The sequence below is a fragment of the Methanobrevibacter millerae genome, assembly GCF_900103415.1.
GTDB lineage: Archaea > Methanobacteriota > Methanobacteria > Methanobacteriales > Methanobacteriaceae > Methanocatella > Methanocatella millerae.
On sequence record NZ_FMXB01000009.1, the window covers coordinates 1 to 57,671 of the forward strand.

Below are 57,671 nucleotides of genomic sequence, written 5' to 3' on the forward strand. Positions count from 1 at the left end.
TCCTTAACAATAAAAATCCTTGATAAATCTGACCAATTTTATTAATAAAAAAAAAATATTCCATCAAAAAATAATCAAAAAAAAATATCGTGATTAATCACTTTCCTACGATTATTTTATATAAACCAACGCCAAAAATGAAAAGTTAATTTGTATACTGAATGTTGATTCCTACTCAAATAATTAATCAAAATAATTCATATAATCAAAAACGTATTTAAACCGTTTATTACAAACGCATACCAATACTAACACATTATAAAAAAAAACACCCCCCCCATTGTGCAATTCATCCCCAACCTAGAAGATGTTGGGGTATTCTTGCAATATTATGATAAAAAAGAGAAAAAAATTATGAAGATATTTAGTCTACAATACCTTCACTAGTAATTTTAAATACACATTCACCTTCAGGCAAATGAGGGCTGTCCACTAAACGTGCAATTCTTTTACCTGCAAGACCTTTTTTAAGCCAGATCCTGTATGTGGAAGCGTGTCCCAATACATGTCCACCAATAGCCTTAGTAGGGCTTCCGAAGAATGAATCCGGTTTAGCCTGTACCTGATTGGTAAGGAATACAGCTACATTATAGGTATTGGCAATTTGTTGAAGTGAATGTAAATGCTGGTTTAATTTCTGTTGCCTTACAGCTAAAGACTCCCTTCCAACGTATTCTGCCCTGAAATGAGCCATTAATGAATCGACGATTACCAATCTAACATTTGTACCGGATTGGATAAGCTCATTAATTTTGTCAACCATTAATATTTGGTGAGCAGAGTTGAAAGCACGGGCTACGTGGATTTTCTGTAAGACTTCATCAACAGGCAATTCGAAAGCATTGGCAATTTGTTCAATCCTTTCAGGACGGAAAGTGTTTTCAGTATCAACGAATACACATTCACCATCAAGACCGCCTTGTTCAACAGGCAATTGAACGGTTACAGCCAATTCATGAGAAATCTGACTTTTACCTGATCCGAATTCACCGAATACTTCAGTAATAGCTTGAGTTTCGATTCCTCCAGCGATTAAGTCGTTGAATCCTTTGCTTCCAACAGATATGTGGCCAACTTCTTTTCTTCTTTCCAAAACATCGTAAGCAGTTTCAAAATCAATGTTTTCAGCTTTACGTGCAGCTTCAATTACCTTTTCAGCAACGCCTTCACCGATTTCTGCTTTAACTGATAATTCTTTAGGAGTGGCAGTAGCCAATCTCATCATATCTGCAAAACCTGCGTCTCTTAATTTTTCTGCTGTTTTTTCACCAACACTTGGTAAATCTTCTAATTCCACCATAATAATCCATCCTTAATCTAATAATATTTTTGTAAAATTTTTCTTGGGTTGAGTTTTCTAGTCTCATTATATTCATCATAACTAACGTTAGCAATAATTTCAACAGTTAAACCTTCTAAATCTTCAATTCTGCCATCTAAAGCTCCAGGATCATCACTGACAATGTTGACGATTTCATCTTTAGGCATTTCAAGGAGCTCTTCAACCAATTTATCGAAGAAAGTGAGGCCTATTTCATCAGTGTCATCCCTTATTGTTGCAGGAATCATTAATGTGACGTTTGCTTCTTCGAATTCGGAACCGCAATATTGGCAAGTGGTTTCGCCTTCGATTTCAGCGTCGCCTAAGGAGTTTCCGCAGTCAGGACATTTCCTCAGGAGCAAACGGTCCGGGTTTAAGTCTTCAAGGGTACCGGTTATGCGTACATTAACGTCATTGTCCTCAATCGCTTCAATGTCTTTTGGAACGTAAATGGCTTCCTTAAGTTCTTCATAAGAAGGAAGTTTCATTAATTCATCATCACTAGGTTTTACAATGGCTGTAGATCCTCCAACATTTAGGGTTAACTGGTCGTTGTATAAATCCACTCTAGGATTTTGAATTTTAATAGGTTCTCCAACATCAAATTCTCTTTTAGCATTTTCACCCCATAAAGAAACTCTAATGGCTTGAGAGTTGTCTGCAATTTCAATATTTCTGAGCAGGTATTTGCTGCCGTCATCTCTTTCCAGTTCACGAACATCAAAGACTTCAAATATTCTGCCTACAACGAAAACGTTTTCATCATATTCGTCCAATTCTGAAATTTCACGATATTCATAAATCATTTTTTCCAATGATTCGAATGAAGGCAGGAACTTGGCATCCTCTTCTGATAATTTAATTATCCTTGAAGAACCGCCTATATTTAAGCCGATGCTGTCCATTGTGAATTTTACTCTTGCGTTTTCAATGAGATATGCGGCTGAGACTTCAAGATCTTCCTGGGTCTTTTCGTCCCATAATGACAGCTGAATAACTTCAGTTCCGTCAGAGAACAATGCTGAGCGGACACGGCCTTCACTACCGTCATCTGCCCTTTCAAAAGTTCTGACGTCTCCTACAGACATTATTCTACCCATAACATCATAATCAACGTTTTCCTCATCGCTTAATGCGACCTGTTCGATTGAAACTGGCTGTAATTTTTCCTTAATGGCATCGAATGCGGTCAATTGCTCATCAGACAGGTTTTTAGGATTGACAGTTATCTGCGTTGAGAAATTGGTATTAATGGAATGACCTTCTGCGGTGTATTCATCATAAATTACGTTTCCGCCAATCAATTTGACGACATCTCCCTTATTAATATCTATATCCGCACTGTCTCCCCAAAGGGTAACTCTAATGGAGCCGGTGTCATCGGTTAAGTGGAAGTTTCTCAGCTGACCTTCACTTTGGTCTGATTTCCTGACGAACTTTTTAACATCCTGGATTTTAGTGACTACTCCGATGATGGATACGTCACTGTCATCCTCATCCAAATCGCCGATATCTGACAATTCAAAATCAAATTCAGGAACGTCATAGTCCCCCTTGATAATTCTTCCATCCCAGTGGGTCAGGGATTTTTCGCCGTTTCTTTCCCTTACCTGAGCCTGAAGAATCTTGACGGTATCTCCGTCGTTCAGTTCAAGGGACTTGATTAAGTCAACGTTGTTGTTCCATAAGGTATAAGAAATATTTCCGGAAGCATCCTGAAGTTCAAGTGAAGCTACCTTTCCATCCTTGCCGTTCTTATTATATGACCTGATTGCAGGGATTCTTGTAATTCTTGCTATAATATTTACTTTAGTATCGGCTTGAACTTCACTGATTGGAGTAATATCCTCGTGATATTCAGGATAATCGGCAGGGTCAGCGTCAGGTGCAAGTTTGAATACTGATCTTGGTCTCATTTGAGCTTCCAGACCGGAATATCCGTCCTTGATGTCAACTCCTGCGACCTGAACAATGTCTCCTTCGGAGATGTTTTTGAGATGCTTTATGTTTTCGGTCCATAATACTACACGTATCTTTCCGGTTTTGTCTTCAACTTCAACATTGCAGACCTTACCGGAGTTTCCTTTGCGTGTCTTGAATGATCTAGGATTGCTGATTGACGTTACAATTCCTGTAAATGATTTTTCCTTATCGCCGTCTTCAAGCAGACCAATGCTATCGCTTGAATATTCTTCCTTCTCGGTTAAAAGCTCGTTTTCCTTTTTGACGTATGATGCGATAATCTGATCAGCAAAGGTCTCTTCATTCATGAATGAAACTTCGGAATTTTCCCTTTTAAGCTGATTCATTTTTTCAAGGAATTCATCTTCGCTTAGAAACTCTTTGACCTGATTATATTTTTCCAAAAGTTCCTCTGTCATTACAACTTCTTCAAAAGAGGAATCATCATTATTTTCATCTGCATTATCTTCAGAATTTTCAGTTAATGAAATGTTTTCAGCACCGATATGATTTTTAACTACTTCAGCGGCTAAGTCCACTTCTTTAATAAAAGGCAAATCACTGAAGTTTGGGCGTATTTCTTCCATTTCAGCTAAAAATTCTTCTTCTGAGAGTAAATCTTTGACTTTATTATATTCTTCTAAAATTTCTTTATCCATACCAAACCCCTCATTGGAAAGTTAATTATTAATTTAAAATTATCAATATATAAACTCTTAGAAAGAGCGTGTGATAAGTAATCGGCAAAAATTAAAAGGATAAAAATCGCTTAAAATACAATTTTCGATTGAAAAATGTGGTGATTATTAATATGCATTAGGATTTTTCTTAACGATTGTTTTAATCATTATGCCTAAGTCCAAACCCATGTGCCAGTTTTCTACGTACTCGATATCATATTCTATACGTTTTCTGATAGAGGTATCTCCTCTGCAGCCATGGATTTGAGCCCATCCGGTTATGCCTGGCCTGACCTGATGCTTGACCATATACTTTGGAATTTCCTTTCTGAACTCATCGACAAAATAAGGCCTTTCGGGTCTTGGGCCGACAACGCTCATTTGACCTTTAAGCACATTGAAGAATTGAGGCAGCTCGTCAATACTGGTTTTTCTGATAATGTCTCCAACCCTTGTTTTTCTCGGATCGTCCCTTGTAGTCCATTCCGATACCTCGTCGCTTGCATTCTGGACTCTCATGCTTCTGAACTTGTACATTTCAAAGGGCTGTCCGTGATGGCCTATCCTTTCCTGTTTGAAGATGATAGGTCCTTTGGAAGTCAGCTTAATTGCAATGGCCGTTATCAGCATGATTGGAGAAGTTATGACGATTGCAATGATTGATATTATGTAGTCGGAAAGGTACTTTACAAACCTGTTGAACGAATCGTCCAAGGGAACATATCTTATATTAATAATCGGAATGTCCTCAATCATGTCCACTGACGGCTGAGCCGGGAAATATCTAATGTAGTCCGGAATGATTTCCGCCTTTATTCCAACACGTTCGCAGCTTTCCACAAGCTCGTCAATCTTATAATAATATTTCAATGGAATTGCAAGAACGACACGGTCAAAGCTGTTGTTTTCCAGAATATTATCAAGGTCCTTGAATGCGCCGATTATCTTACTTCCTTCAATTTCCATTCCAACACGATTACTTCTTCCTAAAAATCCACTAATATCAAAACCCAAATACGGATTGTTTCTGATTTTGCGTGCGAAGGTGAATGCCAAATCATTGTCCCCGACAATTAGAATATGCTTCAAGTTCCTATTGTCCGAACGAATCTTTTTAAGGAAGCTCCTTATGATAAATCTCTCGATTATTCCAAAGACCGTAGCGATGATTGCCAAAAGGAAAAGCATTATCCTTGAAAAGTCTGGCTGATTTAAAATAAATAATATAGCTACCAGCACGACAAACGCTACAACATTAACCTTTATTATTTGTGTAGCTTCAGAAAATATCGTTTTATAGGTTCTTCGAGGCTTATATAATCCAAAAGAGAAATAAAGTATTAAATAAACTGGAATTACGGCAAATACCAGGAACAATACATAATACTGAAGAGGCAGATGTCCTCCGATTGGCCCGAACAGGGTAGTTTTAAATCTCAATATCCATGAAACTATCAGGGATAGGACTATAACCACCGCATCAAGCAAAACCATTAATAGATTGAATTTTCTTTGATTTTCTTTTATCATACATTTACCACGAAAATTAGTTAATATAATGATATGAATTTTATTTAATATTTAATTTTTTGTTTTAAAAATATTTAAAAAAAGTTTCAAAATGCACAATACTGCAATCCCTAAATAAACAACACAATTCGTTAAAAAATTTGATTCATGTGCATGGTGTTTCTTATAATAGACATACATTGCCCTATAAAACTCATAAATAAGCTTTGGCCTCTGTTTTTTACTGCTTGCTCCCTTGAAATGAGTTATCTTATCCTTTCCATAATAAATTATTTTCCATCCGTCCTGCTTAATTCGGTAGCATAAGTCAATGTCCTCGCCGTACATGAAAAATGTCTCATCAAGCAATCCTATGCTATCTAGGACTTCCTTTCTCGCGAATATGAAAGCACCCGTTAGGCAATCAATCTCATAAACCCCATTATCATCCAGATCGTTCAGGTTATAATTGTCATCCTTGCTTTTGGTTGGAATATGGAACAATCTGAAAAATGAGTTCTTAACGTTTGGAAAGCTTCTTTTGCATGCCTTATCAAGGGAATTGTCTTCCAGAAGCACCTGGCATCCGCAAGCCCCAACATCCAGATTAGACTCCATATAATCATAAATATCCATTAAAGTGTTTTCCCAAACTACCGTGTCAGAATTTAAAAGCAGAACGTACTTTGATTCAACAGTCCTTAATGCAAGGTTGTTTCCTGCAGCAAAACCTTTATTTTTTTCAGCCGGGATGAATTTTACCTTCTCATTAAAATATTGCCTTAACCTTGATAAACTGTCGTCCGGAGAAGCATTATCCACTACGATAATTTCAACACTGAACGGATAGTAATACTTTAAAACCGATTCGACAGTATTTTTTGTTAATTCAAACGTCCCATAATTAACTATAACGATAGATAAGTCCATGATAATTCACTTTTTCAAGAATTTTAATGCATTAATGATTAATTTGTACTCTAGCCGAAAATAATTTTTCAGGTTTGATTTTTTGAAATTAACCTTTTCAAGATTGGATCTTGTATTGAGGCCTTCCTTTATTCCTTCCATGTAAAGGGAACCGAATCCTTTCCTTGAAAAGAAAACGTATTTGATGAAAAATCCTATGAATAGAAATATGAAATTTATAATCTTAAAGGGAATAGGAATGTTTTTGTAAACCGTCCAGACGTTGTTTCGGGCAGCGATTTTTACCTTAAACTCGTTGTACCTGCTGCCGCTTGTTGCACTTCCGATATGATAAACAATGGCGTCGGGACACAACAAATTTTTATAGCCGTTAATCTGTGCCCTGATTGCCAAGTCAACGTCTTCCATGTAAGCGAAATAATTGTCATCGAAAAGGCCTATTTTTTCCAATAGCTGCTTTTTGTATAATGCCGCTCCGGCACAGCTTGAAAATATTTCAAAAACTTCATTGAAGTTGCCTGAAGGCTGGTTTTCGCCGATTTTTTTAGTCCATGCAAGTATATTATACTCATCGCCCGCATCGTCTATTAATTTTCTGTTGTCTGATTGAAGCATCTTTGACTGAACGGAAAAAACCTTTTCATCTTCAATTAAATCAAGCATTGCCTTAATTGAGCCTTTTTCGATTTCAGTGTCATTGTTTAGGGAGAATATATAATCGAATTTTGCCTTTAAAATACCCTGATTTACTGCAGGAGCAAAACCCCTATTCTCATCGTTTTTGATTACGACAACAGGAAAATTGAAGCTGTTGCTTTCAATATAATCCAGACTGGAATCATCGGATCCGTTGTCGACTATTATCACTTCCCCAATGCATTCACTGTCTTCGTTGAGCGATTTAAAATAATTCTTGAGAAATTCCGCCCCATTGTAATTTGGCGTTACTACTGAAACCTTCATATTAATCTATAGAATTTTTAAATTTTTTCCACATTTTATAATATAGTTTTGGATTTAATAAAAATAACCTAATTTTAAGGGCAAATTTTTTATCCCCCTTGAACTGAGCCAGTTTATCGAATAAATCCAGTTCCTTCATTTTCTCCATTACCTCGTCAAAATCGTAATCCTTATAGAAGAAATAGTTCATGTTTCCAAAAATGGCTTTTGGAATTCTGGACGTGTGTATTAATCCGGCCAAATCATCCTGATTGTTTTTTTCGAAAAATTTAGCCAAATCCTCCAAAACAGGAATGTAATCGAAACGCTTAAGCTTGGATGTGCTTATTAATGACTCCTCATGCTGAATGTAATAATAGGTTATCTCATTGCTTATTCCCATGTTGTTACCTAAACTCAGCGCCTTAAGGGCAAAATCCGTGTCTTCACCGTAGCTAACGTCTATTCGGAATTTAAGGCCGTTTTCAACTATAATGCTTCTTTTGTATGATAGCTGAACGAAATTGAATGGTATCTTCATTTCAAGCTCCTGGGCAATGAAATCCCTGGTTGCGATCTCGCTTACATCATAAAAATGTGGAGTTGTAACATCATCATTTTCCTTTTTAACCATCTGAATCAGGTTAAAGTCATGATCCGGATTGTAGAGCTCGGATAAATGGCTCGTCAAAATATAGTCGTCCCCATCAACGAAAACTATATATTCGCCGTTGGACTCATCGATTGCCCTGTTTCTGGCTGAACTAACGCCACCGTTTTCCTGATGGATGATTTTGTGAGGGACTCCTGAACTTGACAGCTTATCTTCAGCAATTTTTAAGGTGTCATCCGTTGATCCGTCATCCACCACAATCACTTCAAACGAATCGAAATTCTGATTGATGATGGAATCCAGTGCCGTGGATATATATTCGGCCTCATTGAAAACCGGAACTATAACGCTCATCTTGAAATTATCCATTTTGCCCACCTTCATTTAAAACAAAATCAACTACCCTTTTGGATGCTTCACCGTCCATTGCATCAAATTGGGTTTTAACAAATGCCTGTAAATTTGAAGTGTCAACGCCTTCTTTAACGACATTAATTAACTCGTCGGTATCATAAACTATAGGCCCCGGAAGATCATTTCTGTAATCCAGGTAAAATCCACGTTCATTTGCCAAATAATTATCCAAATCATATGCAAAAAATATTATAGGCTTGTTTAAAAGTGCGAATTCTATCATTATTGATGAATAATCCGTTATCAACATGTCAGATATTAACATTAGTTCCTGTTCATTTTTATAGTCGCTGCAGTCGACATATCCCGAAGCGGCCGAAATATCATCGCCGTAAAACTTCCTGATTTTTGGATGAAGCCTTAAAAGCAGAGTATAGTCATCTGAGAGTTCCTCATTGAACCTGTTAATGTCAAGATAATTGAATACGTTGTTGAACTCACTCGTTTCCCTGAAAGTTGGAGCGTACAAGATTATTTTCTTATCGGGATTCAAATCATACTTTTTTATTAAATCCCCTTTCAGCTTTGAAATGTCATGGTCTTTAAAGTAATAGTCAGCTCTCGGAAGCCCCAATGGCCTTATTTTTGATTTATCTATCTGAAATGCTTCTGCATAATAGTCCTCAATATGTCTGGAAGTGATAATCAGATAATCAGTGTTGTCTGATATTAACTTGAGCATTGAAGCGTTTTCAACACTTCCGCCGAATTTCTTAAAGGCGCCGGGAGCGTGCCACAGCTGAATAACCTCGCTTTCATCCTTAAAGTTCATGAAAGCGAATGGAAAGAAATTGTCGTTTAAAAAAATGTATTTTGAAGTTGCAAGCTTCTTGAAGGAATTTAAAGAGATTTTATCCTTATAATAAAAGTTATACTCGTAATCTCCTCTCTTTTCGAATTCTTTTTTAATATATTCCAGATTGCCGCTGAAGGATTCGTTGGAATCGATTATGAATGAAACTGACCTGTCATTAATAGGGAATTTGGTGAACAGATTGAATAATTTTCCAAATACTTTGTGCTTAAAAAACATTTTATATTATCTCCTGTTTCTTGAAAAGGTTTCACTCAGCAGCCCTAAAATTCCTCTGTATCGCCTGATGGCATTCAGATTCTTAACGGTTTTTTCGTAATTGTCTTCGAGAATCGGTTTGGTCAAGGTCGAATAAATCCTTTCATTAAAGCCCGGCAAAACCTCAACATCCTTTTTCAGAAGCTCATTTACAGACTTTATCAACTCCAGTTTTTCATCCTTGTTGACGTCACTCAATATCAGGCTGGTTATCCAGTATACGAAGTGCTTATTGAAAATTTCTGTGTAATATTCGGATAAATCTGCCTCCGTTATGAAATCATCTATTTTCCAGTAACCTTCAACCATTTTTCCCAGATATTTCATATTCCTGATGTGGATGGTTGACTTATCCCCTTCGATGTTACGAATGAAGTAATTATAGCTGTAAAAATCATCCAGATAAACTGTGCATTTTGACTTGACCACTGACTTGATATAGAAGTACATGTCCTCCGCAAGCATCGCTTCAAGAAACCTGATGTCATTGTCAACTAGAAACTGTCTTCTGAATAGCTTGCACCAGATGGCGGGATCTATATCCAATAAACGCAAATCTTCGGTGAAATCCTTGACAACAATATTTTCTCCGTTGAAAGAGGTTTGAACCCTTACTTTATTTTCCGGATAGATTTTAAAATAATTTGTGATTGCAACATCGGCATCTTCCTTTTTTGCGGCCTCATACATTACTTCAAAGGCGTTTGGAACGTAGGTATCGTCATGGTCTGAAAAAACAACGTATTCTGCCTGTGACAGAGATAATCCGATATTGCGTCCCCTGCCCGGAAATCCGTCATTATCATCCAATAAGACTGAGGTGACGTTGCTGAATTTTTCATCGAATAGTTCAAGCAGATATAACGTATACTCATCAGTAGAATTGTCATCGACGAAAATAACCTGTATATTTTCAAAACCGATGCTCTGATACATCATTGAATCGAATAGCGTATTTAGGAATAAACCTGAATTATATGTCGGAACTACAACGCTTACCTTATATTTATCCATATTATCTTGCCAATTTGTTTTTTATTCTGGAAAATATGCCTCTGTCATTCATATTTCCTTGGGTTTTAGCCAATCTGTTTGATTCTGTAACGGCCTCATCAAAGCTTTTATTCAATATTAATTTAACCAGCTTGTCGTATCTGTTTTTGAAATAGGGATCCTTTGAATAATATTTGTCAAATATATCCCATGACCTGATGAACAATTCCTTTTTGTCCTCATCGCTTAGCTTGGATAAGACTATAGTGTAGAGCCATGACGTGAGATGGCTTTTAAAGATTGTCTTGCCGTATGAGGTCTCGTTTAAATCCACAAGCATTTCATCAATCCTGTAGTAACCGTTCAGAATTGCTTCGATATATTTCCTGTTTCTTACATGAATCGTTGACTTGTCATGCTTGCTATCTCTTATTTTGTAATTATAAGAATAAAAATCATTAAGATAAATTATTCCGTTAGCCTTCAGGCATGAATAGGTTGCAACATAAACGTCTTCAGCCAGCATGCCTTCCAAAAACCTTATGCCGTTTTCAATGAGGAATTCCTTTCTGAAGAGTCTTGTCCAAATGGCTGCAGGAACTCTCAGAAGGTTTTCATCCTCTGAAATGTCTGAAACCATAATTTCACCCGCATCCTTATATATTGACTTGAATGGAATGCTTTTGTCCGTAAATACCTGATTGAAGTTTGAAATCAGTGTGTCGTTGTCCGCAATCTTATCGAGCATTACCTCAAAAGCTTTGGGCGTGTATGTGTCGTCGTGGTCTGAAAATATTACGTAATCTGCGCTCGCCATATCAAGGCCCGTGTTTCTTCCCGTTCCAGGAAATCCAGAGTTTTTATCCAGAAACACTGATTTTACGTTTTCATATGATTCGTCCAATTCCCTTAATAGCTCCAATGTGGCCTCATCTGTGGACTTGTCATCGACAAAAATGACTTCGATGTTTTCAAAGCCCAGGCTTTGGGATTTTATTGAATCGAGAAATTCGTTCAGGTAATCTCCTGTGTTATATGTAGAAATGACTACTGTTATCTTATAATCGGACATTTTAATCTGTTAATTTATTGTATAAATTAATGTATTCACCACACATTTCGTCTACGTCTTTAAATTCGATATTGGATATATTTGAAAGCTTGTTTTGATAATCGTTTTGATTGATATCAATGATTAACTTATATACACTATCAACATTGGTGCAGTCGGCCAGCCATCCCCCTCCGCTTGAAGCGATTCTTTGACTTAATGCGCCCAGATTGCTTGCAACGACCGGAAGGCCTGCCATCCATGATTCCGTTAATGTGTATGAATAGGTTTCAGGACATGTTGATAGTATCAATGAGAATGAAGGCTTTATTTGGCTGACCAGATTGTTGAAATCACTTCTTTCATATTTTCCATGGTTTATACCATAGCTGTTAAGGTTTGGAATCGTTGTTCCAAGAAAATGCAGCTCCAGGTTATTTTTCCTGTCCATTTCCTTAAGTTCTTTTATTAAAAGAGAGCCTTTATGCGGAGATACATGGCCGGGAACAAGAATCCTGATTGGATTTGAAGTCAGCTCGGGAGTGAAGCCGGATTTGTTAATGTGCACGCCGTGCTCGATGACCTTGAAATTATCCAGATCAGGGAAAATCTCATGATAAATGTCGATTACGCTTTGGGTAGGGGCGATGTTTGCACATGACTTTGTTAACACCATTTCAGTTAATTTACGCCATTCATTAAGTATTTTATCGTTAGTTAAGCTTTCATCCTTTGAAATGCCACCGCATCCATCGCATTTGAAATTGCAGTATTGACAATTGCCATCGACTAAATGAATAGATGGGCAAATATAATAGAAGTCATGTAGATTAACCAAAAATGGAATTGATTTTTCATCGATGTGTTTAATTAAATCGAAACTATGATTAATTAAATGATTAATATGAACCAAAGTTATGTCTAATTTTGAAAGGATGTTTGAGTAAATGATAGCCAAATCCTGACTGAAAAACAGCTCGTCAAAATTGCCATCGGTGATGACATTTCCGTCGTTGTCTATTATGGAATAATCCGTATCGAAGCCAACATTATAGTTTGCAATCTTTTCGAGATGGTCCATAACCTTCCACAGTTCAACGTCCTCGCCGTCTGAAGTCAATATGAAGGTGCTGTAGTCATCCGGAAGGTGATCGATAATATCCATGTTGAAAAAGCCCGTCCCGCCGATTGTTCCTATCTTTTCGTGAAGTACAAAGAGAATATTTTTAGTGTTTTCATCGCAATACTCGCTTAAATCCCTGTTTTCAACTTTATATAGTCTGTTTTCCTTCATTCCATATAATGCGTAATGGGCTAAAGGATTGATGTTAACGTCACTGTAATGATTCTTGTAAAAAACGCCGTCAAAGGTGTCGTTTGGCTTTTTTCCTTCCCCAAATCCGAAAAAAAGGTAATGAAGCAAAGGGTCCATTTTGGAGGATTTGACTTTGGGATACTTTTTCAAGTAAAAGTCGTCGTCAAACAAATTATTTTCACGGATGGCGTCGTAAGCATCCATAATTTCTTGAGCATATTTTTTATCCTTGATTTTATAGGAAATATACTTTTTTGGAAATTTGGCAAACAGTTTATTTTTAAAACTCATAATCATCCAATATTATTTTTTCAAGCTTTTCTAAGAATTCCTCGGCGAAATCATTTTCTATAACGATACTGTGCAAGGAATTTGATTCCTGCCCATTAAATGAAACTGAAATATCATAATCATCCGTTTTCAAATCGGAATCGTTTACTATGACCTTTACGATATCATCACGAGAAATGATATTGTTCAAGTCGTATTTGTCGGTAAATGAAATCAGAATGTCGGAAGAGTTTCCTATGTAGTTGTTTTCCATATCCGCTATCAATTCAACAGTAAAGTCATGTTCGTTGAATTTTTTTGAAATGTCTGAAATTAATTCTTTATTGGAAGAACCTTTCTCATCGATAATCGTTATTTTAAGATGCTTTTCAGTGAAAAAGCCTGTGGAGTGAAGCTTATCAAGAAGCATTTCCCTGGAGAGGTACTGACCCCATTTGTTCCAGAAGACTTCATAGTTATGCTTATCATTTTCAAAATAGCTTTCGCTTTTAACTCTGGTACTTGATTCATGATGGAACAATAATGCGTTTCCGGCCAATAAAATCCTGCAGCCTTTTTTGTGCAGCTTCAGGCAGAAATCAACGTCTTCAAGTCCGTAAACGTAGTCTTCATCCAGGCCGTTAAGCTCATCGAATACTTTTTTGTCTATCAGGTTAACGGCTCCCGTTACCGCAACGCACCGTTTATTGCAGGTCAGTAAAGAATCGAATATATCCAACCTTGAATCTGACTTGTTGATTGCATACAAACAGCATGGAGACATCCTTTCAGCGAAAATATCACCGCTGTGCTGTATTTTATATGATAAATGTCTGTTTGAATTGAAATAATAAGGGAAAACAAGTTTAGCTCCTACGGAAGCCACATCGTCATTGTAATACATCGTTCCTACTAATTCGTTTAACCAGCCGTATGTAGGCTCGATGTCATTATTCAGCAAAAGCAGATATCGGCCGTTGGCTATTTTGGCTGCGTCATTGTTTCCTTTTGAAAAGCTGACGTTAATGTCGTTTTCGATAATTCGAATTGGCAAGTCCAGGGATTTAAGATAGCTGACGGAGTCGTCCGTGGATGCATTGTCGACCACTATGATTTCGTAGTTTGAATAATTGGTTTTATCATCAAAATCCTTGAATAAACGTCTTAAATGGCCGATTCCGTTTCTGTTTAGGATAATGATTGATACCAAAGGTTCCTCATCGAACTCGTAATTGGATAAAAATGCAAGGTTGGTTTCGCAAATCTCCTTTTTTCTTCGGACACAGTAAGCAGGCTGGTAATATCTGCCTTCTTTCTTGCCGTAGGCAACGTAATGCAGTACGGGATTGACTCCTGAATATCCAACGTCATTGTATGCCCTTAAATAGGAGTCCGTATCAAATTCCAGTGAAGGCAATTTGCCCTGCTTATGACCTTTTGATAAGTAATGAGTTAATTCGTCTCCTGAAACGTCACTGTATGTATTTGAGTAGAATTCAGCGTCGAACAATCCTGATTTGACGATTTCATCATAATATTTGCGGTGCATTATGGAAGACTTGTAATCAAATTTGGAGGAAGACAGCAATTTAAAAATATTTTTTCCCATTCAATCACCCTTGTTTTTCATGCTTCGGAGTTTACTGGTCAATTTCCAGGATGTTGAATTTTGAATGTCCGTAATTTGCCTGTCCCAGTGATTTCTGATTTGGTTTAAAGCCTCGGCCTCATCCCTTAGCGCATCGATATCATTGAAAAGCAAAGTGATTTCCTCTTTTGAGAGAGTATTTTTCTCCTGAATATTGCCTTCCAGGGACTTAATCAGATTTCTGCTTGTAATGTAGTCTTCCAGTTCGACGTTATGATGATATTCGCCTTCCTTGGTCCAGTATTCATTAATCCAATAGTATACAGGCGCAACTGAAGGATGGAAATTGTTCTTCCACATCAGATATGAAAAGCTCAGCTGATCCTGGTTTGTAAATATGATAATCTCCTTCCACCACTGATCCATTAATGAAACGATTTCGGGATCATCATGCTTTCTGAACAGCGCTCCAAGCACAGGCAGTCCGTAATGAAGGGGCATTCCCTCATTTCTGTACTTTTCAACCTGCTTTGACATTGTGTAATTAGAATAGCGGGGAAAATGCATTGACGCAGCCGCTTCGTCAAATATGCAGTCACGTTCCGGATGGACAACTGTCAGCATGGAGGAGTTGATGTATTTAGAGACATATTCGCGAATGCTTCCCTTGATTTTGAAGGTTCCGTCAAGCCAGAAGCTGTACTTGAAATCCGGGAAATACCTGTTTGGAAAGACTTTGTATTGCTTTGCTATCCTGTTGTCGTCCAATGTGGAATCTTCCATCTGAATAATTTCCCAAGTGTCAGACTTTAAATCGGGATTTTGAGTGAAACACACATATCTTGCATCCTTGTCGATGAATTCCGGTTCTTTAAGGGAATCGTAATCGCCCGTGAATGCCGTGTATATGACAAGCTCATTATTTTCAATGTCATTAATCAGTTCTTCATCAACTTCAAGCGTAGGCTGAAACAAGTCGCTTAAAATGAAACTGTTAACATTAGATTCATATCTAGTTCTTATTACTTCATAGGGATCCACATTTTCATTCATAAAAATCAGCAAAACAAATTATAATTTAATATTTAATATCTTTTTGATATTAATTAAATATATCTAAAAAATAAGTCAGATTAGAAAAGGGAAATACTTTTCTAAAAAGAATTCTAATGGAAAAATGACATTATTCCAGGAATTGATTGAATCATTGCCTGAAGACCTAAAATGAATATGGCAAGTCCACCTATGAAATTAATGTGACGTGCATATTTAATAGCAGCCTTTGTACCCATGGTACCTATTAAAAGCCAGCAGAAAACAGCTATAAAACTTAAACATGCCAAACCTACAGGATTGACACCGGCGCCTACTCCCTGAGCGGCTAAAATAAGATTTTCAATGTTTCCAAAAACAATCAATCCTATGAATTGCTTCAGTTCGCTGCCCATTTTATTCACCCCTAATGGATTCAAGCATCGCCTGAGCGCCTAAAACAAAAATAATCAATCCACCGGCAAAATCAATAAAATCCACATATGGCAAAGCAATTTGAGTTCCAAAGGTTCCGATAGTTAACCACATAGCCACTGCTAAAAAACTTGCAATTCCCAATTTCACTGGATTAACACCAGCCACAACCCCTTGCGAGGATAAAACTAAATTTTCAATATTTCCGAATATTATCAATCCAACAAACGGCAAATATTCCTCCAACATCAAATCACCATTTCCCTAGTAGACCGGAAGATACCTTCCGAATAACAATCCTTCTACTAAATACTATTAACATTTAAAAATATATAAAACTATCCTTAATTTGAAAGAATCTCATCCCAGGATTGAACTCTGTCTTTGATATCATAATCCTTTAAAACCTTATCTAAAGCATTCTGACGGATTTGATGTCTTAAATCTTTATCTAAAATAAGTTTTTCTATTTTTTCAAGCCATTCCTCATCATCTTTAGCCAAAAATCCGTCAACACCATCAGTGATGACAGAGTTGTAGACGCACATATCGGAATATACGCCGGGAACAGCCAAAACGGCAAGTTCAATAAACTTCAATTCGCTTTTGCATTGATTGAAAGGTGAATCTTCAAGCGGAACAATTGCAATATCCCAGTCAATCGTATCTGAAAGCCATGGCATGAAATTTTCAAAATCCATATTGTTTGGAGGCAGTTCGACCGCTTTAAACCAGTCTTCATCCACATTGTCGGCAGCGTTGAATCCGCCGATTACCTCAAAATCGAAATCGTATTTCTCCTTAAGTTTCAAAATGACATTTTTTATTAAAAACAAATCCTTGGAATGGGTAAGGGTACCGTAATAGCCAAGTTTCAAAGGCCCTTCTGATTTAACGTCATCCTTGATGTCAAAAACTGAATTGACATAGTAATTCGGAATGATGACAGTCTTTTTATCATCGAATTTTGAAGCCAAGCTTGGAGTTGTAACGGTAACGACATCTGATGCGTCAATATAATCGATGATAGACTGTGAAACCCTGTTGACGTATTCATATGAAGGGCTGTTTTCCTCAACGCCCAGCAAATCGTCATCGGTTTCATAAATTAGCCTGATGCCCAGTTTCTCGCACTTTTCACGCAAAAGATCAAGAAACGGAAGAATCCTTTGAACCACGACAACGTCAAACAGCCTGCATCTTAGGATGTTTTCGATGTTCATCATAGCATAGGAATCCATCCCATACATGAAAAATGTGTATTTTCCGCTTTTTGAAAGCTCGCTGAAGAGTTCGTGAAGCCTGATATAAGGGCATGGCGCCAGATTTTCAAAGGGATCGTTGGTGAAAACCCCCACGCGAATCCTTTCAATGTCAACCGGATTTTCACGCTGAATGTATGGAATCAGGGTTTTCTTGTCCCGAATGTAAAAGGAAGTTGAAACTATATCCTCGACCTTGGACTTTTCATTTGAAAAATACTGTTTATAAAGGTCCATTTCAAGTGTATTAATGTAGCCGTTATCCAGGGCATTAATATAATTGCCCTTAAAGAAACCGTCAGTAACATAGTCCAAAAGAGGTTTTTCGCTTCCATAAGTATTTTTATAGAAATCAAGGTTGAAAACATCGCTGACATAGGACTGCTGGACATCCAAAGGGTCATTAATGCCGTAGTATAGGTAATGGAGAATATAGTCCAAATCATTTAAATTATTGTGAACCGCCAGATATCCGCCCTCATCAATGACTTTAAGGGATTTAATCCTTGAATAAGCCTTTTGATATTTGGAAATCTTTTGGGGATTTCCCTTTGACTTCAGCGCAATGTAAGCTTTGGGGTTATTTTTTATTGATTTGGAAAAAAGCATGATTTCAACTCTTAATTTATTTATATCTGTTAACATAAAAATAAATTTATGTCATATAAAGTAACTGTTATTATTCCATCTTACAATAGCGTTGAATTTCTGGACTCAACCATTGAATCAATCAAGGCTCAGACGTTCGGCTTTGAAAATATCGAACTGATTATAATCGATGATTACTCAACGGACTCAACCCAGGAGCTTATAGACAAGTATTGCGCAGAATATGAAAACATTAAAACATACGAATCCGGAAAGAAAACCGGAACGCCGGGAAGAGCCAGAAACATTGGAATAGCTAACAGTACTGCCGATTATATAATGTTTATCGATCATGACGACAAATATCTGCCGGATACGGTGGAAAAGCTGTACAACGCAATTACGGCAAACAACAGTGATGTGGCCATCGGAAAATTCCAGTCATTCGGCGAAAACTACTTCGTTACCGAAGATTGGATTACTGAAGACATCATTTTAAATTCAATCGATGAAAACCTCCTGTTTTTCTCAATTAACAATATCTGGAGAATGATTTTTCCTAAAGAATTTCTGCTTGAACATGAAATAACATTCCCAGAAGGCGTATTTGCGGAAGACCTGACATTTATGGTCGACAGCTTCATTAATGCAAATAAAATAGTCTTTATTAATGATATTGTATATAATTTCAGATTAAGAACTGGAGACAACTCATCAACCAGCCTTTCAAAAGGCATGCATTACCTGAACGGGTTAATTGACGGCTATTCATACACCGCTGACGTTTTAAAGAAAAACGATGCCTGCAAATACTACGATACCATTTTCAACCAGCACTTGTCCTGCTGGCTCAGCGATGTTGCCTTAAGCGAAACAATTTCTTTAGAAGATAAAAAGACACTGGTTGAAAAATCCATTCCATTATTTGAAAAGCTTGAAAATAATGAACCTTTCCCTGAAAACAATGCCATAAAAAGCATTATCACACAGATTGTGGCCGGAAACCTTGATGAAGCATATATGCAAATGGGAGATTATCGGCTCTTTACAAACAGAATTTATAATCTTGAAAACGAGCTGAATCAAAAAAGGCAACAGGTTGCTACGCTTCAAACAACAAAAGGATGGTTTAAATATAAAATAAACAATATAAAGGAAAGGTTATTTTAAAAAATTAGAAATTTTAAAGGTTAATCAATGTCAGAATTACACAAAATGTGTAAAACTCACATAAGACATTGATTAGAAATTTTCATCCATGGTTTAAAAAGGAATTTTTTTCCTTTGATAATCTTATTATAATTTTTACTATATAAATGTAATTAAAGGAAAAATTAACCAATTACTCAATTAACCCCTTAAAAATCTCATCCCACTGATTTACACGGGATTTTAAATTGTAATTCTCTAAAATATCGTCACGGGCATTGTTGACAAAACCGTTTCTCAATACCGGATCCTCAATTAATAAAGACATTTTATCCACCCATTCATCTTCATTGCTTGCCAAATATCCGTTTACCCCATCTTTAATGGACCTGTTATAAGCCTCAACATTACTTGCAACGACAGGAATACCCAAAGCTGCAAATTCTATGTATTTAAGCTCGCTTTTACAGCTATTGAAATCCGTGTTGACCAATGGAATGATACCAATGTCCCATTCAGAATGTTTTCCCAGCCAATCGTAAAATGTATGCATTGACATCGGATAATAAGGGATTTTTATAATATTGAACCAGTCTGAATTTTCATCCAGGGATGCTCCCGCTATTTCAAACAATACGGTTATTCCCTTTTTGGAAAAAATTTCCTTTAACCTTAAGATTACATTGCGAACCAGCTCAATATCGTCACCATGAGTTAATGTTCCGAAATATCCTATTTTAATGAATTCGTTTCCTCTGAATTTAAATGCCTTTAGCGGAAGTGAATCGTTAACGTAATAGTTTTTGATTACTTCAACATTATCGAGATCCATTTTGTTGAAACGTTCCTTCAGACCATTAGTACTTACGACAATCTGTTCAGAATTGGTTACGAGCTTTTTAATGTTATTGAAATTGTTTATGATATAATGGTAAGAAGGATTTTCAGGATCTATATTTAGGAAATCATCGTCGGCTTCGTAAACTATTTTAATGTTATGCTTCTTTGCCTTCTTTAATATTTGATTTGAAAATGGATTAACCCTTTGAACGACAATAACATCAAATATATGGGCATTAATCATGTTATCGATGTCCAAAAGGGGCATAATTTCCTGACCATAGATAAAGAAATGATAGTCTCCGCTTTCGGAAAGCTTTGAAAATGGAGTATGGATTCTTATGAAAGGACAGGCATTCATATTGTCAAAATTATCCTCTAAAAATACACCTACCTTAATGGTATCGGTTTTGAATTCCTTTGTAGTGACAATATAATCAATCAATACCTTGGAATCGGTTATATACCTGTTTGAATCCAATTCCTTCTTAATGCGGTCAGTGGCGAAATTATCAAGTTGAAGATGTAAATTTTCAGTTATATTATCTACGAAATTAGGATATTTCCTGTTGAACCTTAATTTCATGTGAATTCCTTTTCTGAGATAATGGAGAATCGGATCCTCATCTCTGACATCATTAACAGTGATATAATAGTATAAATCAAAAATCGGGTCAACATACTTCATTTTATCGTCAATTGAATCCGTTTTTGAGCCCTCTTCAATGAAATGTAATATAGGGTCAAGACACGGATGTATGTGAGCATAGTTTGACTCATTAATAATGCCCAAATTCTTAATGGCCGAATACTCTTCCAATTCTACGGTTGCATTAACGTTTGAGTTTTTAAGGGATTTCAAGTAATGGCTGTGCTTTACCTTACGTGCCAAATCTCCTGCAACCCTTAAAGGCTTCGTTAATTTCAAGGAATTTGAGCCCATAAATTCATTGTATTCATTTTGAAGATATCCTATTCTGCCGGCGGTATCTATTCTGTAGCCTGCCATTCCCTTTACGTCATTTACAAGCAGATAGAGCTCTTCTCGGGACAAGTCAATGCTATCGCCCAGCTCCATATTCTCGACTTCAACGCCGATTTTAGCCCTTAAGTTGTCACTGGTAATCGGAGTGGTGAAAATGACCTTATGATGATAATCTCCAGCTTCCTTTGCCCAGTATTCGTTGTCCCAGTAATAAACACGGCTGACGGAAGGATGGAAATCATTTTTCCAGGCCACATATGCAAAACTGAGCTGGTCCTGATTTGTATACTTGATGTTTTCATCCCACCAGTCTTCCATTACCTTAATGACATCCGGATGGTTGTGCTGGCGGAAAAGCGCACCCATAACACCTAAACCGTAATGTTCAGGGAAGCCCTGGGAACGATAAAATTCAATCTGCTCTTCCATTACGGCTCTCGGATAGCGCGGAATGATTTTGGAAGCCTTATATTCCTCATAAACGCAGTCCCTTTCGGTATGGACCACAACCAGCATTTGCGAATTGGCCTTGATGTATTTATAGATGTATTCGCGGATGCTTCCCTTGATTTTAAAGGTTCCATCTAGCCAGAAACTGTATTTGTAATCTTTAAGGTATTTGTGAGGGAGTAACTTATACTGCTTGGCCTTTCTGTTGTTGTCAAGAATGGAATCCTCCATAGGGATTATTTTCCAAAGGTCTGAGGTTAATTCAGGGTTATCAGTGAAGCATATGTAATCACAGTTTTCATCTATTACTTCAGGATGCTTTAAAGTGTCATAATCACCTGTAAAGGCCGTGTAAATAGCTATCTTGTTATTTTTAATGTCTTCAATTGTTTCTTCAGCGGACTGTGTTGAATGATTGAATAAATCCCTGTTAACGTGCTCCTCTGAAAGCTCTTGATAAGTTTCGTAAATTTCATCATAACCCATAATATCACAAATATTTCTCTTTAATAGCTTTTAACAAGTCATCAGCGTAATTATCTGATTTTTCCAGGCAGATATCATATCTTGAATCTTCATCGGAAGAAATCAATACCTTGATTAGGTTCAATCTGCAGATTAATTTTTCAACGTCATAATTCTTATCGTTGGATATTAATATGTCGCAGTGGTCTCCAATGTCCCAATCCTTCAGGCAGGGAACTATTTTGACGTTGAAGCCCATATTGTTTAAATCTTTCACCAATTTAGTTATAAATTCATCGTTTTTGGAAACGATACAGAAATCAAGTTTCTTGTTGGTGAAGAAATTCTCGTTGTTGAGTTTTTCTGTTAAGATCTCCTTAAAAATGAAATCTCCCCATTTATCATAGAAATGCATTATGTTTTGATAATTCAGCCTGTTTTTTTCCGCAACGTCTTCAACACGGGTTGCTGATTCGTGGTGGAACAATAATGCAAATGGATTGAAAATGGATTTGTAACCGTTTTTGTATAATTTAAATGCGAAATCGATGTCCTCATAACCGTAGAAATATCCTTCATCAAGCCCATCAAGCTCCAGATAAAGCTCTTTAGGAACCAAAAGGCATGCTGCGGTATTGGAAATGACTTCCTTTTGGTGGTTTACGTCGCTTGAAAATATCATGGTCGAAAACATGTGCTCATGATAGGGACCGTAAATATAGGGAGTTCTTTCTTCTCTAAATTTTACGCCCGCATGCTGAATGGTAAACGACTTGGGCTGATTATTCATGTCTTCATAGTACGGAAATATCAGTTTGGCTCCGACTGAACCCACATTGTCGTTTTCAAGCATGCATCCTACAAGCTCGTTCAGCCAGCCGTATGTAGGCTCAATATCATTGTTCAGCAAAAGCAGGTATTCTCCGTTTGCCACTTTGGCAGCGTCATTATTTCCTTTTGAAAAACTGACGTTTTCTGTATTTTCAATTACCGTAATAGGCAAGTCCAGTGACTTCAAAAAACTTACGGATTCGTCGCCTGAGGCATTGTCGACGACGATTATTTCATAATTCGAATAGTTGGTCTTTTCATCAAAGTCTTTAAATAAACGTTTTAAATGATTAATGCCGTTTCTTGTAAGAATGATAATGGAAACGAGAGGTTCCGTTTCAAATTCGTAATTGGACAGGAATAACTTATTTGTATCTATAATCTTTTCTCTTCTCAAGGCAAAGGGATTCTTATCCATCCTAAATCCTTCATGTCCATTGTCTATGTAGTGAATCAGAGGGTTCAGATTGTTTTTTGTAACTTCCGGATAATCCTGCAGATATTTCTTTAGATTGAATGTTGGTGAAGGACTCTTAAATTCGCTTGCTCCATAGAATAGATAATGGAAAAGAGGATCCATTCCTGCCTTTTCAACGTGAGGATAAGCCTTGAGATAATACTGTTTATCAAAGAGACCTGACTCCATTATCTTATCATAGCTTTCTTCATAAAGCTTTGCCTTTTTGACATTGAATTTTGATTTTATTAAGAAATCCTTAAACGTTACCATAAGTTAACCTACTTTAAAAAATTGAATCTGCTTTTCTTAGTGTCTTTGTTAATCTCATTTATAATATTATTTTTTTCATTGATAATATTATCTTTTAAATTGAATAGACCTGCTATTTCATCGTTGTTCAGGAAATAGAGGTCAAAATCTATTGTTAATTCATTATTAACTTCACAATTTAAAATATAATTGGGATCCAAGTTCGAAAAAATCTGCAACTCATCATCTATTGAGTTTATGCAGTTTGCCTGCAATACCTCGACATTGTTGATTTTTGATTTGATGAATGCCCCTTCAAGCGGGTCAAAACGAATATTAACGATATTGTCAAATGCGCTTAAATCAAATGTCAATACGTTATTTCTGATTTTGGGAACATAATCCATGAATAATCTTGAATCTTCACTGAAGCCGTTTCCCTCATCGACATATAAGCTTGCAAAAGTCTTCACTTTAGGCAAACGGCGATTGAAATACTTGTATTTGGCCAGGAAGGTTTCGCTGTCATAACTGCTTAAGTTTAAACAGTCATCCTTGTAATAAACTTCATAGTCAGGATATAGCGTCCTGAAATAATCCAAATCATTATCTGAAACGTTGTAGGCACATTCCTTGAGCTTTGAAATTACGGAAATCTCATCTTCGATTGCCCAGTCATAATAATAAACCCAGAATAGAACGTCATTAATGAACTTGACGTTTAACAGGTTAACGAATTTATTTTTCAGGTCGTACAATTCACGGATTGACTCAGACAAGTCCAGCCCATGCTGCGGAGTGATGTTTTCCGTGGTTGATGTTAAATTCTTTCTGTAAAAGTAAGTCGCATCCTTTGATAAAAATATTCTGGAAGCGTTAATTATGGCGCTTACAACGGCAAGATTGTCATCGTACAAACCTCCTGAGAACTTCAGGAATTTGTATAGACTTTTGTGATATATCTTATTCCATGAAGCCGTTGAAAATATTAATTTGGGATTGTCTTCAAGTGAATTTAAAAGCACGTTCTCATCAGTATTCGGCTGGTGTATGTTAATCGGCTCCACATAGTCGCTTCCCGTATATGTCTCCCAGTTGAAAACGAGCAAGTCAGCATCATTTTCACTTATTTTCAATAATGAATCTTCATAGGCATTTGGAGATATGAAGTCATCGCAGTCAATGAATGTCAGGTAGTCCGTTTTGACCTCATTAATGGCGATGTTTCTTGACTCGCCTGCGCCGAGGTTGCTTTCATTGGAAATCACCCTGAAAGTATCGTATTTTGATGCATATTCATTGATGATTGATAAACTGTTATCTGAGGAGTTGTCATTAACTATAATCACTTCAATATTGTCAATGCCAATGCTTTGAGCGACAATTGAATCTAAACATTGCCTGAGATATTTTTCTCCATTGTAAACCGGAATGATAACGCTTAATTGAGGATTCATAATTTCACTATTTTTTTAAATTTATTCTTGACTGAAGCATTTCCCAATTCTTCTCTTAATTGATTGTTTTGAGCTGTCAGCTCGTCAATCTGCTTTTTATATTCATTGGACAGGGTTTCATAATGCTTGGCTAAAATCTCATTGCATACCCTTTCATAATTCAAATCAAATTCCTTATAGTTATCGGCCATCATTATTGATTCATGAAAGGCCCTGTCTTCATAATGCCACTTTTCACTGTATACTACTTCATTCAATGCATAATCATAATATTTTTCTTTCATAACATCTATGAACTGATTTTTTAACTCTTCTTTCAGTCTTAAATAAACATACTTTAAATTAACGATAACGAACATCAGCCAGTCCTGCTTAATCTGATTGTAAACTTTTGCATCAAGGAAATGCTGCTTGGTTGTCTCCAGTATGTTGAATATGTCAAATGAGCCTTCATCCCCGCTTGTTGATATTGACTGGTCCCTGATGCGATAATAATAAAGGTATTCCGGCAGAACAGACACTTTTTTGGCCTTTAAAAATACCTTATAAAAGAACTCTAAATCCTCATAATAGGAACCGTATAGGAATTTGGCATCATTTTCCTTTAAAAAAGATGTTTTATAGAGTTTATTGAAAGGAGCATGTGATATTTTAAAAATTATATCAATAACATCCATATAATAAAAATTACCTGTGAAAAAAGAAGGATCAATTACTTCCAGATTTGTAAAAGGCCCTTCGCTATATTCTTCCGTATTTTCATTGTAATACTTGAACTTGAACATTGTAATGTCTGAGCTGAAGCCCTTTACATGTTCATACAATACTTCCAAAGCATTTTCTTCAAGCCAGTCATCAGAATCGACGAAAAGAACGTATTCCCCTTCGACTTGCTCGATTCCCGTGTTTCTGGCTCCACTCAAGCCCTGATTTTCCTGAGTAATTATTTTAAATCTTGAATCACTAAGTGAATAGCCTTCTAGGATACTTAAAGATAAATCAGTAGACCCGTCATTAACGCATATTACCTCAAAATCCTTAAACGTCTGATTAACTAAGCTGTCAAGACATTTTCTAAGATAATTTGCAACGTTATAAACCGGTAAAACCACTGAAATCTTTATGCCCATTCTTTTCACCTATTGGAATACATCTTTTCGTAGTATTGCTGGTATTCTCCGCTTTTTACCTGATCCATCCAGTCCTGATTGTCAAGATACCACTGAATGGTTTCCTTGATACCCGTTTCGAAAGTATATTTAGGCTCCCAGCCAAGTTCATTTCGTATTTTATCAGCGTCAATTGCGTAACGTCTGTCGTGACCTAATCTGTCTGCGACAAACTCTATTAATGACTCGTCCTTTCCCAAAGCCTCTAGAATTAATTTGACGATTTGAATGTTTTGCCTTTCGTTGTGACCGCCGATGTTGTATACTTCACCGAGCTTTCCTTCATGCAATACCAAATCAATTGCCTGGCAGTGATCGTATACGTGAAGCCAGTCACGGATGTTTTTACCGTCACCGTAAATCGGCAATTTCTTATCTTCCAGGGCATTGGAAATCATTAAAGGTATTAATTTTTCCGGAAACTGATAAGGACCGTAATTGTTGGAACATCTCGTGATGTTAACCGGCAAATCAAAAGTCTCAAAGTAAGCCCTAGTAATTAAGTCTCCTCCGGCTTTGGAAGCTGAATAAGGACTGTTAGGCTGTAGTGGAGTGGTTTCTGAGAAATAACCAGTTTCTCCTAAAGTGCCGTAAACCTCATCGGTTGAAATCTGAATATATTTTTCAACTCCAAACTCCTTGGCTGCATTTAACAATACCTGAGTTCCCAAAACATTGGACTTAATAAAGATTTCCGGATCAGTTATGCTTCTGTCGACATGGCTTTCAGCAGCAAAGTTAATGACATAATCCACTTTTGAGACGATATCGTCAACCAATTCTTTGTCACGAATATCTCCCTTAATGAAAGTATAATTATCCATGTCTTCGATGTCTTTCAGGTTTTCAAGGTTTCCGCAATAAGTTAAAGCATCCAAGTTGATAATTTCATAATCGGAATACTTGTCCAGCATGTATTTGACGAAATTGCTTCCTATGAAGCCTGCTCCACCAGTAACTAAAATCTTGCTCATTATTTTCTCCACCTTTTAGTATTTAATTTGTGATTCGGCTAGAGTTGGCCATTCTTTATCCTTATCGGAAAATATCAATTCGTCAATGTCATCGATTGGCCATTCTATTCCAATGTCGGGATCGTTCCAGATGACTCCGCCTTCATCTTCGCCGTGATAAAATTCTGTGCATTTATAAACGAACTCAGCCTCATCGGATAATACGACAAAACCGTGAGCAAAGCAAGGAGGAATAAAGAGCTGTTTTTTGTTTTCTTCAGATAAAACTGCTCCAAACCATTCACCATATGTAGGAGAATCCGCTCTTAAATCAACGCCAACATCAAAGACTTCTCCCCTAATCACACGGACAAGTTTGCCTTGAGGATACTTCAGCTGCAAATGCAAACCTCTAAGTACCCCTTTTGTTGACATTGACTGATTGTCCTGAACAAAAGTCAAATCATAACCGGCTTGTTTGAAATCGTTTTCATTATAAGTTTCCATGAAAAAACCCCTGTTGTCACCAAAAACGGCAGGTTCTACTAAAAACATGCCTTCAATAGGAGTTTCTGTGAATTTAAATTGACCCATAAATATCTAATCCTCCTTAACCAAATTGAATAAATATTGACCATAATCAGTCTTTTTAAGCTCTTCAGCAGTCTTTAAAAGCTGTTCATCATCAATATAACCTTTATTATATGCGATTTCCTCTAAACATGCGATGTATAGGCTTTGCCTTTTTTGAACTGTTTCAATGAAGTTGGCTGCTTCCAGAAGCCCCGCATGAGTTCCTGTATCAAGCCATGCCATTCCACGACCCAATAGCTCTACTTTAAGCTTTCCACGATTTAAATACTCTTCGTTAACGGAAGTGATTTCAACTTCACCCCTATCGGAAGGCTCTACGTTTTTAGCTATTTCAATTACATCATTGTCATAGAAATACAATCCCGGTACGATATAATTGGATTTAGGATGCTCCGGCTTTTCTTCAACAGATAAAACATTCCATTCATCATCAAACTCAACAACACCAAAAGCCTCAGGGTTTTTAGTGTAATATCCGAAAATTACTGCTCCCTCTTCCAGGCCTGTAGCCCTTTCCAAAATTTCCGTAAACCGATGTCCATGGAAAATATTGTCTCCTAAAATCAATGCAACGTTATCATCACCGATAAAGTCTTCACCAACAATAAAAGCTTCCGCAAGACCGTTAGGATGTTCCTGAACGGCATACTCAAACTTAATGCCCAAAGAAGAGCCGTCACCCAAGAGATCTTTATACATAGGCAAATCCCTAGGAGTGGAAATAATCAAAATCTCCTTAATTCCCGCAAGCATCAATACAGAAATAGGATAATAAATCATAGGCTTATCATATAACGGCAACAACTGCTTAGAAACCGCCTTAGTAATAGGATACAAACGAGTTCCAGAACCACCAGCAAGTACTATACCTTTCATAATTAATCACATATAAATTTCTTATGAATAATTTTTTGTTAGTTATAATTAATTAAAATAACTATTAACTTAAAAAAAATCTATGAAATTTAAAAAAATGATTAATTTAAGAAATAAAAAAAGTTTGAAAAATAGGAATTATTGAAGTTCCAAACCGCTCAATTGCTCTTCTGATGCCTTTTTAGCGGCTTCAATGTAAGCATCACAGACATAGTCAACGTCTCCGTCCATGACTACCTTACCTTCGTCCAGCCATATCGCACGGGTACACAATTCACGTATATTATCTGTTGCGTGGGATACGAGCAATACGGTTACGCCTGATCCCATCATTGACTTGAGCTTGTCACCACTTTTTTTCTGGAATTTTACGTCTCCAACGGACAATACCTCATCCAGAATCAGTACGTCAGGTTCGACTATCGTTGCAACTGAAAATCCTAGCTTTGCAACCATACCTGAGGAGTAATTCTTAATAGGGATTTCAATGAAGTCTCCAAGCTCTGAGAATTCAAGTATCTCATCGTATTTGCTTTCCAGAAATTCCCTTGAATAGCCCAGAATGGCTCCGTTTAAAAATACGTTTTCCCTTCCACTGTAATTGTGGTCGAAACCTGCTCCAAGTTCAAGCAATGGTGCAACGGTACCGTAAGTTTGTATTTCACCTTTGGTAGGTTTTAAAACACCGGATAAAATCTTCAATATCGTACTTTTTCCCGCGCCGTTGAAACCTATAATGCCGACCCTTTCACCTTTATTTACGGAAAATGAAACATCATCGAGAGCCCTGAATTTGTTTTTAGGTTTCAATTCTCTTTTAACCCATTTGATACAGTATTCCTTAAGGTTATCCACCTTTTCTTGAGGCTTTTTGAATTCCATTGATACGTGGCTGACGTCAATTACAACATCCTGACTCATCAGCTGATATTCCTCATTATCTCCCAATTCTGAACCCCATACATTGGTGGTTTCGTCAAATAGGTTTGGAGGGCTTTCAAAGTCCTTGTCATGAACCTCAACATAGAAATTACGGGTGACTCCGAAGTTTTCATTGTATCCGGACAATGTCCAGGTACCTTCGCTTACGCATTTAAGGACTAATCTGATGGCTGCTGAACCTTTTCCTCTAACGGAAGGATGCCATATCAATGTTTCCTCATCGAACTCGTCTTCATAGAGCTCCTCATCAATGTCATCGTCAGTTAATTTGTTGATTTTAGAAGCTTTAAAGTAATATCTAACAATTTCAAAGCCTTCGGGAATATTGACCTTCACTTCCTGGCGTTCGGTTGAAACACCGTTGACGTTCCTGAAGTAAAGGGAATATCTGAATTCGTCTCCAACGGCCAATTGAATAGGTTCCTCTTCAGTTGGGAAATATGTATTGGTTTCACCGGAAGACAATATGTATCTTTTAATGTCAAAAACAAGCCTTATACGGACAAAATCAAAGAACAAAAGTCCAGCATCATTATTCAGGTTTTCAGGGAAGTCAAATTTTATTTTGAAGTTATCTCCCTTTACGTCCTTTCCTTCAATGTCCTCAAGAGGTATTACTACGCTGCGGTCGGCCGGATAAATGTCCGCATTAATGAATGAATGCATCTCAAATTCCTCATCTCCAATCATGAGCGTAATTAATGGAGGCTCGATTTCAATAGGCTTCTGAGAGGATTCCTTGTGAAAATCATGTTCAACGACGACCTCGGAAACTCTAGCGTCGTCGGGAATATTAAAATTAAAGTCACTGATTAATATTTCTGCCGGCTCCTGTCCCGGAGATACGCAAGTAGATGCAACGTCATCCCAGTCATCAAGCATGATGTTATCCAAGTCTTTCCAAACGGATTTCTTACTGTCTTCCTTTTGGGTAACTTTTTTCGGATATCTTAACTGTATTGTCATCTTTTCATCTCCTAGATATTCAATATAAATTCATCCTGATACTTATTGAATACATAAATTCCAATAGCCAGTGCTACAATGGATGCGACAACCAGATAAAGGAAAAATTTCATTTCAGGAAAAGTACCAGCTAAAACAATATCTCTAAAACATTTAACGGCAGCATACAAAGGATTTATTTTGAATAAAAACAAATATTGTTCGGGAATCATTTCAATAGGATAAAACAATGGAGTCATGAATGATAATAGCATGGTTAAAACTCCATATAAGTATTTAATGTCCGTAAAGAAGGTTGTAGCCGTGGCTAAAATCAGACCAACTCCCATTGTCAATACTAAAAGGAAGAACAGTGGGATTGGAGAGTATAACAATGACCAGAAAAATGGCGCTCCAGTTACAAGCATCACTGCAATGAGCACGATAAGTGATATTAAAAAATTAATGAACTCGGAACAGACTATTCCAACTGCGAACATGTATTTCGGAACGTAAATCTTTTTGATAATCTCTGAATTTCCTTTAATTGAATCCATTGCCCCGGTCGTTGCATTAGCGAATAAATCAAAAACCAGTTTACCGCTCAACAGATAAACTGGGAAATTTGGAATGGATCCTCCGAAGAATTGTGAAAACACCATGGTCAACACAATCATAGACAGTAAAGGATTTAAAAAGCTCCAAAACAGCCCTAAAGTGGAATCTTTGTATTTTCCGCTTATATCCCTTTTAATTAATTCAGTAAGTAAAAAAGAATACTTACTGAAGTTTGTAATATGCTCATTATCTTTAATCATTAAATATCTAACTCACCGATTTGTTTTTTATCAAAAAAATAATCAATATATATAATTTCTTAAATAAGAAATATAAAAACATTACTTTAATCTATTCGAATTTAATAATCAAATTTTTATTTTCATTTCTGGCATCGTCAAAAGTATCTAAAATGCAGTCCTTTACGCAGGTTGCATTGCTAAAGTGAATCTCACCATTGAATTCTGTTAGACAGTCATAAAGGGCATCCAGATTTTCGCCGTAATAATCGGGGAAATCCAAAGCCTCCTTCAGATACTTATGGCCATCGCTGGCTATCAGTTTGCCGTCAAGTTCATAGATTTTCAATTTTTAAACCTCTTTAAATGTCTTATAATGGTCTGAAGTGTAATAGACCTGGAAGGTCTGGGTATTGTACACTATTCTTTCAGGACCTCTGGAAGTGCCGTTTGCGTTGATGTCACATTCTATGTATTTTGCAGACGTTTTTGGAAGGACTCCTTCACGATTGGTAAATACGTCACCGCCAATACTTTTTCCGGGAGCGTACTTCTTAAGCGGCCCTCCGTTCCATCCCAACGATTGGGCTTCCTTTTTCGTTATGAAATTGCTTGGAAGCTTATGAAATTCCTTGATGTAGGCTGATACCTCATCAACCGTACAGTACTGGCCGTCCTCTACAACCTTCACGTCCTTTTGGGCGAAAGTTCCCGTTAGAAAAAGGCCGAAAAACAATGCCATAACTGCCAAAACAATTATTAACATTCGCCTATCCATTTAACCACCTTATTTGATAATTTCAATGTAATCCTTAATGGCTTCCTTATAACTTCTTAAAGGTTCAAATCCGTTTTCAATCCATTTTCTGTTTTCAAGAACTGAATATGAAGGTCTAGGTGCAGGCCTTGCAAACTCGGCCGCCGTTACAGGCGCCACCTCAACGTCGACTCCGGCAACTTCGAAAATGTATTTTGCAAAATCAAACCATGAGCAGCTGTCGGAGTTTGTTATGTGATAGATTCCATAATAATCCGTTTCAATTAATTCAGAGATTGCCCCTGCCAGATCGAGAGTGTATGTAGGACATCCCACCTCATCGGTAACCACGGTTATTACAGGATGGCTTTTAGCAAGTTCAAGCATCGTTTTCGGGAAATTACCTCCGTTTACGCCATAAAGCCATGCGGTTCTTACTATAAAGAACTTGTCGAGGATTTCCTGAATGGCAATTTCGCCCTGAAGCTTGCTTTTTCCATAGACGCTGATTGGTCCGATTTCATCATCTTCAACCCAAGGCCTCGTATTTTTGCCGTTGAATACGTAATCAGTACTTACATGAACCAGAGGACAGTCAACTTCCCTGCATCCGAGAGCCAAGTTTCTAGGACCGTCACCGTTGACGCTATATGCCAGATCGGTGTTTTCCTCACAGCCGTCGACATTTGTATATGCAGCGGAGTTGATTACGATATCCGGCTTATTTTCCTTAATGAAATCAATAGTGTGCTCTTTATCCGTTATATCTAATGAAGATGAAGTGGTCAGTATCAATTCATGCTTATCCTTTAACACATCAATCAAATCGTTTCCCAACATTCCATTAGAGCCTGTTATTAAAATCTTCATGATAAACCCCAAACATTTATTTATATAAATTAAATATATCAATATTAATATTTAAAATTAAATGGGGTTTTAATTATGAAAGTGTGTATTATTGGACAAGGCTATATCGGACTTCCAACAGCAGCATTATTTGCAAGAAACCACTGCGAAGTTGTTGGGGTTGATGTGAACGAAAAGATTATTGAAAACTTAAATAACGGAATCATTCACATTGAAGAGCCTGGAATATCTGATATAATCAAAAAAGCTTTGGAATTGAAAGTGTACAAAGCCTCCCTAAAGCCTGAAAAGGCCGATGCATTCATAATCACCGTACCGACCCCCTATATTGTTGAAAACTACAGCTGTGATTTAAGCTATGTCGTAAGCGCATGCCAGTCAATACTCCCCTACCTGGAAAAGGGAAACGTTGTCATAATCGAATCCACGATAGCTCCGATGTCAACCGACGAGACCATAAAGCCTATATTTGAAAATGTCGGTTTTACGATTGGAGAGGATTTGTATCTTGCCCACTGCCCTGAAAGGGTATTGCCAGGGAAAATCATTGAGGAACTGATTCACAATGACCGCATTATCGGAGGGGTGACTCCAGAATGTTCCGTTAAGGCGTGTGAGGTCTACGGGCAGTTTGTGGAAGGCGAGCTTATGCTGACCGAAGCGAAAACCGCAGAACTCTCAAAATGTATGGAAAATACTTTCAGGGACGTTAACATTGCCCTTGCCAATGAGCTTGCAAAAATCTGCGCGGAAATTGGAGTGAACGCTCTGGACGTAATTAAAATGGCAAACAAGCATCCGAGAGTTAACCTGCATTCTCCGGGCCCAGGCGTTGGAGGGCACTGCCTTGCAATCGATCCGTACTTCATTTACGCAAAGGCGCCTGAAACCGCAAAAATCATTAAGCTTGCAAGGGACACCAATAACTCAATGCCCGAATTCGTATGCGACTACACAAGAAAAATGATTGAAAATGGTAAAATTGCCGTTTTGGGAGTTTCATATAAAGGAAATACCGGCGATGACAGGGAAAGTCCTGCATATGAAATAATAGCCAATCTGGAAAAGGATTATGAAATTGCAATTCATGACCCGCACCTTGAAAATCCGAATTTTGTAAGTTTTGAAGAGGCTGTTGGTGATGCAGACCTTATTTTAATATTGTGTGACCATAATGAGTTTAAAAACTTAAATTATGATGCAATACATGAAAATACGATAATATTCGATACCAAAAACATCATTGAAGATGTTCCGGACGAAATAAAGCTGTACAATTACGGCAATCTCTATGAAATTTAATCTGTAATGTACATATTTGAATCTATGTCCTTTCCGCTCCATGCCTTAAGTGAAGTCCACTCGGCATCGGGAGCTGACCAGAACCTGTCACTTTCTGGCAATCCTAAAGGCAGAAAGCCCGTTGTACACAGATACATGCTTCCGGTGTTGCTGTACTCTTCAGCCACCTTTTTTTGATTGCCGTTGAAACCGAATCGAAGCCATCCATTATTGTCGAAATTGTCATTTCCTGAAAACTGATTTTGAATGACCGCAGTCAGTGCACACCTGACCTGTTCGGGCGTTACGTCGGGATTATACAGACCGAAAAGGCATGCCTGTCCCAAAGCCTGAAATGCTGCAGTCCTGTAAAGCATTGACCTTCCGATGACGGGATAGGTTCCTTCAGGAGATATCAGTCTTTCAAGATGTCCCGCATAATGCCTCAATCTGTGTAAATGAGCATCAAGGAATGTATACTCTCCAATATTGTGCTTTCTTAAAACGGTGAGGATATCAGTGAGCATCGGATGGATAACATAGCTGTTATAGTAATCCAAATGGAAATTCGGGCCGTCTCCGTAATATGAGTCTCCGCAGTACCATTCGTTCATGTAAATGTTTACGCCGTGCATTAAGCGGAACTCATCGTATTCTCCAGTGGTTTCAAGCAAAAAGGCTTCAATCATTGATGGGAAGAGTATCCAGTTGTTGTTCCATGGCTCGATTGAACGGGTCTCCTTTAAAGCGTTTATGATTAATTCCTGGCCGTCGGAGTCGATATTGTCCCATAGCTGGGTTCTTGCCCTGAGAAGTCCCTCAACCAGATGGGCTGAGTCAACGAGGGGTTGATATGGTTCATTGAAAATAAGATAATCGGGTGAATCGGGATTGCAGATATTGACCAATGATTTAGTGGTCAAATCAATGTATTTGGCTCTAATTTTACCTTCGGCGGTGTTGTCCGGACCCAATTCAAGCCAAGGCGCAATGCCGCAAACCGTACGGCCTACGGCCTCCAAATGTGCAAATTTTGCCCTTTCTTCTTTGACATAGTTTACGGGCATGTTCGCTTTAAGGGTTTCATCCGCAGCGTTGGTCAAAACAGGATCAATGATTTTAGATAAAGCATTAACCCAAATTTGTCTGGGATTATCAGTTTTAGACTCTTTATTGAATAAAGATTTTATTTTCATAAAAATCAAATTTAAAAGTCAATTGATTGATCCGGCTGAGTTGCATGACCATGCCATGCCTTAAGTGATGTCCATTCCTCAGATTCACCGAACCAGAACGGATGATTAGGATCAAGACCTAAAGGAAGGAATACTGAACAGCATAAATACAGGCTTCCTGTATTGATATCCCTTTCACAAAGATCGCCTTGATGGCCATTCAATCCGACAAGCAGCCATCCGTTTGTGAAATTCTGGTTGCCTTCAAACAAGTTCCTTAAAACCTTGGTCAGGGCTGACCTGACTTGGGTCGGATTAATATTTTTAGGCAATACGTTCAAGAGAGCTGCCTGAGCTAAAGTATGGAAAACACCGCAACGGTAAGCGATTGATTTTCCGATAATCGGGAAAGTGCCTTCAGGAGAGATGATTCTTTCCAGCTGGGCGGAAAGCCTTGATGACCTCATCAGCTGAACATCCATGAATTCGCCGTCTGACAATCCATATTTTCTCATTACCATCAATATGTCATTTAGCATCGGATGAATAATAATGCTGTTGTAATAGTTTGTAGCGAATTCAGGGCCGTCTCCGTAAATTGCGTCTCCGATATACCATTCATCTCTGAATTTATGGATGGCATAGCTTAAACGCTCCATGTCACATTCTCCAGTGAATTCCAAGAGAGTCGCTTCAATCATTGAAGTGTATAAAAGCCAGTGGTTTTCATAAGGAGCAATGATTCTTGTATTCTTAAGTTCATCCATGATTTTAGCCTGAACATCCATTGACAAATTGAGCCAGATTTGGGTTTTGGAGCGAAGCAAACCCTGAGCAAACAATGCAATGTCTACCAAAGACTGTTTGGTCTCGTTGTAAAAAATGTAATCGTTGCTTTTTGGATTAACGGCAATTCCAATAGCCTTAAGAGTTATGTCAATGTATCTTTGACGCAGCCTGCCCTCCTCGGATCCGTCAGGACCCAGTTCAAGCCAAGGCGCAATACCATTGAATACACGTGCGAAAGCTTCAAGATAAGCATATTTCTCAGCGCCTGCAGTAGTGGATTCTAAAATCATGTTTTTCTTTAAATTATTTTTTCTAACATTATCTAAAACTGGGAAAGCTATTTTTTCTAAAGTTTCAACCCAAAAAATCCTGTCTTCCCAAATAGGGACTTGTTCTTCTTCCACGAGGGGAACTTCTTCACTTTTTTTTAATCTTCCAAAGAACTTACTCATGAAAAATATTTTGTCCAACATGTTATATAAAGTTATGATTATGCGTTGTGTGATAAAAATTGTCCTGAGTCCTAAGAATTGTCCTCACTGATACATCATATTTAAATTAATACCCTTTAATTTGATTAGTGAACTTTAATAAAAAGAATTGAGAGTAATAATATATAAGGAGGAAATAACCATGCCATTTGATTTTGATAAAGAGATTGGACAATATATGGATGCGGAAATAGATTCCTGGTTCGACCAAGAATACCTGCAAACAATAGCAGAAGAGATAACAACATTAGTTGATTATGTTCCAAAAGATATTGAAAAAAAATTACCAGACTACGAAAAAAAGAAGAAAATTCATAGCTCAATACCAGAACTTTTTAGACAGTGACTACTATCAATTAACGCAAATAGCTGATCAGATGGCCGGAGGAAGAACATGGGGCGAACACGTTGGGATTTATGATGATTTCTTCAGAAAACACCCGGAATACTCCAAATTAATTAAAGATGAAGAAGCTTACAGAAAATGGAGACTGGAAATTCCATTCTATTACACTGACAGCTATTACGAAAAAAGATTCCCCACCGAAGAATAGTTGACTTGATAATTAACCTCCAATCAAAAGTTTACTACACAAAATAACATTTCTTCCAAAAGTTAAATAGAATGTTAAACAAAATATTAATCATTACTGAGAGGTTTAATTTTATGTCAAGTACAATGTCTGAAAAAATATTAGCTAGAGCATCGGGTAACGATAAGGTTGAAGCCGGTGACATCATTATTGCAAATATCGATGTTGCAATGACCCACGATTTAACCGGACCTCTTGCGGTCGAGTCTTTTGAAAAGATTGGGGCAGACAAAGTCTGGGATTCATCAAAAATCGTGATACCCTTTGATCATCAGGTGCCGGCCGATTCCATTGATTCAGCTAATAATCATATCATAATGAGAAAATTTGTCCAAAAACAGGGCATTGAGAATTTTTACGATGTTAATGTAGGCGTGTGCCATCAGATACTTCCGGAACTGGGACATGTCGTTCCGGGCGAAGTCATTGTGGGAGCCGATTCACATACATGTACCCATGGTGCATTAGGTGCCTTTTCAACGGGCATAGGTTCAACGGACATGGCAATGGTTTTTGCTGAAGGAAATCTATGGTTCAAGGTTCCCGAAACCAACCGATTTGAAATTACCGGAGAGCTGAGGGATAACGTTTATGCAAAGGACGTCATTTTACATATCATTGGTCAGATGGGCGCCGACGGCTCAACCTATAAGGCATGTGAGTTTGCAGGTGAAAGTGTTTCAAGGATGAGCGTTTCAGACAGAATGGTGCTGTGCAACATGGCCATTGAAATGGGCGGAAAGACCGGTTTGGTAGAGCCTGATAAAAAAACGATAGAATACGTTGAAAAACGCTCCAAAAAGCCATACAAAATATTCAAAACAGATTTGGATGCCGATTCATTAAACATAATTGACATTGATGTCAGCGATTTGGAGCCTCAGGTGGCCTGTCCGAATAACGTTGACAACGTAAAAGCCGTAAGCGAAGTTGACCAGGAAATAGACCAGGTATTTTTAGGATCCTGCACAAACGGAAGAATCAGTGACTTAAGGGATGCCGCAAAAATACTTAAAGGAAAGGAAATTGCCAAAGGAACCAGAATGCTTGTAATACCTGCATCAAGGGAAGTCTATTCAAAGGCTCTTGATGAGGGACTGATAAAGATATTTGTTGATGCCGGAGCTCTGGTTAGCGCACCTTGCTGCGGACCGTGCCTTGGAGGACATACCGGAATTATCGGACCTGGTGAAGTTAGTTTATCAACTTCCAATAGAAACTTTAAGGGAAGGCAGGGCTCACCGGACGGTAAAGTCTATTTATCTTCAGCTGCAGTGGCTGCCGCTTCTGCTCTTGAAGGAAGAATTGTTGCACCGGAGGAATGAATATGAAAGGAACTGCATGGAAATTTGGAAACGACATTGATACGGACATTATACTTCCGGGAAGATACCTGATTTATACTGATGAAGAAAGACTGTCCCAGCACTGCATGGAAGGATTGGATGATAAGTTTAGCGAAAAATGCAAAAAGGGAGATTTTATTGTAGCCGGAACGAATTTCGGCTGCGGCTCATCAAGGGAGCATGCCCCTATCGCTATCAAAGGTGCCGGCGTAGCCTGCGTAATAGCTGAATCATTTGCAAGGATATTTTACAGAAACGCAACAAATGTGGGAGTTCCGCTTCTTGAAGCTCCGGGAATCAGCGATTTGGTTGATGACGGAGACGAAATCGAAGTTGACATGGACAATGGAACCATAACCTCCGCAAATGGTGAAAAAATCACTTTTAAAAAATTACCTCCATTTATGTTGGAAATACTTGAAAAGGGTGGATTAATTGAATACCTCAAAAACAAAAGAGAATAAATATAATATTGCCGTTATTCCAGGTGATGGAATAGGCCGTGAAGTAATGGAAGCTACAATTTCCGTTTTGGATGCTTTAAACCTTGATTTTGACTATGTTTACGGTGAGGCCGGTGACGAGTGCCTGGAAAAAACAGGGACTGCGCTTCCCGAAGAAACGATAGAAATCGTCAGGGCTGCCGATGCGTGCCTCTTTGGAGCTGCCGGAGAGACCGCCGCAGACGTTATTGTCAAGTTAAGGCAGGAAATGAAAATGTTTGCCAATTTAAGGCCGGTCAAGGCATATCCAAATACGAATTCAATACGTGACGACATTGACTTCATGATTGTCCGTGAAAACACCGAAGGGCTCTATATTGCAGACCAGGAAAAGCTGACTGACGAGGGAGCCGTTGCAAAGCGAATAATCACCCGCGAAGCTGAAAGCAGGATTATCGATTATGCCTTTAAATATGCTGAGGAAAACGGCAAGTCCAAGGTTACGGGAGTTCACAAAGCAAACGTTTTAAAGAAAAGCGACGGCCTGTTCAGGGAAATCTTTTATGAAGTCGGCCAAAATTATCCGGACATCGAAAAGGAAGATTTCTATGTTGACGCCACCGCAATGTATCTCATTACACAGCCTCAGAACTTTGAAGTAATCGTTACAACCAACTTATTTGGCGATATTCTCTCAGATGAAGGAGCAGGTCTTGTAGGAGGACTTGGATTAATACCTTCAGCAAATATCGGAAATGACGGAGCGCTGTTCGAGCCGGTTCACGGTTCAGCTCCGGACATTGCAGGAAAAGGAATTGCAAATCCTATAGCCATGATGCTTTCTGCTGTGATGATGCTTAGGTATTTGGGTGAAGTCGACGCCGCAGACAAAGTGGATAATGCTATTTTAAAGCTGTTGACTGATGCAAAGGTATTAACCGGAGATCTGGGCGGTAAAGCCACCACAAAAGAAGTGACAGAAGAAATTATCAGTTTATTATAGTGATTGACATGGTTAAAGAATCTGAACTGAAAGAAGGAATTAGTGCGATTATCCCAACGTATAAAGGAGAGAAGTTTATTTCAAAGTTATTGGATTCTTTAGTAAATCAAAGCATTGATTTTAATCTTTTTGAAGCCATATTCATCGTTAACGGAGAGCTTGACTCAACACCCGATATCATCAGGCAATACCAGAAAGACTATCCCGACGTTAACATAATATTAACGGAAAGTGAAAAGGGAGCCTCCAACGCCAGAAACAAGGGAATAGAAATGGCTTCAAGAGAATATACAATTTTCATTGACGATGACGATTTCATAAGCCACAATTATCTTGAAGAGCTTTACAGGTACGTTAAGCCAAACAGGGTTGTTGTCGGGTCATTTTACGATATCGATGAGGACACCGGCGAACTCAGAGACTCCTACATGACGCCGGAGTTAATTAACAATTCAGGAATCATCGAAAATCCCTACGATACGATAAAGGATGCTATCGTCATTACCCAGAACAAGGTACTACCTACCGTTAACGTTAAGGAATCATCATTCAATCCGGAACTTAAAAACGGTGTGGACATATCTTATTATGCCAATTTATACCCAGTTAACGACTTTGAGTTTTATGTGGTCGACAAAGACCTTAATGCCAACTACTACAGGCTGTGGAGACAGGGATCAATTTCTAGACAGGACATGTCCTATGATTTCAATATTACAGACCGCCTGAAGGTAATCAACGACATTAATGAAGGCCTTAAAAAAGCAAGAACGCCGGAAATGAAAAGCTTCATCGGAAGCCTTACCGGCGGCCAGATTGTAAAGATTAACAAGTATATTGAAAAGCATCCTGAAGAGTATGAGAATGTTTTAAAAGACATTATGGACTATGATTTTGATTTCTTCCCATATAAATACCTGAATGAAGACATTTCTAAATTGAATAACGAATCAAGGGAATTGATTATATCATATGCATTTTCCCCGACAAATACGACTACAAGCAACGTTGTAGCCCGAAGGATCATGTCTGAAAAGAAAAACGTTGATGTAATTTGCGCAAATCTCGATGATATGGCAAAGGATTTTACACTTGAAACGTATGTCCATGAATTTGTTGTTGAAAAACATGTTATCGAATCGAATTTTTCAACGGACTGGGACAATATTTTAAATTTTTCAAACGAAGGAATGAAGGTTCTTGGCAAATACGATAAAATATACAGCAGAGCCAATTTCGTTCATTCACACTTTTTAGCCCTTGAATACAAATTAAAAAACCCAGATACATATTGGAGAGCCGAATTTTCAGATCCATTAATTTATACATTTGATGAGAGACATTTAAGCCCTAAATTAACGGATGAGGATTATATCAATAGAATGAATGAGATTTTAAGTGAAAAAAATCTGGAATTGATTAACGCTGATGACGACATTAACTGTGTCTGCGAGTATTTGACCTTTGTTTTTGCAAACGAGATAATATTTACCAATGAAAGTCAAAAAGAAGTGATGACGGATACGTTGAGATTTGATATTGAAGACATCATCAATGAAAAATCAGTCATCTCATCACATCCTATTTTAGACCTGAAATACTACTATGTTAAAAAAAGCGATTATGAATTAGACAATAGCTACATTAATTTCGCCTATTTCGGAGTAATATTTTCAAACAGGTCATTTGAAGACTTCATTAATGCGTTTGACAATTTATCCGATGAGTACAAGGATAAGGTAAGGCTGCACATATTCAGCCCAAACAGAACGCTCTTTGAACAGCTCTTAACAAAGGAACTTCTGGAAAGGACAGTATTCAATGCAAACGTTGACTATCTGGAATTTTTAAACCTTACAACCAAATTTGACGTTTTGATTGTTGAAGACAGCTACACAAAAGGCCATTTCATTAAAAACCCTTATCTTCCATCAAAGCTTTCAGACTATAAGGGTTCCAACTCAGCAATCTGGGCTATTTGCGAAAAAGGCAGTGAAATGAGCAAGCTGGATTTTGAATACAAGAGCCATTTAAACGATTATGATGAAAACATCAATGTCTTAAATCGTATAATATCCGACAGGACAAATGCCGGCATTGAAGGGGTAAAAATCGATAAGGACGAATATGCAAGGCAGAGAACAAATCAATTGACTCAAAAGATATGTGAATTAATTGAGGTCTGCGAGTCCGAATTCAAAAAGGATGCTGCCTACGAAGCTCAAATTAATGAATTGACTCAAAGAATTCAAAATCTGGAAAAGGAAAATTCAGAAATTCTCAATTCCAACAGCTGGAAGATGACGCATAATTTAAGAAAACTTGGAAAAAAATTTAAATAACTTAAAAATGTTATATTAATTATAATTTAAGGAGATTTTTATTATGAGAAAACTTAACAGAATGCAAATGATTTCCCTATTCATTATACTTATTATGGTATTAAGTGGGGTTGCAGGATTCTTGCTTATTGTATTAGGATAATTTTATGAATGGAGGATTAAAATATGGTAAAATATGAAATTGCTGCAGTAGTTGCAGAATTTAACTATGATATTACACAAATGATGTTGGAATTAGCTACAGCTGAAGCTAAAAATAGAGACTGTGAAATTACAAAGGTAGTAGCAGTTCCTGGCGTATTCGATATGCCTCTTGTCATTAAAAAGTTATTGCAAAAAGGCGAATATGACGCTATTATCACCTTAGGTGCCGTTATCGAAGGTGCTACCGACCACGACCAAATCGTTGCACAGCATGCGTCACGTAAAATAGCTGATTTAGCACTCGAATATGATACTCCGGTAGCCTTAGGTATTACTGGTCCGGGCATGACAAGATTGGATGCTCACAGACGTGTCAAAAACGCAAAAAGCGCTGTTGAAGCCGCCATCAAAATGTGTGACAGATTAAAAGAAATTTAAGTTGATTTTATGCAGATTCTTAAACCTGAAGAGTTAAAGGAAAAGTTTTCAGATCCGTGGGTTGCACCGTATGAAAAGGTATTGACAATGGTGGACGGCGACAAGGTCGAAATCGTCGAATATCACCCTTGCATTTCCGGATCACACTGGTTAATGCACCAATACAAGAACAATTCAGAATTGATTGATGACGCTTACCGTGACGGCAACAAGCATGTTTATTCATGCCACATCGGCTCTGCTCCTCTTGATTTGCAAGCAAGTTTCAATGCTGCCGGAATCGATGAAATTCAGGTTGTCGGCGATGAAGTCAAAGTTACCCATGCAGGCCTTGCAGGCGCCGGTGTCGGAGCAGGAATGTGCAGGGGAATGGGTAAAGGCGTGAAATACATTGAACTTATAAAGTCCGGCGGAGGCTCAAAGGAAGGAAGGGCAACCGTAGTAACGCCAAAACTTGAGAAAGTTGTCATTGGCGTTGATGATACAGACGTTAAGGACGCAGGTGCAACATGGACAATGGCCCATAATTTAGGTGTTGAACTGGCCAGTGAAGGCTATGAATACCTTGACCACATTATTGTCCAGTTATATCCACACAACCCACATAAAACCCAGAATTGTGTTTCCATCGCTTTAACATTCGCCGTTGAAAGCGAAAAGAAGGAAGCATTAATCAACAGAGTCATTGAAATTTTAAAAAGAGACACCTTATCCGATAAGACTGCAATAGCCGTTCTTGAAGGTCTTGAAATTCCTGAAAAATTGCGTGAATATGCAATGGCTACAAAAACAGGAATGATGGATGTTGAAACTGCAGAGGCAACTGCCCGTGAATTGGACATTGACCTGATTGCGGTTACAGGCGAGCAAGGTAAGGTCGGCGCTCTTGCAGCTTTAGGTCTTTACAATGATGTTGAAGAAGCTGTAAAAGCCTATGGCGAGAAATAAGGGATAAATTCTCTTATTTATCTATTTTTTAATATATCTCATTGAAATTTATATTAACGAAGTAATCAGTGTCAAACTGCTTTATGGAAGATGAGTTTAAGTTATTGAATCTAAACTGGATTAGATGATTCCCGTATGTAAAATTCTGATTTTCAATTGTCGTGTTATTTAAAGTAATGCTTCCAACATAAGTGCCGTCACATACAACGGAATAGCTTTGATTTTCCAAAAAGATTCCATATGAGCTTGTAATTGTGGAGTTATCGACAATTATTTCATATCCCCATGAACCGCCTTTCGATGAGGAAATGATGTACTTTTCAATGGCTGAAACGTTGCCGCTAGCTATATTATGGTAAACAGCTGAGCCTTCAAAGATACCGATGAGCCTACTGTTCTGAATGATGAGACCGTCATCCACATCAAAGTGATTTTTGACCTCAATTGGAAGTCTTAATATATCTCTCTCGAAATCTCTTGTGCTGTTTATGAGATAGCTTTCACCATTTACAACAATCGTGTCATTTACTTTAATGCCAAGCGTCATCATTGCATCTGCTGGCATCCTTATTACATTAGATTCATTTTCAATTGCGGTGTCCACAGTGTATGGTCCTCTCACGGAAATTGTGTCATCACTGCTGTTGTCAGTGAAAATAATCAGGTTTCTTGAATTCGGCTCGATTGAAATGACACCGTTTTGAAAGCTTGCAGCACCCAAAAATGTTGAAATCATCAGAATAAGAATAAGAAGTGAAATGATTAAAGGAAAGTGAATCTTAACGAAAGATTTAATTAAATTACCGCGGGGAGTCTTCCTATACATTATTATGGACTGAACAATGACCTTGATTATATAGTAAACTGCAATTATCAGTCCAACAACAGTTGCTATGACTCCGACGGCCAATGGAATGAACTTTACGAAAAATATTGTAAAGAGTCCAAGCATGACCAGAGACAGACCCACAATTGACATACGGATATAATAACCGATATCGTCAATCATCGTTACCCTTCCGTACTTGTTGGCACGGTTCATGATAGTTCTAACCACTTCATTAGCCATTAAGTGCAAATCCTCCAAAGGAGACATGTCATGTTCGATTGCACCGATGTCGACTTCCATTATGGAAATTCCCAATACATCAGCGTCAATAACGATTCCTACGTCAACACCATAATCCTTTTCAAAATTGATTTTCTTTAAAACATCTTTTCTGGCAGCAAATTGACCGCTTAATGGCTGTTCAAAAGAGATTTCCGGGAAAAAGAAGTTCAATAGCGGTTTTGCGGTAAGTTCTGTTACACGGCCGCTTTCACGTGCAAACTTGGTTTTGGTAATTTCAGCTTTTCCAAGCAAAATAGGCTTGATCATTGCCTCGACTTTCTTTGAAGTCAAATTATGAATATCCGCATCGATAAAGGCGATAATATCACATTCGGCATTCTTATAACCGGTATAAAGAGCTTCACCCTTACCCTTATTAACCTCATGTGTAATGACAGTAGCTCCTGCATTCTTGGCTTCTTCGGCCGTATTATCTGTCGATCCGTCATTAACTACAATGACCTCATCGACACAAGAAACATTTTTAATTACTTCTACAACCTTAGCTACTGTATTTTCTTCATTAAAAGCCGGTATAATAACAGAAACCTTTTGATATTTAGGCTTTGATGTTTTTACACTAGCTAACAGAAATGCAAGGATAACAAATAACCAAGACAAATATTTCACCTGAAATAAATTTAATTCATTTATAAGTATATTTTTTTAACAGTATAAATGTTATTAATATTTAGAAAAGAAAATTAGAATTTTTAATGACAATGGTATTTGAGGCACTCAAACCGTTGTAAGTGGAAGTGATTATGTATTCGCCTGCCTGCAGATTAATTTTCAAGCTGGCCACACCGTTTTCATCAGTGGTTTTAGAGTAAAATACTCCATTGATGTTGAAGGTAACTTTAACGCCCAGGTTAGGATTTCCAAGGCCGTCAAGAATCTTGGCCTTAAATGAGGTTCCGTCCCTGTAGGTCATCGTCACGTCTTCAGTTTCTATGACGCTTAACACCTCGATGTTATTTGAGACCTTAAGCGTGTCATATTCGGCGGTAATTATGTATTTACCAGGATTTAAGTTAATTGCAAGGCTGGCCACACCGTTTTCATCGCTTGTCCTCGTGTAGAACACTCCATTGATGTTGAACGTTACGTCAACTCCAGCCAATGGTGAACCAGTATCATCCAAAACCTTAACTGAATATTTTGAAGCGTTCTTATAGTATTTTACCAGATCATGGTTTTCAACCAGTTTGGAGAGAACCGTGATTAAAGAACTGCCCATTTCACCGGTAACCGGATTGTAAATTGTTAATATATATTCTCCAGGGTTCAGATTGATGTTTAGCCTGACAACGCCTTCGGAGTTTGTGGTTCTGTTATAAAATACTCCATTGATGTTCATTAATACAGGAGTGTTGGTGACCGGATTTCCGTTATTATCCAGGATTTTTGCATAGAACTGTGATGCGTTCCTGTAATATTTCGTCAGGTCATTTGAAAGGATTGTAGACTTGATGTTAACGTAAACAGAAGAGGATGAATTAATGTAGGTGTCATCTCCATCGAATGTGAGAATTACCGGGTATCTTGCTGAATTCAAGCCCAAATTAAGTGATGCAACCCCATTAACGTCAGTCGTTCTGGTGTAAGTGACGTTATTGATGTTTATTTTAACTGATTTATTTGCCAGCACATGGCCGTTTGAATCCGTCAGATTGAAATAAAGCCTTGTTCCGTCATGATAATACATAGTAACGTTATTTGCATTAATTAACGTGTTGATTGAAGTGACATCGAAGCTATCTTTAATTAATATCGTCTCATAGCCTGTTTTGTTGAATAAAGCCTCAACGGAGTAATTTCCCAAATCAAGGTCGCTTAATGTCAATACGCCTTCGCCTTTAACGGTATTTAAGACGTATGTATCTTCATTGACATTAATGATAACGCTTTCATTAACCTTTTGTAAGAATTTAACGCTTATTGATATGTTATTGATTACTTTTGAAATGTTTAAATCCATAGTTAATTCAACAGGCATTATTTCAAATTTCTTAATATCAATGGCTTCATTATAATTGGTGTTTCCATTGAAAATGATTTTTGCAGTGTAATTTCCAACATCTAAAATGTCTGGGAGAATAAAGTCAACGTTTGATGTTAAATTGTAGGTTTTAGCGTTGACCGTTAAGTAGAGGCTTTCATTTGAAATCTCTCCATTAATGCCGGTTAATGAATTTTTAACGATTAAATCGTTGCCATAAAGCATATTTGAAATATTCAACGTTAATTCGGGATTGACCTTATTTACTGTGACATTAACCATGTTTTCTACAGCATTATAGTTGTCATTTCCATTGTATACGACATTAACTACATATCTGGAAGCGTTTAAAATAACCGGTAAGGTATAGACAGAATTGGCGGTAAAAGTGTAATCAACGTCATTAATGCTTAAAACAACACTCTCATTAATTAACTCACCATCAACGCCAATTAATGACGTGTAAACAGCCAGATAATCACCATAATTAATATCACTAACATTAACTTCCAAAACAGGATCAACCTTGAAAACCTTGAAATTAACGCTATCATTAACTGAATTATAGTTTAAACTACCATTATAAGCAACATTAATTCCATAATCAGAAGCATTCAAAATAACCGGCAAAACAAACTCAAAATTAGCAATAAATAAATAATCAACATCATTAATGCTTAAAACAACACTCTCATTAATTAACTCACCATTAATGCCGGTTAATGAAACATAAACTACCAAATCATCCCCATAGTTAATATCTGAAATATTGACTTCCAGGATGGAATAATTTTTGGAAACCGTGAAATTAACGCTCTCGTTAACTGAATAATAATTAATATCTCCATCATAAAAGATATTGGCAGTATAATTGGAAACGTTTAAAATGGCTGGAATTCTGAACTTGCTATTGGCCATGAAAGAGTAATTAATGTCATTAATGCATAAGAGAAGACTTTCATTAATTAACTCTCCATTAATGCCAGTTAATGAAGCATAAACAATCAAATCATCGATACTTGCATCCAAAACAGGGCTTACTTTGGAAACCTTGAAATCAGCGCCCCCATTAACTGAATAATAATTAATATCGCCATTATAAAGGATATCTGCCGCATAATTTGAAGCGTTTAAAAGAACAGGTAAAACAAACTCCGAGTTAGCAATAAAAGAGTAATCAATGTCATTAATTGTTATAACAAGGCTTTCATTAATCAATTCTCCGTTAATACCAATTAATGAAGCATAAACAATTAAATCATCCCCATAATTGATATCTGAGATATTAGTAATTAATGTAGGAGTGAACTTGTCAACACCGACATTTGCCTTTTGAACATTGGCATTATAATTGTTATTTCCTAAAAATGATAAAACGGCTTCGTAATTGCCCGCATTAATTAGATAAGGCAGTTTAAAGATTGAATTAGGCTTAATTGAATATGATTTATTGTCGATTTCAAGCTGCAAATCACAATCCAAATCGACACTTAAAGCGTTTTCAATCACTAAATAATCACCATACATTATATTTTCAATACTTAAAGACAAATTAACGTCAGACTTGGCAACTGAAAAGCTTTTAGAAATGTAATTAGCATTATAATTCTCACATCCATTGAAATATAATTCAGCAGTATAATCGGAAGCGTTTAAAATAACTGGTAACGCATATAAAGAATTGGACATGATTTTGAAGCTGTTATTGTCTATAACAAGTGAAAGCTCATAAGTCAAGTTATTTCCATTCAAATCAGTTAAATATGTATTAATGCTAGTAATTTCACCATAAGTAATATTTGAAATCAAAAGATCGATATTAACATCATTTTTATTGACCGTGAAATTAACGCTCTCATTAATGGAATTATAGTTTGAATCGCCTTTATAATAGACATTTGCAGTATAGTTAGAGGCGTTTAAAATAACCGGTAAAACAAAGTTAGAATTGGAATTAAAAGAGTAATCAACGTCATTAATATTTAAAAGAATAGTCTCATTAATTAATTCCCCATTAATGCCGGTTAATGAAACATAAATGATAGCATTCTCTCCATAATAAACATCATTAATGCTAACATCTAAAATAGAATCAACCTTGTAAACCTTGAAATCAACACTCTTATTAACAGGATTGTAGTTGGAATCTCCATTATAAGTGATTTTTGTAGTATAATCGGAAGAGTTTAAAATAATCGGTAAAATAAACTCTGAATTAGCAATAAAAGAATAATCATTATCATTAATGGTTATAATAAGGCTTTCATTAATTAACTCACCGTTAACACCAATTAATGAAGTGTAAACAATCAAATCGTCACCGTAATTAACGTCATCAATGCTAACATCCAAAGTAGGATAGACCTTTGAAACCTTGAAATCAACGCTCTCATTAGCTGAATAATAATTGATATCGCCATTATAAATGATATCTGCCGTATAATCGGAAGCGTTTAAAATAACAGGTAAAATAAACTCATTATTTGCAATAAAAGAATAATTATTATCATTAATGGTTATAATAAGGCTTTCATTAATTAACTCATCATTAACGCCAATTAATGAAACATAAACAACAAAATCATCACCATAATCGATATCTGAAATATCGGAAATTAATGTAGGGGTGAATTTGCCAACACTGACATTTGCCTTTTGAACATTGGCATTATAATTGTTATTTCCTAAAAATGATAAAACTGCTTCATAATTGCCCGCATTAATTAGATAAGTCAGTGTATAACTTGAATTAGGCTTTATTGAATATGATTTATTATCGATTTCAAGCTGCAAATCACAATCCAAATCAACACTTAAAGCGTTTTCAATTACTAAATAATCACCATACGTTATATTTTCAATACTTAAAGACAAATTAACGTCAGATTTGGCAACTGAAAATCTTTTAGAAATGTTGTTAGCATTATAATTCTCACTTCCATTGAAATATAATTCAGCAGTATAATCGGAAGCGTTTAAAATAACCGGTAACACATTTGCTGAATTGGACATTATTTCAAATGAATTACTATCTATAACAAGCAAAAGCTCATAATTTAAGTTATTTCCCTTCAAATCAGTTAAATAGCTATTGACGGCAGTTACTTCACCATAAGTAATATTTGAAATCAAAAGATCGATATTAACATCATTTTTATTGACCGTGAAATTAATGCTCTCATTAATGGAATTATAGTTTGAATCACCTTTATAATAGACATTTGCAGTATAGTTAGAGGTGTTTAAAATAACCGGTAAAATAAACTCAGAATTGGAATTAAAAGAGTAATCAACATCATTAATAGTTAAAAGAATAGTCTCATTAATTAATTCCCCATTAATGCCGGTTAATGATACATCAACAATCAAGTCTTCCCCATAATAAATGTCTTCAATGCCAATATCTAAAAGAGGGAAAGCTTTCAAAACGGTGAAATTAACGCTTTCATTAATGGAATTATAGTTTGAATCACCTTTATAATAGACATTTGCAGTATAATTGGAGGCGTTCAAAATAACCGGTAAAACAAACTCTGAATTAGCAGCAAAAGAGTAATCAGCACCATTAATGCTTAAAACAACATTCTCATTAATTAACTCATCATTAATGCCGGTTAATGAAACATAAACAATCAAATCGTCACCATAATAAACATCATCAATGCTAACATCTAAAAAAGGATAAACCTTTGAAATCTTGAAATCAGCGCTTTCATTAACTGAATAATAATTAATATCGCCATTATAAAGGATATTTACAGTGTAATCTGAAGCGTTTAAAAGAACAGGCAATATAAACTCATTATTAGCAATAAATGAGTAATCAGAACCATTAAAGGAAATAATGAGACCATCATTAATTAGCTCACCATTAATGCCGGTTAATGAAGCGTAAACAATCAAATCCTCGCCATAATTAATATCTGAAATATTGGCCTTTAAAACAGGATAAACCTTCAAAACCAATACATCAGCAGTTATGTTTTTAGCATTGAAGTTATTGCTTCCATTATAGTAAAGACAAATGCCGTATTGTGATGCATTTAAAAGAACAGGTAAAATAAACACAGAATTGGCAGTAAAAGAATAGTTTTCATTATTAATATATAAAATTAGCTCATCATTAATTAAAGTGGAATTAAAGGATAATGTAGTATTAATGGATAAGAAATCACCGTAATTAATGTTATTTACATCCAAAGTCAAATTAATGTCAGCTTTATTAATGGTAACATAGGCATAGGCAACACTACCTGAATAGGTATAATTTCCATCATAAACCACTTTAACCTCGCAATCGCCCGCATTAATTAAATCAGGAATGACAAAAACGGAATTGGAGCTGACATTATATGTCTTACCGCCGACCGTTAACGTTACGTTAGCGCTAATAAGAGTGGAGTTAAGATCCATTAAAGTGATATTGGCCTTTAAATAATCGCCGTATGTTATGTCTTCAATATTTAAGGTCAGATTAACGTCATGATTGCAAATGAATGTTAATTCATCGCTTGAAGACAGATAATGTGTAGTATTCTGATATGCTGCAGTGATAGTGCAATTACCGTAGTCCAAAGCGTTAAGTGACAATATTGCTTTTCCATTGGATACACTTCGATTATATTTGACACCATTGAATTCGAAAATGACATATCCTTCATTAATCAAATGGCCGTACTGATCCCATACTGTTGCGCTTATATTAAAATTGTTCTCCTGCTTTGAAAGAATATCCAAAAGCGTTACGGTCGTTAAATTAAATATCGTGAAAGCCTTAATACAGGCTACCTGTGATTCGTACCAGTGGCCTCTGCTTTCCATTTTAATGCTATAGCTGTAAAAATCAATCCAATCAATGCCGTCATAGCTGATAAAGGAGATGTTTTCCTTAAAATGAACTCTTGACACATAGCCGTTGTTTTCTGAAATTGGAACGTAAGCCTCATCTGAAGTGGTTACCTTTAAAAGTATCATAAATTCATCGTCTTTTTCAACAGGTATGAATTCATCAAAGTTAATTGTATAATATCCTCTGGCAGGAGCTGTTCCGTTTTGCGTTAATCTCAATTCGTCGTTAACATAAACCTCTGCCGTCCAGTTGGATTCCATGTAAAAATATGTTGAAAATGCCGCCAAAATGTCATCAGAGGTTGCATTATAATAGTTCTTATACCATATTGTGCTTTGATTGGTTAAAAAGTAATCTGTAACACCGGCAATCTCCCATTGATAAATCTTATCATATTTTACAGTGTCATTAAGGATAAATGTAAATGAAGCCTCCAAATCCCCTACCATTGCAAATGTTGGATCATAATATGAAACATAGAAGTATCCTGAATCACCCCAACCAGTTCCCCAGCTGTTCTTGCAGATCCACGCTCCGTCTCCGGGAGGAGTTGACCTGAATTTGCTTTTTGAAATATTATCGTCCCATCCGACAATTACCACCGCATGATCACGTTGACCGGTGCCCCTATAATATTGATAGAGCTCATTGTTAGCATGAAGGGTAGTATAAACTCCCCCATAATTTAAAATAGCCTTTTTTATGGCATCATTGTCAGTATAGCTTAATCTAGGTAAAAAAAGAATGTTTTGAACATGGATAAAGCTATCCATTACTGGAGACAAGACTGAATTAATGACGTATATGTCATCGGTTTCATTAATGGCGCCTATCCAGCTTGTAAGATAAGCCATTGCCATTTCATTTGTGCCTCCAGTGTTGGTTGAATAATCCCAACCATAATCCGAATAAACCGCCATTAAGTTTTTCATGTTCTGTTCAGACAAATCGTATTCAATGCCCGTTGCCTTTAAAATGCAGGATTCAAGAGCAGCAAGAATTGCAAAAGCCCAGCAGTTACCGTTGCTTCCCTGATCCTTAACTGAAGAAACAAATCTCTCTTCCCTTAAATCATAACGGGACGGTATTGTTCCATTATATGGAATGTAAGTCATTTGAGTATAGTTTTGAGATACAAAGTTAATATCATAATAATCGCTTTGGTGAAGCTCGCTTTGATTAAATGTGTTATCCGTGAAATTTTCATCACATAAAATGCTGTAAACGCCGTTGTTTTCAAAATCAGTGGATATCATGTTAAATATGGAATAATCACAGAATATTGCCTGGCCTTCTTTAGCTGAGTTATTTATGAATTCGGATGAATTCAGATACAATGCCCCATACATCTTGTAGATGGCTCCGCCCTGATATATTGCGGTATTGTTAACGGCAGTTATATTGAATATATAAGCTTGAGAATTCAAATCGCAAATTGCTCCACCCAATCGTGCTGTATTATTGATAAAGCGTGAATTTGAAATGGTTAAGGTTGAGGAAACTGAATAAATGGCTCCGCCATAATCCTGTGTGGAATCCCTGAAAATGACATTGTCAACGGTTAATGTTCCCTTTGTGGAAACGTAAGCTCCTAAAATGGTTAAATTATACAATTCCAATGTCTTTGAATTTGAAAATGCCATGCCTGTATATTTGATAATGGTGTTTTCCGCATCCTCACCTATAAAGGCGTTATATGAAGAAAAAGAAATGGATTTGTCCAGTTCATATTCGCCGTTGGCCAGATGCAGGATAGAATTTGACTTTATTCTTGATGAAGTGAGATACTTGTAGGGACTTTCCTGAGATCCGCTTCCATCATTTTCAACTGACGCATTAAAGTAGATATTTGAATAAGATGATTCATCAGGCAAGCTAATGACATCTGAATCGATGTCCTCCACAACAGTTAAGTTATCCTCGGCCGAAATGAACGGAATTGCAAAAAATCCTAAAACTATTATAATAAGAATTATTCTTTTATCTAACATAGGTAGAATTAATTATGTTAAATCTAATTAATATATTAGATACTTTTAATCACGATAGTATTAGAAGCACTTAACCCGTTGTAAGTGGAAGTTATTATATATTTTCCTGCCTGCAGATTAATTTTCAAGCTGGCAACTCCCGTGGAATCTGTTGTTTTTGTATAAAACACTCCATTAATGTTGAATACGACATCAACGCCAGGATTAGGATTTCCAAGTCCATCCAGAATCTTTGCCTTAAATGAGGTTCCGTCCCTGTAATGCATAGTAATGTCTTCAGATTCAATGACGCTTAAAACTTTAATGTTGTTGGAAACTCTTGAATCGCCATATTCGGCAGTGATTATATAATCTCCAGGGTTTAAGTTAATGGCCAGGCTGGCCACACCATTTGAATCTGTTAATCTGTTATAGAATACGCCGTTAATATTGAATGTAACGTTTACGCCGGATAATGGTGAGCCCACATCATCCAATAGCTTTACGGAGTATTTTGAAGCGTTCTTATAGTATTTTACCAGATCATGGTTTTCAACAAGCCTTGAAAGTACAGTAATGTTATTGGCGGCATTTTCACCTGTAACAGGATTGTAAACAGTTAAGATGTATGTATTCGGCTCAAGATTAAGGTTCAAGCGGACAACACCCTCGGAATTAGTAATTCTTTTATAGAATACACCATTGATGTTCATGGTAACTTCAGTGTTCGCAACCGGGTTTCCTTTGAAGTCAAGAATGGTTGCATAGTACTGGGTGGCGTTTCTGTAATATTTAACGACATCGGAAGACAATACAGTTGATTTTACCGTGATGCTTCTGGTCAGATTTGAAGGAATGTAAATTTCATCACCCAAATAGCTGATTGAAGCGTTATAGACACCGCTGTTTAAGTTTATTGCCATTGAAGCCGTACCGCTTGCATCGGTTGTTCTTTTGCTGTCAACTCCGTTGAGGTTAATAGTGATGTTTTTTCCTGAAAGGGGTTTGTTGTCCTTATCAAGTAACGTTACGTAGAATCTGGATCCGTCTCTGTAATACATCACCAAATCATCAGCCCTGAAATGGGTTTTAATGTAGTCAACGCTGAAATTGCCCGTGGCAATTACGTTTTTATAGATAATGCTTGAAAATGAAGCTTTTACGTTATAATTTCCATAGTCCAAAGCGGTTAAAGTCAATACGGCTATTCCGCCTGTTGCATTAATGTGATATAATTTTGAATTAACGTCAAACCTTACAGTGCCATTAATAGGCTTTGAAAAGCTTGCCGTGATATTTACGCTGTCAACATCAGTTTTTGTGATATTAAGATTCATTTCCAATGGAATCTTGCTTACCTTAAAGGTTGCATTGGCATATGCCTTATCGGAATAGCTTGCAGTTGCAAGATATTCTCCAGGAATTAAAGCGTTTTTGACAAGCGTTAATGTGTTTGACGGAACCACAAAGGTATTGTCTCCAACGTTAACGTTAATGTAGCCGTCAACTAGTTTATTGTCTGAAATCAACGTATTTTGAATAGACAATTCCTCTCCGCAGGTTATATCTGAAATGCTTATGGTTAAATTAACTGAAAAATCACTTATGTTAACACGAGCTGAAGCATTTGAGGAAGAATAATGATTGTCGCTGTAATCGGCCGTGACAATATAGCTTCCGGTGGAATCGATTTGGGTTTTTAAAACCGCCTGGCCAAAAACGACAGGAACATTATAAGTTTTTGAATTAATTGTAAACTTGACGTTTCCTGAATTAATGTAGTTGCCGAATTCGTCCTTTATAATTGCAGTGACGTTGAATAATGCGCCGACAGCAACAAGATCAGGAGTGTTAAGGGAAATTTCAGAAGCGAATGATTTGGATGTGAAGGCCTTAAGGCAGGCTACCTGTGAATAATATGAATGTCCGTACTCCGGAAAAGTGGCTTCAAAATCATATAAATCCGTCCAGTTTAGGCCATCATAGCTGAAAAATGAAATCCCTTCACGATAAAGGACACGGTTGGATCTTATCTTTTCGGAAATCGGAACAGAAGCATACTCGTCGCAGGAAATCTTCATTACAATCCTGAAGGTATCCCCTATTTGCAGCGGGATGAATTCATTCAAGTTGAAAGTGTAATAGCCCGGAGTGGAAATTCCGCTTTGGGTAAGCTTTAATGCATCGTTTACATAAATTTGAGCAGTCCAGTTTGTTGTTGCATTGAAATAAGTTGAAAATGCAGTTAAAAACTCATTATCCGATGCGTTGAATATGTTTTGATACCATATAGTGTCATTTCCGGTTATCAGATAATCGGTGATTCCAATAATGTCATACTGATAGTTCTTATCGTAGTGCATGGTGTCGTTTAAAATAATCGTATAGGTGCATTTCTGGTAATCGCCAACTCTCGGACATCGGGTATCATAGTATGAAACGTAGAAATAACCCTTGTCTCCCCAGGTTTCGCCCCAGCTGTTTTTACAAATCCAGGCTCCGTCTCCCGGAGGGGTTGTCTTGAAATTGCTTTTTGAATAGTTATCGTCCCATCCGACAATCACTACTGCGTGATTGTTGCCGCTTGTTCCGCTGTAATAATAGCTGTTTGATTTCAAGTTTGAAGATGAATAATAGATTCCTGTTGAAACGGCACCATATTTAAGTATGGCCTCTTTTATTTCATCATTATCAGTGTAGTTGCTGCGGGTGAGAAAAACAAGGTTTTGAACGTGGATTGTACTGTTAAATACAGGAGATATTACAGTCTGATCGCTGTAAGTATCCATATCATCCTCCAATACGCCCAGCCAGTTTACAAGATAGGCAATGCCCATATCATCATAGCCGCCCTTGTTCGGTGTGAGGCTCCAGCCGTAATCGGAGTAGTATGACATGAGATTTTTCATGTTCTCTTCGCATAAGTCGTAGGCTATGCCCGTAGCCTTCAGGATACAGGATTCCAGAGCCCCTAAAGATGAAAAAGCCCAGCAGTTACCGCTGCTTTTTTGGCTTTTAACCGGCGTGACCCATCCATGCTCCCTTAAATCATAAGAGGAAGGTATTGTTCCATTAAATGAAAAATCACCTTTAATCATAGTGTAATTTCCGTTTCCTAAAAACATGTTGTATCCCTGAGCATTATAATAATCGTTACCTTGTGATGCCCTGTTGTCTTTATAAGTATTGGATGATACGTCCTCTTTAATGTTCAATATGGTAAATACGGCTCCGCCTTCATAGGCTGCCTGATTGGAAATGAATTTTGATAACTTGACTGAAATATCTGAAGAATTGTCCAGGAGAAGCGCTCCGCCGCTTGATGCCTTATTGTCAGAAAATGAAGATGATTTGATTTCCATTGTTCCATACATCTTATAAACGGCACCACCCTGATAATTTGCAACGTTATTGTTTGCTATAATGGAATCTAAAACTGAATTGGATTCCAGATCGCAGATTGCTCCGCCTAAAGTAGCGTTGCATGAAGTGAAATTGGATTTTTTAACATTTAAAACTGAATTGCGGACATAAAGAGCTCCGCCGGCATTGTTTATGGTGTAACATTTAGTAAAATCCGTGTCGTTTATGATTATATTTGAATTGGCTTCACCTGCTATCGCTCCACCGTACTTATTTGCATAATTGCTTTCGAAAATGGAATTGACTACCGTTAGGCTGCCTCCGGTGACATAAACGGCACCTCCGTAGGTTGCGGTATTATCCCTGAAAGTGGATGATTCTATAATTGTGTTTCCGCCGTTTGAATAGAGTGCGCCTCCATAAATGTTTGAGTAGCTTCCGGTGTAGCTTCCGTCATTATTTTCGAAAATCACATTAACGGCCGTGAAATTTTTATTGTTGTTGACCGTTAAATCATTCAACGTGATAGTGTAAATGTTTAAATTGCCCTGAGATATGAACTTTAAAGAATTTCCTTTAATTATTGTATTTAATGGGCTTTGACCAATAATCGTTAA

42 protein-coding genes (1 of these 42 running past the window's edge) are annotated in these 57,671 nt (G+C 37.1%); 10 read left to right on the top strand and 32 right to left on the bottom strand.

Annotation, left to right across the window (positions count from 1 at the left end; genetic code table 11):
• Positions 1-364: 364 nt before the first annotated feature.
• The 15 genes from radA to F3G70_RS06265 all read right to left on the bottom strand — a co-directional run bounded on the left by radA (position 365) and on the right by F3G70_RS06265 (position 17,998).
• Complete coding sequence (radA, locus tag F3G70_RS06195; protein ID WP_149731834.1) at positions 365-1,300, bottom strand: DNA repair and recombination protein RadA; 936 nt, start codon at positions 1,298-1,300, stop codon at positions 365-367.
• A gap of 17 nt (positions 1,301-1,317) precedes the next feature.
• Positions 1,318-3,942, bottom strand: a complete 2,625-nt coding sequence (locus F3G70_RS06200; protein ID WP_223166022.1) for an OB-fold nucleic acid binding domain-containing protein — start codon at positions 3,940-3,942, stop codon at positions 1,318-1,320.
• A 147-nt stretch (positions 3,943-4,089) separates the two neighbouring features.
• Positions 4,090-5,493, bottom strand: coding sequence for an undecaprenyl-phosphate glucose phosphotransferase (locus F3G70_RS06205; RefSeq protein ID WP_149731835.1), 1,404 nt, complete (start codon positions 5,491-5,493; stop codon positions 4,090-4,092).
• 51 nt (positions 5,494-5,544) lie between these two features.
• Complete coding sequence (locus tag F3G70_RS06210; protein ID WP_149731836.1) at positions 5,545-6,402, bottom strand: glycosyltransferase family 2 protein; 858 nt, start codon at positions 6,400-6,402, stop codon at positions 5,545-5,547.
• Between the two features lie 6 nt (positions 6,403-6,408).
• Complete coding sequence (locus F3G70_RS06215) at positions 6,409-7,365, bottom strand: glycosyltransferase family 2 protein (protein WP_149731837.1); 957 nt, start codon at positions 7,363-7,365, stop codon at positions 6,409-6,411.
• 1 nt (position 7,366) lies between these two features.
• Positions 7,367-8,326, bottom strand: coding sequence for a glycosyltransferase family 2 protein (locus F3G70_RS06220; RefSeq protein ID WP_149731838.1), 960 nt, complete (start codon positions 8,324-8,326; stop codon positions 7,367-7,369).
• Positions 8,319-9,404 carry a CDP-glycerol glycerophosphotransferase family protein gene (locus F3G70_RS06225; RefSeq protein ID WP_149731839.1) on the bottom strand — a complete coding sequence of 362 codons (1,086 nt, stop codon included), beginning with the start codon at positions 9,402-9,404 and terminating at the stop codon, positions 8,319-8,321. The genes F3G70_RS06220 and F3G70_RS06225 overlap by 8 nt, the downstream gene beginning before the upstream one ends.
• 6 nt (positions 9,405-9,410) lie before the next feature.
• Positions 9,411-10,457 (bottom strand): glycosyltransferase family 2 protein, encoded by a 1,047-nt coding sequence (locus tag F3G70_RS06230; protein ID WP_149731840.1) that lies wholly within the window; start codon positions 10,455-10,457, stop codon positions 9,411-9,413.
• Between the two features lies 1 nt (position 10,458).
• Positions 10,459-11,508 carry a glycosyltransferase family 2 protein gene (locus F3G70_RS06235; protein ID WP_149731841.1) on the bottom strand — a complete coding sequence of 350 codons (1,050 nt, stop codon included), beginning with the start codon at positions 11,506-11,508 and terminating at the stop codon, positions 10,459-10,461.
• Position 11,509: 1 nt separating this feature from the next.
• Positions 11,510-13,093: a glycosyltransferase family 4 protein gene (locus F3G70_RS06240; protein WP_149731842.1), complete on the bottom strand. Its 1,584-nt coding sequence runs from the start codon at positions 13,091-13,093 to the stop codon at positions 11,510-11,512.
• On the bottom strand, positions 13,083-14,681 hold the full coding sequence (locus tag F3G70_RS06245; protein ID WP_149731843.1) for a glycosyltransferase family 2 protein: 1,599 nt from the start codon (positions 14,679-14,681) through the stop codon (positions 13,083-13,085). The genes F3G70_RS06240 and F3G70_RS06245 overlap by 11 nt, the downstream gene beginning before the upstream one ends.
• Positions 14,682-15,713 (bottom strand): glycosyltransferase domain-containing protein, encoded by a 1,032-nt coding sequence (locus tag F3G70_RS06250; protein WP_149731844.1) that lies wholly within the window; start codon positions 15,711-15,713, stop codon positions 14,682-14,684.
• A 113-nt stretch (positions 15,714-15,826) separates the two neighbouring features.
• Entirely contained in the window at positions 15,827-16,108 is a 282-nt protein-coding gene (locus F3G70_RS06255) for a hypothetical protein (protein WP_149731845.1), read from the bottom strand.
• Between the two features lies 1 nt (position 16,109).
• Complete coding sequence (locus F3G70_RS06260) at positions 16,110-16,376, bottom strand: hypothetical protein (protein WP_149731846.1); 267 nt, start codon at positions 16,374-16,376, stop codon at positions 16,110-16,112.
• Positions 16,377-16,471: 95 nt separating this feature from the next.
• The gene (locus F3G70_RS06265; protein ID WP_149731925.1) at positions 16,472-17,998 is read right to left on the bottom strand and encodes a glycosyltransferase family protein; all 1,527 of its coding nucleotides are present in this window, start codon (positions 17,996-17,998) and stop codon (positions 16,472-16,474) included.
• Positions 17,999-18,046: 48 nt separating this feature from the next.
• Here F3G70_RS06265 and F3G70_RS06270 point away from each other — a divergent pair, with 48 nt between their 5' ends.
• Positions 18,047-19,147 carry a glycosyltransferase family 2 protein gene (locus F3G70_RS06270; RefSeq protein ID WP_149731847.1) on the top strand — a complete coding sequence of 367 codons (1,101 nt, stop codon included), beginning with the start codon at positions 18,047-18,049 and terminating at the stop codon, positions 19,145-19,147.
• Between the two features lie 172 nt (positions 19,148-19,319).
• Here the strand turns inward: F3G70_RS06270 and F3G70_RS06275 are convergent, their stop codons facing one another.
• From F3G70_RS06275 to rfbD, 12 genes are all read right to left on the bottom strand, one after another.
• Complete coding sequence (locus tag F3G70_RS06275; protein ID WP_149731848.1) at positions 19,320-21,887, bottom strand: glycosyltransferase domain-containing protein; 2,568 nt, start codon at positions 21,885-21,887, stop codon at positions 19,320-19,322.
• A 4-nt stretch (positions 21,888-21,891) separates the two neighbouring features.
• On the bottom strand, positions 21,892-23,427 hold the full coding sequence (locus tag F3G70_RS06280; RefSeq protein ID WP_149731849.1) for a glycosyltransferase family 2 protein: 1,536 nt from the start codon (positions 23,425-23,427) through the stop codon (positions 21,892-21,894).
• Positions 23,428-23,435: 8 nt separating this feature from the next.
• Entirely contained in the window at positions 23,436-24,863 is a 1,428-nt protein-coding gene (locus F3G70_RS06285) for a glycosyltransferase family 2 protein (protein ID WP_149731850.1), read from the bottom strand.
• Positions 24,860-25,993 (bottom strand): glycosyltransferase family 2 protein, encoded by a 1,134-nt coding sequence (locus F3G70_RS06290; protein ID WP_149731851.1) that lies wholly within the window; start codon positions 25,991-25,993, stop codon positions 24,860-24,862. Before F3G70_RS06290 ends, F3G70_RS06285 begins: the two co-directional genes overlap by 4 nt.
• Positions 25,994-25,998: 5 nt before the next feature.
• Complete coding sequence (gene rfbB / locus F3G70_RS06295) at positions 25,999-27,006, bottom strand: dTDP-glucose 4,6-dehydratase (protein WP_149731852.1); 1,008 nt, start codon at positions 27,004-27,006, stop codon at positions 25,999-26,001.
• Positions 27,007-27,021: 15 nt separating this feature from the next.
• Positions 27,022-27,579, bottom strand: coding sequence for a dTDP-4-dehydrorhamnose 3,5-epimerase (rfbC, locus tag F3G70_RS06300; RefSeq protein WP_149731853.1), 558 nt, complete (start codon positions 27,577-27,579; stop codon positions 27,022-27,024).
• A 6-nt stretch (positions 27,580-27,585) separates the two neighbouring features.
• Positions 27,586-28,455 carry a glucose-1-phosphate thymidylyltransferase RfbA gene (gene rfbA / locus F3G70_RS06305; RefSeq protein WP_149731854.1) on the bottom strand — a complete coding sequence of 290 codons (870 nt, stop codon included), beginning with the start codon at positions 28,453-28,455 and terminating at the stop codon, positions 27,586-27,588.
• Between the two features lie 138 nt (positions 28,456-28,593).
• Positions 28,594-30,363 carry an ABC transporter ATP-binding protein gene (locus F3G70_RS06310; RefSeq protein ID WP_149731855.1) on the bottom strand — a complete coding sequence of 590 codons (1,770 nt, stop codon included), beginning with the start codon at positions 30,361-30,363 and terminating at the stop codon, positions 28,594-28,596.
• Between the two features lie 11 nt (positions 30,364-30,374).
• Positions 30,375-31,160, bottom strand: coding sequence for an ABC transporter permease (locus tag F3G70_RS06315; RefSeq protein ID WP_149731856.1), 786 nt, complete (start codon positions 31,158-31,160; stop codon positions 30,375-30,377).
• 91 nt (positions 31,161-31,251) lie between these two features.
• Positions 31,252-31,488: a barstar family protein gene (locus F3G70_RS06320; protein ID WP_149731857.1), complete on the bottom strand. Its 237-nt coding sequence runs from the start codon at positions 31,486-31,488 to the stop codon at positions 31,252-31,254.
• Positions 31,489-31,491: 3 nt separating this feature from the next.
• Positions 31,492-31,917 (bottom strand): ribonuclease domain-containing protein, encoded by a 426-nt coding sequence (locus F3G70_RS06325; RefSeq protein WP_149731858.1) that lies wholly within the window; start codon positions 31,915-31,917, stop codon positions 31,492-31,494.
• A gap of 9 nt (positions 31,918-31,926) precedes the next feature.
• Complete coding sequence (rfbD, locus tag F3G70_RS06330) at positions 31,927-32,766, bottom strand: dTDP-4-dehydrorhamnose reductase (protein ID WP_149731859.1); 840 nt, start codon at positions 32,764-32,766, stop codon at positions 31,927-31,929.
• 75 nt (positions 32,767-32,841) lie between these two features.
• On the opposite strand from rfbD, the gene F3G70_RS06335 reads away from it, so the two are divergent.
• Positions 32,842-34,068, top strand: a complete 1,227-nt coding sequence (locus F3G70_RS06335) for a nucleotide sugar dehydrogenase (RefSeq protein ID WP_149731860.1) — start codon at positions 32,842-32,844, stop codon at positions 34,066-34,068.
• Here the strand turns inward: F3G70_RS06335 and F3G70_RS06340 are convergent.
• Together F3G70_RS06340 and F3G70_RS06345 are read right to left on the bottom strand one after the other, a co-directional pair.
• A complete protein-coding gene (locus F3G70_RS06340; RefSeq protein WP_149731861.1) occupies positions 34,065-35,243 on the bottom strand; it encodes a DUF2264 domain-containing protein in 1,179 nt (392 codons plus the stop codon). The genes F3G70_RS06335 and F3G70_RS06340 overlap by 4 nt on opposite strands.
• Before the next feature lie 11 nt (positions 35,244-35,254).
• Complete coding sequence (locus F3G70_RS06345; protein WP_149731862.1) at positions 35,255-36,484, bottom strand: DUF2264 domain-containing protein; 1,230 nt, start codon at positions 36,482-36,484, stop codon at positions 35,255-35,257.
• 160 nt (positions 36,485-36,644) lie between these two features.
• Between F3G70_RS06345 and F3G70_RS06350 the strand changes: the two genes are divergently transcribed.
• The 8 genes from F3G70_RS06350 to mmp11 all read left to right on the top strand — a co-directional run bounded on the left by F3G70_RS06350 (position 36,645) and on the right by mmp11 (position 43,759).
• Entirely contained in the window at positions 36,645-36,848 is a 204-nt protein-coding gene (locus F3G70_RS06350) for a hypothetical protein (protein WP_149731863.1), read from the top strand.
• A 31-nt stretch (positions 36,849-36,879) separates the two neighbouring features.
• Positions 36,880-37,056 (top strand): hypothetical protein, encoded by a 177-nt coding sequence (locus F3G70_RS12060; RefSeq protein ID WP_188118099.1) that lies wholly within the window; start codon positions 36,880-36,882, stop codon positions 37,054-37,056.
• Between the two features lie 113 nt (positions 37,057-37,169).
• Positions 37,170-38,420 carry a homoaconitase large subunit gene (hacA, locus tag F3G70_RS06355; RefSeq protein ID WP_149731864.1) on the top strand — a complete coding sequence of 417 codons (1,251 nt, stop codon included), beginning with the start codon at positions 37,170-37,172 and terminating at the stop codon, positions 38,418-38,420.
• A gap of 2 nt (positions 38,421-38,422) precedes the next feature.
• On the top strand, positions 38,423-38,905 hold the full coding sequence (locus F3G70_RS06360) for a 3-isopropylmalate dehydratase small subunit (RefSeq protein WP_149731865.1): 483 nt from the start codon (positions 38,423-38,425) through the stop codon (positions 38,903-38,905).
• Positions 38,877-39,887, top strand: a complete 1,011-nt coding sequence (locus tag F3G70_RS06365; RefSeq protein WP_149731866.1) for an isocitrate/isopropylmalate family dehydrogenase — start codon at positions 38,877-38,879, stop codon at positions 39,885-39,887. The genes F3G70_RS06360 and F3G70_RS06365 overlap by 29 nt, the downstream gene beginning before the upstream one ends.
• An 8-nt stretch (positions 39,888-39,895) precedes the next feature.
• Positions 39,896-42,229, top strand: coding sequence for a glycosyltransferase family 2 protein (locus tag F3G70_RS06370; protein WP_149731867.1), 2,334 nt, complete (start codon positions 39,896-39,898; stop codon positions 42,227-42,229).
• A 165-nt stretch (positions 42,230-42,394) separates the two neighbouring features.
• Entirely contained in the window at positions 42,395-42,811 is a 417-nt protein-coding gene (gene ribH / locus F3G70_RS06375; protein WP_149731868.1) for a 6,7-dimethyl-8-ribityllumazine synthase, read from the top strand.
• A 9-nt stretch (positions 42,812-42,820) separates the two neighbouring features.
• Positions 42,821-43,759 carry a methanogenesis marker protein 11 gene (gene mmp11, locus F3G70_RS06380; protein ID WP_149731869.1) on the top strand — a complete coding sequence of 313 codons (939 nt, stop codon included), beginning with the start codon at positions 42,821-42,823 and terminating at the stop codon, positions 43,757-43,759.
• A gap of 28 nt (positions 43,760-43,787) precedes the next feature.
• On the opposite strand, the gene F3G70_RS06385 is transcribed toward mmp11, so the two are convergent.
• The 3 genes from F3G70_RS06385 to F3G70_RS06395 all read right to left on the bottom strand — a co-directional run.
• Positions 43,788-45,491 carry a glycosyltransferase gene (locus F3G70_RS06385; protein ID WP_149731870.1) on the bottom strand — a complete coding sequence of 568 codons (1,704 nt, stop codon included), beginning with the start codon at positions 45,489-45,491 and terminating at the stop codon, positions 43,788-43,790.
• Positions 45,492-45,561: 70 nt separating this feature from the next.
• The gene (locus F3G70_RS06390; protein WP_149731871.1) at positions 45,562-53,712 is read right to left on the bottom strand and encodes a C1 family peptidase; all 8,151 of its coding nucleotides are present in this window, start codon (positions 53,710-53,712) and stop codon (positions 45,562-45,564) included.
• A gap of 35 nt (positions 53,713-53,747) precedes the next feature.
• Positions 53,748-57,671 carry the 3' portion of a C1 family peptidase gene (locus tag F3G70_RS06395; RefSeq protein WP_149731872.1) on the bottom strand. It continues 291 nt past the right edge of the window, so 3,924 of the gene's 4,215 nt are visible here — the last part of the coding sequence; the start codon falls outside the window, past its right edge; the stop codon is at positions 53,748-53,750.

Bases quoted from the DNA above. Each gene is read 5' to 3' on its own strand.
- F3G70_RS06310 (WP_149731855.1), bottom strand. From the start codon at position 30,363: ATGACAATACAGTTAAGATATCCGAAAAAAGTTACCCAAAAGGAAGAC.
- F3G70_RS06285 (WP_149731850.1), bottom strand. From the start codon at position 24,863: ATGAATCCTCAATTAAGCGTTATCATTCCGGTTTACAATGGAGAAAAA.
- F3G70_RS06270 (WP_149731847.1), top strand. From the start codon at position 18,047: ATGTCATATAAAGTAACTGTTATTATTCCATCTTACAATAGCGTTGAA.
- F3G70_RS06235 (WP_149731841.1), bottom strand. From the start codon at position 11,508: ATGTCCGATTATAAGATAACAGTAGTCATTTCTACATATAACACAGGA.
- F3G70_RS06220 (WP_149731838.1), bottom strand. From the start codon at position 8,326: ATGGATAATTTCAAGATGAGCGTTATAGTTCCGGTTTTCAATGAGGCC.
- F3G70_RS06230 (WP_149731840.1), bottom strand. From the start codon at position 10,457: ATGGATAAATATAAGGTAAGCGTTGTAGTTCCGACATATAATTCAGGT.
- F3G70_RS06345 (WP_149731862.1), bottom strand. From the start codon at position 36,484: ATGTTGGACAAAATATTTTTCATGAGTAAGTTCTTTGGAAGATTAAAA.
- F3G70_RS06245 (WP_149731843.1), bottom strand. From the start codon at position 14,681: ATGGGAAAAAATATTTTTAAATTGCTGTCTTCCTCCAAATTTGATTAC.
- rfbC (WP_149731853.1), bottom strand. From the start codon at position 27,579: ATGGGTCAATTTAAATTCACAGAAACTCCTATTGAAGGCATGTTTTTA.
- F3G70_RS06360 (WP_149731865.1), top strand. From the start codon at position 38,423: ATGAAAGGAACTGCATGGAAATTTGGAAACGACATTGATACGGACATT.
- F3G70_RS12060 (WP_188118099.1), top strand. From the start codon at position 36,880: ATGGCCGGAGGAAGAACATGGGGCGAACACGTTGGGATTTATGATGAT.
- rfbD (WP_149731859.1), bottom strand. From the start codon at position 32,766: ATGAAGATTTTAATAACAGGCTCTAATGGAATGTTGGGAAACGATTTG.
- F3G70_RS06335 (WP_149731860.1), top strand. From the start codon at position 32,842: ATGAAAGTGTGTATTATTGGACAAGGCTATATCGGACTTCCAACAGCA.
- rfbB (WP_149731852.1), bottom strand. From the start codon at position 27,006: ATGAGCAAGATTTTAGTTACTGGTGGAGCAGGCTTCATAGGAAGCAAT.
- F3G70_RS06210 (WP_149731836.1), bottom strand. From the start codon at position 6,402: ATGGACTTATCTATCGTTATAGTTAATTATGGGACGTTTGAATTAACA.
- F3G70_RS06275 (WP_149731848.1), bottom strand. From the start codon at position 21,887: ATGGGTTATGATGAAATTTACGAAACTTATCAAGAGCTTTCAGAGGAG.
- F3G70_RS06340 (WP_149731861.1), bottom strand. From the start codon at position 35,243: ATGAAAATAAAATCTTTATTCAATAAAGAGTCTAAAACTGATAATCCC.
- F3G70_RS06260 (WP_149731846.1), bottom strand. From the start codon at position 16,376: ATGTTGGAGGAATATTTGCCGTTTGTTGGATTGATAATATTCGGAAAT.
- F3G70_RS06225 (WP_149731839.1), bottom strand. From the start codon at position 9,404: ATGTTTTTTAAGCACAAAGTATTTGGAAAATTATTCAATCTGTTCACC.
- F3G70_RS06255 (WP_149731845.1), bottom strand. From the start codon at position 16,108: ATGGGCAGCGAACTGAAGCAATTCATAGGATTGATTGTTTTTGGAAAC.
- F3G70_RS06200 (WP_223166022.1), bottom strand. From the start codon at position 3,942: ATGGATAAAGAAATTTTAGAAGAATATAATAAAGTCAAAGATTTACTC.
- F3G70_RS06205 (WP_149731835.1), bottom strand. From the start codon at position 5,493: ATGATAAAAGAAAATCAAAGAAAATTCAATCTATTAATGGTTTTGCTT.
- mmp11 (WP_149731869.1), top strand. From the start codon at position 42,821: ATGCAGATTCTTAAACCTGAAGAGTTAAAGGAAAAGTTTTCAGATCCG.
- rfbA (WP_149731854.1), bottom strand. From the start codon at position 28,455: ATGAAAGGTATAGTACTTGCTGGTGGTTCTGGAACTCGTTTGTATCCT.
- ribH (WP_149731868.1), top strand. From the start codon at position 42,395: ATGGTAAAATATGAAATTGCTGCAGTAGTTGCAGAATTTAACTATGAT.
- F3G70_RS06350 (WP_149731863.1), top strand. From the start codon at position 36,645: ATGCCATTTGATTTTGATAAAGAGATTGGACAATATATGGATGCGGAA.
- F3G70_RS06390 (WP_149731871.1), bottom strand. From the start codon at position 53,712: ATGTTAGATAAAAGAATAATTCTTATTATAATAGTTTTAGGATTTTTT.
- radA (WP_149731834.1), bottom strand. From the start codon at position 1,300: ATGGTGGAATTAGAAGATTTACCAAGTGTTGGTGAAAAAACAGCAGAA.
- F3G70_RS06250 (WP_149731844.1), bottom strand. From the start codon at position 15,713: ATGAATGAAAATGTGGATCCCTATGAAGTAATAAGAACTAGATATGAA.
- F3G70_RS06240 (WP_149731842.1), bottom strand. From the start codon at position 13,093: ATGAGTTTTAAAAATAAACTGTTTGCCAAATTTCCAAAAAAGTATATT.
- F3G70_RS06290 (WP_149731851.1), bottom strand. From the start codon at position 25,993: ATGGGCATAAAGATTTCAGTGGTTTTACCGGTTTATAACGTTGCAAAT.
- F3G70_RS06370 (WP_149731867.1), top strand. From the start codon at position 39,896: ATGGTTAAAGAATCTGAACTGAAAGAAGGAATTAGTGCGATTATCCCA.
- F3G70_RS06325 (WP_149731858.1), bottom strand. From the start codon at position 31,917: ATGGATAGGCGAATGTTAATAATTGTTTTGGCAGTTATGGCATTGTTT.
- F3G70_RS06265 (WP_149731925.1), bottom strand. From the start codon at position 17,998: ATGCTTTTTTCCAAATCAATAAAAAATAACCCCAAAGCTTACATTGCG.
- F3G70_RS06215 (WP_149731837.1), bottom strand. From the start codon at position 7,365: ATGAAGGTTTCAGTAGTAACGCCAAATTACAATGGGGCGGAATTTCTC.
- F3G70_RS06280 (WP_149731849.1), bottom strand. From the start codon at position 23,427: ATGGTAACGTTTAAGGATTTCTTAATAAAATCAAAATTCAATGTCAAA.
- hacA (WP_149731864.1), top strand. From the start codon at position 37,170: ATGTCAAGTACAATGTCTGAAAAAATATTAGCTAGAGCATCGGGTAAC.
- F3G70_RS06315 (WP_149731856.1), bottom strand. From the start codon at position 31,160: ATGATTAAAGATAATGAGCATATTACAAACTTCAGTAAGTATTCTTTT.